At 55.3% G+C, this 57,671-nt stretch carries 50 protein-coding genes, 5 tRNA genes and 1 riboswitch (2 of these 56 cut by a window edge); of the genes, 20 read left to right on the forward strand and 35 right to left on the reverse strand.

The window, feature by feature from the left end:
- A protein-coding gene (gene hemE, locus NQ230_RS22030) for a uroporphyrinogen decarboxylase (RefSeq protein ID WP_029742041.1) crosses the window boundary here: on the reverse strand, positions 1 to 131 show its beginning. Its footprint begins 934 nt before the window's first position; only the first 131 of its 1,065 coding nucleotides appear in the window; it begins with the start codon at positions 129 to 131; its stop codon lies beyond the left edge, outside the window.
- A gap of 38 nt (positions 132 to 169) precedes the next feature.
- Entirely contained in the window at positions 170 to 943 is a 774-nt protein-coding gene (nudC, locus tag NQ230_RS22035) for an NAD(+) diphosphatase (protein ID WP_257259177.1), read from the reverse strand.
- A 95-nt stretch (positions 944 to 1,038) separates the two neighbouring features.
- Here nudC and rsd point away from each other — a divergent pair, with 95 nt between their 5' ends.
- The 10 genes from rsd (at position 1,039) to NQ230_RS22085 (ending at position 9,824) form a co-directional block, all read left to right on the forward strand.
- The gene (rsd, locus tag NQ230_RS22040; RefSeq protein ID WP_159515302.1) at positions 1,039 to 1,536 is read left to right on the forward strand and encodes a sigma D regulator; all 498 of its coding nucleotides are present in this window, start codon (positions 1,039 to 1,041) and stop codon (positions 1,534 to 1,536) included.
- A gap of 54 nt (positions 1,537 to 1,590) precedes the next feature.
- Positions 1,591 to 1,702: riboswitch (TPP riboswitch) on the forward strand.
- 78 nt (positions 1,703 to 1,780) lie between these two features.
- Positions 1,781 to 3,676: a phosphomethylpyrimidine synthase ThiC gene (gene thiC / locus NQ230_RS22045; RefSeq protein ID WP_257259178.1), complete on the forward strand. Its 1,896-nt coding sequence runs from the start codon at positions 1,781 to 1,783 to the stop codon at positions 3,674 to 3,676.
- Positions 3,676 to 4,317, forward strand: a complete 642-nt coding sequence (gene thiE, locus NQ230_RS22050) for a thiamine phosphate synthase (protein ID WP_257259180.1) — start codon at positions 3,676 to 3,678, stop codon at positions 4,315 to 4,317. Before thiC ends, thiE begins: the two co-directional genes overlap by 1 nt.
- Positions 4,304 to 5,059 (forward strand): HesA/MoeB/ThiF family protein, encoded by a 756-nt coding sequence (locus tag NQ230_RS22055; RefSeq protein WP_038417715.1) that lies wholly within the window; start codon positions 4,304 to 4,306, stop codon positions 5,057 to 5,059. Before thiE ends, NQ230_RS22055 begins: the two co-directional genes overlap by 14 nt.
- Positions 4,971 to 5,243 (forward strand): sulfur carrier protein ThiS, encoded by a 273-nt coding sequence (thiS, locus tag NQ230_RS22060; RefSeq protein WP_503467202.1) that lies wholly within the window; start codon positions 4,971 to 4,973, stop codon positions 5,241 to 5,243. Before NQ230_RS22055 ends, thiS begins: the two co-directional genes overlap by 89 nt.
- 1 nt (position 5,244) lies before the next feature.
- The gene (gene thiG / locus NQ230_RS22065) at positions 5,245 to 6,015 is read left to right on the forward strand and encodes a thiazole synthase (protein ID WP_257259183.1); all 771 of its coding nucleotides are present in this window, start codon (positions 5,245 to 5,247) and stop codon (positions 6,013 to 6,015) included.
- The gene (gene thiH, locus NQ230_RS22070; RefSeq protein WP_121425957.1) at positions 6,012 to 7,139 is read left to right on the forward strand and encodes a 2-iminoacetate synthase ThiH; all 1,128 of its coding nucleotides are present in this window, start codon (positions 6,012 to 6,014) and stop codon (positions 7,137 to 7,139) included. The genes thiG and thiH overlap by 4 nt, the downstream gene beginning before the upstream one ends.
- Positions 7,140 to 7,475: 336 nt before the next feature.
- Positions 7,476 to 9,017 (forward strand): sensor domain-containing diguanylate cyclase, encoded by a 1,542-nt coding sequence (locus tag NQ230_RS22075; protein ID WP_257259186.1) that lies wholly within the window; start codon positions 7,476 to 7,478, stop codon positions 9,015 to 9,017.
- Positions 9,018 to 9,198: 181 nt separating this feature from the next.
- Positions 9,199 to 9,507: a PTS sugar transporter subunit IIB gene (locus NQ230_RS22080; RefSeq protein WP_257259188.1), complete on the forward strand. Its 309-nt coding sequence runs from the start codon at positions 9,199 to 9,201 to the stop codon at positions 9,505 to 9,507.
- Positions 9,507 to 9,824 carry a PTS lactose/cellobiose transporter subunit IIA gene (locus NQ230_RS22085; RefSeq protein WP_121425959.1) on the forward strand — a complete coding sequence of 106 codons (318 nt, stop codon included), beginning with the start codon at positions 9,507 to 9,509 and terminating at the stop codon, positions 9,822 to 9,824. Before NQ230_RS22080 ends, NQ230_RS22085 begins: the two co-directional genes overlap by 1 nt.
- 115 nt (positions 9,825 to 9,939) lie before the next feature.
- Here the strand turns inward: NQ230_RS22085 and rpoC are convergent, their stop codons facing one another.
- The 13 genes from rpoC to NQ230_RS22150 all read right to left on the reverse strand — a co-directional run bounded on the left by rpoC (position 9,940) and on the right by NQ230_RS22150 (position 24,003).
- Entirely contained in the window at positions 9,940 to 14,163 is a 4,224-nt protein-coding gene (gene rpoC, locus NQ230_RS22090) for a DNA-directed RNA polymerase subunit beta' (protein ID WP_029741888.1), read from the reverse strand.
- 76 nt (positions 14,164 to 14,239) lie between these two features.
- Complete coding sequence (gene rpoB, locus NQ230_RS22095) at positions 14,240 to 18,268, reverse strand: DNA-directed RNA polymerase subunit beta (protein WP_023334099.1); 4,029 nt, start codon at positions 18,266 to 18,268, stop codon at positions 14,240 to 14,242.
- Between the two features lie 319 nt (positions 18,269 to 18,587).
- A complete protein-coding gene (gene rplL / locus NQ230_RS22100; RefSeq protein WP_006176746.1) occupies positions 18,588 to 18,953 on the reverse strand; it encodes a 50S ribosomal protein L7/L12 in 366 nt (121 codons plus the stop codon).
- 66 nt (positions 18,954 to 19,019) lie between these two features.
- Positions 19,020 to 19,517, reverse strand: a complete 498-nt coding sequence (rplJ, locus tag NQ230_RS22105) for a 50S ribosomal protein L10 (protein ID WP_001207203.1) — start codon at positions 19,515 to 19,517, stop codon at positions 19,020 to 19,022.
- Between the two features lie 291 nt (positions 19,518 to 19,808).
- The gene (gene rplA / locus NQ230_RS22110) at positions 19,809 to 20,513 is read right to left on the reverse strand and encodes a 50S ribosomal protein L1 (RefSeq protein WP_006810530.1); all 705 of its coding nucleotides are present in this window, start codon (positions 20,511 to 20,513) and stop codon (positions 19,809 to 19,811) included.
- Positions 20,514 to 20,516: 3 nt separating this feature from the next.
- Positions 20,517 to 20,945: a 50S ribosomal protein L11 gene (rplK, locus tag NQ230_RS22115; protein ID WP_008503452.1), complete on the reverse strand. Its 429-nt coding sequence runs from the start codon at positions 20,943 to 20,945 to the stop codon at positions 20,517 to 20,519.
- A 156-nt stretch (positions 20,946 to 21,101) separates the two neighbouring features.
- The gene (gene nusG, locus NQ230_RS22120; RefSeq protein WP_002438628.1) at positions 21,102 to 21,647 is read right to left on the reverse strand and encodes a transcription termination/antitermination protein NusG; all 546 of its coding nucleotides are present in this window, start codon (positions 21,645 to 21,647) and stop codon (positions 21,102 to 21,104) included.
- A 1-nt stretch (position 21,648) separates the two neighbouring features.
- On the reverse strand, positions 21,649 to 22,032 hold the full coding sequence (secE, locus tag NQ230_RS22125) for a preprotein translocase subunit SecE (protein ID WP_014068449.1): 384 nt from the start codon (positions 22,030 to 22,032) through the stop codon (positions 21,649 to 21,651).
- Between the two features lie 225 nt (positions 22,033 to 22,257).
- Entirely contained in the window at positions 22,258 to 23,442 is a 1,185-nt protein-coding gene (gene tuf, locus NQ230_RS22130; RefSeq protein WP_014068448.1) for an elongation factor Tu, read from the reverse strand.
- Positions 23,443 to 23,560: 118 nt separating this feature from the next.
- Positions 23,561 to 23,636, reverse strand: a tRNA-Thr gene (locus NQ230_RS22135).
- A 6-nt stretch (positions 23,637 to 23,642) separates the two neighbouring features.
- Positions 23,643 to 23,717: transfer RNA gene (locus NQ230_RS22140), tRNA-Gly, on the reverse strand.
- A 117-nt stretch (positions 23,718 to 23,834) separates the two neighbouring features.
- A tRNA-Tyr gene (locus tag NQ230_RS22145) sits at positions 23,835 to 23,919 on the reverse strand.
- An 8-nt stretch (positions 23,920 to 23,927) separates the two neighbouring features.
- Positions 23,928 to 24,003, reverse strand: a tRNA-Thr gene (locus NQ230_RS22150).
- 317 nt (positions 24,004 to 24,320) lie between these two features.
- Between NQ230_RS22150 and coaA the strand changes: the two genes are divergently transcribed.
- Positions 24,321 to 25,271 carry a type I pantothenate kinase gene (coaA, locus tag NQ230_RS22155; RefSeq protein WP_121425960.1) on the forward strand — a complete coding sequence of 317 codons (951 nt, stop codon included), beginning with the start codon at positions 24,321 to 24,323 and terminating at the stop codon, positions 25,269 to 25,271.
- Positions 25,272 to 25,315: 44 nt separating this feature from the next.
- Here coaA and dppF read toward each other — a convergent pair whose 3' ends face one another.
- The 14 genes from dppF to NQ230_RS22225 all read right to left on the reverse strand — a co-directional run bounded on the left by dppF (position 25,316) and on the right by NQ230_RS22225 (position 41,729).
- The gene (gene dppF, locus NQ230_RS22160; protein ID WP_257259197.1) at positions 25,316 to 26,329 is read right to left on the reverse strand and encodes a dipeptide ABC transporter ATP-binding subunit DppF; all 1,014 of its coding nucleotides are present in this window, start codon (positions 26,327 to 26,329) and stop codon (positions 25,316 to 25,318) included.
- Entirely contained in the window at positions 26,326 to 27,309 is a 984-nt protein-coding gene (gene dppD / locus NQ230_RS22165; RefSeq protein WP_008502772.1) for a dipeptide ABC transporter ATP-binding protein, read from the reverse strand. The genes dppF and dppD overlap by 4 nt, the downstream gene beginning before the upstream one ends.
- Before the next feature lie 10 nt (positions 27,310 to 27,319).
- Entirely contained in the window at positions 27,320 to 28,222 is a 903-nt protein-coding gene (gene dppC / locus NQ230_RS22170; RefSeq protein ID WP_029742039.1) for a dipeptide ABC transporter permease DppC, read from the reverse strand.
- Positions 28,223 to 28,231: 9 nt separating this feature from the next.
- The gene (gene dppB / locus NQ230_RS22175) at positions 28,232 to 29,251 is read right to left on the reverse strand and encodes a dipeptide ABC transporter permease DppB (RefSeq protein ID WP_023334097.1); all 1,020 of its coding nucleotides are present in this window, start codon (positions 29,249 to 29,251) and stop codon (positions 28,232 to 28,234) included.
- A 161-nt stretch (positions 29,252 to 29,412) separates the two neighbouring features.
- Positions 29,413 to 31,020 carry a dipeptide ABC transporter periplasmic-binding protein DppA gene (gene dppA / locus NQ230_RS22180; RefSeq protein ID WP_094935112.1) on the reverse strand — a complete coding sequence of 536 codons (1,608 nt, stop codon included), beginning with the start codon at positions 31,018 to 31,020 and terminating at the stop codon, positions 29,413 to 29,415.
- Positions 31,021 to 31,640: 620 nt separating this feature from the next.
- Positions 31,641 to 31,717 (reverse strand) — tRNA-Pro (locus tag NQ230_RS22185).
- A 91-nt stretch (positions 31,718 to 31,808) separates the two neighbouring features.
- Positions 31,809 to 33,503, reverse strand: coding sequence for a kdo(2)-lipid A phosphoethanolamine 7''-transferase (gene eptB, locus NQ230_RS22190; RefSeq protein WP_257259208.1), 1,695 nt, complete (start codon positions 33,501 to 33,503; stop codon positions 31,809 to 31,811).
- Positions 33,504 to 33,757: 254 nt separating this feature from the next.
- Entirely contained in the window at positions 33,758 to 34,285 is a 528-nt protein-coding gene (gene lpfE, locus NQ230_RS22195) for a long polar fimbrial protein LpfE (RefSeq protein WP_257259210.1), read from the reverse strand.
- A 5-nt stretch (positions 34,286 to 34,290) separates the two neighbouring features.
- Entirely contained in the window at positions 34,291 to 35,358 is a 1,068-nt protein-coding gene (gene lpfD, locus NQ230_RS22200) for a long polar fimbrial protein LpfD (protein WP_257259212.1), read from the reverse strand.
- 17 nt (positions 35,359 to 35,375) lie between these two features.
- Positions 35,376 to 37,904: an outer membrane usher protein LpfC gene (gene lpfC, locus NQ230_RS22205; protein ID WP_257259215.1), complete on the reverse strand. Its 2,529-nt coding sequence runs from the start codon at positions 37,902 to 37,904 to the stop codon at positions 35,376 to 35,378.
- Positions 37,905 to 37,926: 22 nt separating this feature from the next.
- Positions 37,927 to 38,625 (reverse strand): long polar fimbrial biogenesis chaperone LpfB, encoded by a 699-nt coding sequence (lpfB, locus tag NQ230_RS22210; RefSeq protein ID WP_257259218.1) that lies wholly within the window; start codon positions 38,623 to 38,625, stop codon positions 37,927 to 37,929.
- An 85-nt stretch (positions 38,626 to 38,710) separates the two neighbouring features.
- Positions 38,711 to 39,235, reverse strand: coding sequence for a long polar fimbrial major subunit LpfA (gene lpfA / locus NQ230_RS22215; RefSeq protein WP_257259220.1), 525 nt, complete (start codon positions 39,233 to 39,235; stop codon positions 38,711 to 38,713).
- A gap of 355 nt (positions 39,236 to 39,590) precedes the next feature.
- Entirely contained in the window at positions 39,591 to 40,793 is a 1,203-nt protein-coding gene (locus NQ230_RS22220; protein WP_257259223.1) for an L-lactate MFS transporter, read from the reverse strand.
- Between the two features lie 237 nt (positions 40,794 to 41,030).
- A complete protein-coding gene (locus tag NQ230_RS22225) occupies positions 41,031 to 41,729 on the reverse strand; it encodes an autotransporter domain-containing protein (RefSeq protein WP_121425971.1) in 699 nt (232 codons plus the stop codon).
- Between the two features lie 153 nt (positions 41,730 to 41,882).
- On the opposite strand from NQ230_RS22225, the gene tag reads away from it, so the two are divergent.
- Together tag and NQ230_RS22235 are read left to right on the forward strand one after the other, a co-directional pair.
- Positions 41,883 to 42,464: a DNA-3-methyladenine glycosylase I gene (tag, locus tag NQ230_RS22230; RefSeq protein WP_024909083.1), complete on the forward strand. Its 582-nt coding sequence runs from the start codon at positions 41,883 to 41,885 to the stop codon at positions 42,462 to 42,464.
- Positions 42,442 to 42,888: an N-acetyltransferase gene (locus NQ230_RS22235; protein ID WP_121425972.1), complete on the forward strand. Its 447-nt coding sequence runs from the start codon at positions 42,442 to 42,444 to the stop codon at positions 42,886 to 42,888. Before tag ends, NQ230_RS22235 begins: the two co-directional genes overlap by 23 nt.
- On the opposite strand, the gene NQ230_RS22240 is transcribed toward NQ230_RS22235, so the two are convergent.
- Positions 42,851 to 45,130 carry a molybdopterin guanine dinucleotide-containing S/N-oxide reductase gene (locus NQ230_RS22240; protein WP_257261359.1) on the reverse strand — a complete coding sequence of 760 codons (2,280 nt, stop codon included), beginning with the start codon at positions 45,128 to 45,130 and terminating at the stop codon, positions 42,851 to 42,853. The genes NQ230_RS22235 and NQ230_RS22240 overlap by 38 nt on opposite strands.
- A gap of 212 nt (positions 45,131 to 45,342) precedes the next feature.
- On the opposite strand from NQ230_RS22240, the gene NQ230_RS22245 reads away from it, so the two are divergent.
- From NQ230_RS22245 to ghrB, 6 genes are all read left to right on the forward strand, one after another.
- Positions 45,343 to 46,005, forward strand: coding sequence for an OmpA family lipoprotein (locus tag NQ230_RS22245; RefSeq protein WP_023334089.1), 663 nt, complete (start codon positions 45,343 to 45,345; stop codon positions 46,003 to 46,005).
- A 180-nt stretch (positions 46,006 to 46,185) separates the two neighbouring features.
- Positions 46,186 to 47,202, forward strand: coding sequence for a LacI family DNA-binding transcriptional regulator (locus NQ230_RS22250; RefSeq protein ID WP_257259228.1), 1,017 nt, complete (start codon positions 46,186 to 46,188; stop codon positions 47,200 to 47,202).
- 103 nt (positions 47,203 to 47,305) lie between these two features.
- Complete coding sequence (locus tag NQ230_RS22255) at positions 47,306 to 48,055, forward strand: sugar phosphate isomerase/epimerase family protein (protein ID WP_257259231.1); 750 nt, start codon at positions 47,306 to 47,308, stop codon at positions 48,053 to 48,055.
- A 3-nt stretch (positions 48,056 to 48,058) separates the two neighbouring features.
- Positions 48,059 to 48,997, forward strand: a complete 939-nt coding sequence (locus NQ230_RS22260; RefSeq protein ID WP_257259234.1) for a sugar kinase — start codon at positions 48,059 to 48,061, stop codon at positions 48,995 to 48,997.
- Between the two features lie 169 nt (positions 48,998 to 49,166).
- Complete coding sequence (locus NQ230_RS22265; RefSeq protein ID WP_023334085.1) at positions 49,167 to 50,447, forward strand: MFS transporter; 1,281 nt, start codon at positions 49,167 to 49,169, stop codon at positions 50,445 to 50,447.
- A gap of 26 nt (positions 50,448 to 50,473) precedes the next feature.
- Positions 50,474 to 51,448 (forward strand): glyoxylate/hydroxypyruvate reductase GhrB, encoded by a 975-nt coding sequence (gene ghrB, locus NQ230_RS22270; RefSeq protein WP_121425976.1) that lies wholly within the window; start codon positions 50,474 to 50,476, stop codon positions 51,446 to 51,448.
- Positions 51,449 to 51,506: 58 nt separating this feature from the next.
- Here ghrB and cspE read toward each other — a convergent pair whose 3' ends face one another.
- Positions 51,507 to 51,719, reverse strand: coding sequence for a transcription antiterminator/RNA stability regulator CspE (cspE, locus tag NQ230_RS22275; RefSeq protein WP_003860775.1), 213 nt, complete (start codon positions 51,717 to 51,719; stop codon positions 51,507 to 51,509).
- 248 nt (positions 51,720 to 51,967) lie between these two features.
- Positions 51,968 to 52,678 (reverse strand): DUF3053 domain-containing protein, encoded by a 711-nt coding sequence (locus tag NQ230_RS22280; RefSeq protein WP_024909075.1) that lies wholly within the window; start codon positions 52,676 to 52,678, stop codon positions 51,968 to 51,970.
- A 331-nt stretch (positions 52,679 to 53,009) separates the two neighbouring features.
- Here NQ230_RS22280 and NQ230_RS22285 point away from each other — a divergent pair, with 331 nt between their 5' ends.
- Positions 53,010 to 53,297, forward strand: coding sequence for an HTH-type transcriptional regulator (locus NQ230_RS22285; protein ID WP_023309948.1), 288 nt, complete (start codon positions 53,010 to 53,012; stop codon positions 53,295 to 53,297).
- 38 nt (positions 53,298 to 53,335) lie between these two features.
- On the opposite strand, the gene NQ230_RS22290 is transcribed toward NQ230_RS22285, so the two are convergent.
- From NQ230_RS22290 to glyQ, 3 genes are all read right to left on the reverse strand, one after another.
- A complete protein-coding gene (locus tag NQ230_RS22290) occupies positions 53,336 to 54,955 on the reverse strand; it encodes an ABC-F family ATP-binding cassette domain-containing protein (protein WP_257259237.1) in 1,620 nt (539 codons plus the stop codon).
- A 466-nt stretch (positions 54,956 to 55,421) separates the two neighbouring features.
- A complete protein-coding gene (gene glyS, locus NQ230_RS22295; RefSeq protein WP_023334080.1) occupies positions 55,422 to 57,491 on the reverse strand; it encodes a glycine--tRNA ligase subunit beta in 2,070 nt (689 codons plus the stop codon).
- 9 nt (positions 57,492 to 57,500) lie between these two features.
- Positions 57,501 to 57,671, reverse strand: partial view of a glycine--tRNA ligase subunit alpha gene (gene glyQ / locus NQ230_RS22300; RefSeq protein WP_003860141.1) — the 3' end only. The gene runs 741 nt beyond the window's last position; the window shows 171 of its 912 coding nt (coding positions 742–912); the start codon falls outside the window, past its right edge — the gene reads right to left on this strand; it ends in the stop codon at positions 57,501 to 57,503.

Below are 57,671 nucleotides of genomic sequence, written 5' to 3' on the forward strand. Positions count from 1 at the left end.
CCCGCCTGCGCGCGCGTGGCTTTGTACTCTGGCAGATAGCGTCCCGCCTGGCGCATCATCCACACCGGGGTGACATCAACGGGCTGGCGCAGCAGCGCACGCAGATAACGATCGTTCTTCAGTTCGGTCATTTTTGCAGTTCCTTAAGCGTCATGGCCTCAGTGTAACACTACTCATACTCGGCCCGACACATCGCCACGGTATCTTCTATCAGCCGACGCGCCACGGTGCCCGGCGGAGGCAACAGCGGTAAATCGTCGTAGCGATACCAGTTCGCGTCCAGCAGCTCTTTCTGGTCGATAACGATCTCGCCGCTGTCGTATTCGGCCATAAATGCCGTCATCAGCGACTGCGGGAACGGCCACGGCTGGGAGGTGACGTAGCGCAGGTTCTTCACTTTGATCCCGCTCTCCTCCATCACCTCGCGCGCCACCGCCTGCTCCAGCGTTTCGCCCACTTCGACGAAGCCGGCCAGCACGGTGTGGATGCCGTTACGATGGCGGGTATGCTGCGCCAGCAGGATGGAATCCTCCCGGCGGATAGCGACGATAATGCACGGCGCAATCTGAGGATAGTAGCGCTCGCGGCAGTGGTTACAGAGCAACGCCCACTCGGTTTTGCTCGGACGCATGGTATGACCGCAGTAGCCGCAGTATTTATGCGAGCGGTAAAACTCTGCCAACTGCACGCCGCGCCCCGCCAGCTGGAACAGCCCGACATCCAGATCGAGCACCTGGCGAACGGATCCCATATCCTGGCGTCGAGCCTGTTGGATCAACCACACAGGATCGCCTTGCCACTCGCCGATCTTCAGCGCGTGCTGGCCTACAAGATCGAACATTTCCGCTGCACCGTAGGGCAACTCTCCGGCAGGCAGCCATAACTTTTGTTCGTGACTGACGATCCACCAACCAAGATCTGATTTTTCAATAATACGATCCATATCTATTGCACTACCTTCGCTTCACTGACATGTTGTTAGCATTGTGGTTACATTCTGGATAAGCAGATTCAATCCTACATTTTGCGGAGTCGACCATGTTAAACCAGCTGGAAAGCCTGACTGAGCGCGTTAGAGGAAGTAACAAACTGGTGGATCGCTGGCTACATGTACGCAAGCATCTACTCGTGGCTTATTACAATCTGGTCGGTATTAAGCCTGGCAAAGAATCGTTTATGCGACTGAATGAAAAAGCGCTGGATGATTTTTGTCAGGGCCTGGTCGACTATCTGTCCGACGGCCATTTCAATATTTATGAACGCATTATCCGTGAAATGGAAGGGACAACACCCTATTTAGCGGCCAGCAAGCTCTATCCGCTGCTGGAAGCCAACACCCAGCAGATCATGGATTACTATGATTCCGCGCTCGAGAACGCCATCGATCACGATAACTATCTTGAGTTCCAGCGGGCGCTATCCGACCTCGGTGAAGCGCTGGAGGAGCGATTCACGCTGGAAGATAAGCTGATCGCCCTCGTTCTGGACAATGATGTGAACATCAGTAGCGAAGAGAACGTCGCGCGCCCTGCTTGAGTTCTTCATCGTTAACGAGTAATTTACAACCATTCGCCCCTCTCACGAGGGGGATTTTTCTTGTCGGAGTGCCCAGCGCCTGAAAGCGCGGGCTGAGACCGTTAATTCGGGATCCGCGGAACCTGATCAGGCTAATACCTGCGAAGGGAACAAGAGTCACACTGCTGTTGTATCGCCTGAGGGCGATCCTCTCTTGCTTCATCCGTCGTCTGACAAGCCATGTCCTTCACTTTTGGAATGAGCTATGTCTACTGCAAAACTGACCCGCCGCGAACAGCGCGCACAGGCCCAACACTTCATCGACACGCTGGAAGGCACCGCTTTCCCGAACTCGAAACGCATCTATATTTCCGGCTCGCAGGCCGATATCCGCGTCCCAATGCGCGAAATTCAGCTCAGCCCGACGCTTATCGGCGGCAGCAAAGATAACCCGCAGTATGAAGACAACGAAGCCGTGCCGGTATACGACACCTCCGGCCCGTACGGCGACCCTGATGTTGCCATCAACGTCCAGCAGGGTCTGGCGAAGCTGCGCCAGCCGTGGATTGATGCGCGCAACGACTGCGAAGAACTGAGCGTACTCAGCTCTGCCTACACCAAAGAGCGCCTGGCCGACGACGGTCTGGACGAGCTGCGCTTTACCGGCCTGCTGACGCCAAAACGCGCTAAGGCGGGCAAATGCGTGACCCAGCTGCACTACGCGCGCCAGGGCATCGTCACGCCGGAGATGGAGTTCATCGCCATCCGCGAAAACATGGGCCGCGAGCGCATCCGTAGCGAAGTGCTGCGCTATCAGCACCCAGGCGAGGGCTTTGGCGCTCGCCTGCCGGAGAACATCACGCCGGAGTTTGTGCGCGACGAAGTGGCCGCAGGCCGCGCGATTATCCCCGCCAACATCAACCATCCGGAATCCGAGCCGATGATTATTGGCCGCAACTTCCTGGTGAAGGTCAACGCGAACATCGGTAACTCGGCCGTGACCTCCTCCATCGAAGAAGAGGTGGAAAAGCTGGTCTGGTCCACGCGCTGGGGTGCGGACACGGTAATGGACCTCTCCACCGGCCGCTATATTCACGAAACCCGCGAGTGGATCCTGCGTAACAGCCCGGTACCGATTGGCACCGTCCCGATTTATCAGGCGCTGGAGAAGGTCAACGGCATTGCCGAAGACCTCACCTGGGAAGCGTTCCGCGACACGCTGCTGGAGCAGGCTGAACAGGGCGTGGACTACTTCACCATTCACGCGGGCGTGCTGCTGCGCTACGTGCCGATGACGGCGAAGCGCCTGACCGGCATCGTCTCGCGCGGCGGTTCCATCATGGCGAAGTGGTGCCTGTCACATCATCAGGAAAACTTCCTCTACGAGCACTTCCGCGAGATCTGCGAAATCTGCGCCGCGTACGATGTCTCCCTGTCGCTGGGCGACGGCCTGCGTCCTGGCTCGATCCGCGACGCCAACGACGAAGCGCAGTTTGCCGAGCTGCACACCCTGGGCGAACTGACCAAAATCGCCTGGGAGTATGACGTGCAGGTGATGATTGAAGGTCCAGGACACGTGCCGATGCAGATGATCCGCCGCAACATGACCGAGGAGCTGGAGCACTGCCACGAAGCGCCGTTCTACACGCTGGGGCCACTGACAACCGACATCGCGCCGGGCTATGACCACTTCACATCAGGCATTGGGGCGGCGATGATCGGCTGGTTCGGCTGCGCCATGCTCTGCTACGTGACGCCGAAAGAGCACCTCGGCCTGCCGAACAAAGAGGACGTGAAGCAGGGGCTGATCACCTACAAAATTGCCGCTCACGCGGCGGATCTGGCCAAAGGCCACCCGGGCGCGCAAATCCGCGATAACGCCATGTCGAAGGCGCGCTTCGAATTCCGCTGGGAAGACCAGTTCAACCTGGCGCTGGACCCGTTCACCGCCCGCGCCTATCACGACGAGACCCTGCCGCAGGAATCGGGCAAAGTCGCGCACTTCTGCTCTATGTGCGGGCCGAAGTTCTGCTCGATGAAAATCAGCCAGGAGGTGCGCGACTACGCCGCCGCGCAGACCATTGAAGTGGGGATGGCGGACATGTCTGAAACCTTCCGCGCCAGAGGCGGCGAAATCTACCTCAAAAAAGAGGAGGCGTAATGTATAAGCCCGATTTCCCGCCCGTCCCCTACCGTTTAGGGCTCTATCCGGTGGTGGACAGCGTGGCCTGGATAGAGCGCCTGTTGGGGGCAGGCGTTCGCACCCTCCAGCTGCGCATCAAGGATAAACGCGACGAAGAGGTGGAAGCGGATGTGGTTGCCGCCATCGCGCTTGGGCGTCGGCATAACGCCCGCCTGTTTATCAACGACTACTGGCGGCTGGCGGTTAAGCACCAGGCTTACGGCGTGCATCTGGGTCAGGAGGATCTGGAAACAACGGATCTGAGCGCTATCCGCGAAGCCGGGCTGCGTCTTGGCGTTTCAACACACGATGACATGGAGATCGACGTGGCGCTGGCGGCCCGTCCCTCTTACATCGCGCTGGGTCACGTCTTCCCGACGCAAACCAAGCAGATGCCCTCCGCACCGCAGGGTCTGACGCAGCTGGCGAGCCACGTTAAACGCCTTGCCGATTACCCTACCGTCGCCATCGGCGGAATCAGCCTTGAACGCGCCCCGGCGGTGCTGGAGACCGGCGTCGGCAGTATCGCCGTCGTCAGCGCCATCACCCGGGCCGCAGACTGGCAATTCGCCACCGAACAGCTGTTACAGCTGGCAGGAGCGGGTGATGAACGATCGTGATTTTATGCGCTACAGCCGTCAGATCCTGCTGGAAGATATCGCCATCGACGGGCAGCAAAAACTGCTCGCCAGCCGGGTGCTGATTGTCGGTCTGGGCGGGTTAGGCGCGCCCGCCGCGCTTTATCTGGCTGGTGCGGGCATCGGTACGCTGGTGCTGGCCGACGACGACGAGGTTCACCTCAGCAACCTGCAGCGACAAATCCTCTTTACCACCGAGGATATCAACCAGCCGAAAGCGCAAATCACCCGGCAGCGCCTGAACCAGCTCAACCCGGATATCGAGCTGATTGCCCTGCAGGATCGGCTCAGCGGTGAAAGCCTGCGCCGTGAGGTCGCCCTTGCCGACGTGGTGCTGGACTGCACGGACAACATGGCGACGCGCCAGGCGATTAACGCCGCCTGCGTGGCAAGTAATACGCCGCTTATCACCGCCAGCGCGGTGGGTTTCGGCGGGCAGATGATGGTCCTGACCCCACCGTGGTCGCAGGGCTGCTATCGCTGCCTGTGGCCGGATGATGCAGAGCCGGCGCGCAACTGCCGTACGGCGGGCATTCTTGGTCCGGTGGTCGGCGTAATGGGCACAATGCAGGCGCTGGAAGCCATCAAGCTGCTCAGCGGCATGGAGACGGAACGCAATACGCTGCGGCTGTTTGATGCCCGCTCCAGCGGCTGGCGCCATCTGGCCTTACACCGCGCCAGCCGCTGCCCGGTATGCGGAGGTCGCGATGCGCATTCTGTTTAACGATGAACCGATGAGATGCGACGACGGGCTCACCGTTGCGGTACTGCTCGACAAGCTGCGTCAGCTCAGGCCGGGAACGGCGCTGGCGCTCAATCAACAGATCCTGCCGCGCGAGCAGTGGGAACATCAGCAGGTCAATGACGGCGACCAGATCCTGCTGTTTCAGGTTATCGCAGGGGGCTGAGATGTTACGTATTGCCGATAAAGTCTTTGATTCACATCTGTTTACCGGAACCGGAAAATTCGCCTCGCCGCAGCTGATGGTGGATGCCATTCGCGAAAGCGGCAGCCAGCTGGTGACGCTGGCGCTCAAGCGCGTGGATCTACGTCATCACAGCGATGCCATTCTGGCTCCTTTACTGGAGGCTGGCGTCACGCTGCTGCCCAACACCTCCGGTGCCAAAACGGCCGAAGAGGCGATTTTCGCCGCGCAGCTGGCCCGCGAGGCGCTAGGCACCCGCTGGCTGAAGCTGGAAATTCATCCTGACGCCCGCTGGCTGTTGCCCGACCCTATCGAAACGCTGAAAGCGGCTGAAAAGCTGGTGCAGCAAGGGTTTACCGTCCTGCCTTACTGCGGCGCCGACCCTGTCCTGTGCAAACGGCTGGAAGAGGTCGGCTGCGCCGCCGTCATGCCGCTGGGCGCCCCCATTGGTTCCAACCAGGGGCTGGAAACCCGCGCGATGCTGGAAATCATTATTGAGCAGGCTACCGTACCTGTAGTGGTTGATGCGGGCATCGGCGTGCCCAGCCATGCCGCGCAGGCGCTGGAAATGGGTGCCGACGCGGTGCTGGTCAACACGGCCATCGCGGTTGCCGACGATCCGGTCATGATGGCACATGCGTTCCGCATGGCCGTTGAGGCTGGCCTGCTGGCAAGGGCGTCCGGCCCCGGCTCGCGCAGTTTCCAGGCACAGGCCACCAGCCCGCTGACCGGTTTTCTGGAGGCGATCTCATGAGCACGTTTACCGAGCGCTGGCGGCAGCTTAGCTGGGACGACATTGCCCTGCGCATCAACAGCAAAACGGCGGCTGACGTAGAGCGCGCGCTGAATGCCCGCCATTTGACCCGCGAGGATCTGATGGCTCTGCTCTCCCCGGCGGCCAGCGCGTACCTCGAACCGATGGCCCAGCGAGCGCAGCGGCTCACCCGCCAGCGTTTTGGCAACACGGTGAGCTTCTACGTGCCGCTCTATCTCTCAAACCTGTGCGCCAATGACTGCACCTACTGCGGTTTTTCCATGAGCAACCGCATCAAGCGTAAAACGCTCGATGAAGGTGAGATTGCCCGGGAGTGTGCGGCCATTCGTGAAATGGGTTTTGAACATCTTCTGCTGGTCACGGGCGAACATCAGGGAAAAGTGGGAATGGACTATTTCCGTCACCACCTTCCCGCCATTCGCCGTCAGTTTGCGTCGCTGCAGATGGAAGTACAGCCCCTGGCGCAGGAGGAGTACGCGGAGCTCAAAACCCTCGGGCTGGACGGGGTCATGGTCTACCAGGAAACCTACCACGAGGCGACGTACGCCCGGCACCACCTGAAGGGCAAGAAACAGGATTTCTTTTTCCGCCTGGAAACGCCGGACAGGCTGGGTCGCGCGGGCATCGACAAAATCGGTCTGGGCGCGCTGATCGGGCTCTCTGACAGCTGGCGGGTGGATTGTTATATGGTGGCGGAACATTTGCTGTGGCTCCAGCAGCACTACTGGCAGAGCCGTTATTCCATCTCCTTCCCGCGCCTGAGACCTTGCGCGGGGGGGATTGAACCGGCTTCGCTGATGGATGAACGCCAGCTGGTGCAAACCATCTGCGCGTTTCGCCTGCTCGCCCCGGAAGTGGAATTATCGCTCTCAACGCGTGAGTCCCCGGCGTTTCGCGATCGCGTCATCCCGCTTGCGATTAACAACGTCAGCGCGTTTTCTAAAACGCAGCCTGGCGGCTACGCCGACGATCATCCTGAGCTTGAGCAGTTTGTGCCGCATGACGGACGACGTCCGGAAGCGGTCGCTGCCGCCCTGACGGCGCAGGGTCTTCAGCCTGTCTGGAAAGACTGGGACAGCTGGCTGGGAAGAACCTCGCAATGATGCTGAAACGCACTGCAACACCATAAAAAATTGTCGAGGCGCTACGAAAAGGCAAAACCGGATGATTGTCAGCGATCGTCCGGTTTTTTATTGTCACACGGTCAGCAACGGATGCTGACCAGGGCGAAAAGCTTCTTCCTCGTTTCGCCCTGCCTCTGGTTCATTGCACAAACGGCCTCAGCCAGTTGAATAAGTATTTTCTTAATGGTTCTTAAGATAAATCATCCCACCAGAAATCGGGTGCCGTATAATTCACCGCTAACCGCAGGACAGCGACTATGCTGAGAGGATATCGGCAGACGAAAAGTATTCACCATCAGGAACGATGTACAGCTCATGGCACTTCACAGCAAAAAGCTCTCTTTTACCCGACCAATCATGCTCAGCTTCGCGGGGATCATCTGCAGTTTTGTGGTGATCGCGGTCGCGGTGACGCTTTCGCAACGAAAGGATTTTCTTGCGGATTATCACAAGATTAACAGCAATTTCACGCACAACCTGGCGGTGAACTACACCGAGTCGATCCTGCGTGAAAACGACTATATCCTGGGCCGTGCCGCGATGTACTTTTCGCGTAACGACAGGCTAAACGAGACGCTCAACGTCAACCCGACGCAAGGGCTGCAGATGGTGATGCATCTGCAGAACCTGATGCCGACCGTGTCCTCCATCTCGCTGGCGGATACGCAGGGGCATTATCTCCGCGCGCCGGAAGTACTCCCCACGGAGAAGAGTAAAACCTTCGATCCCCGGACTCGGCCGTGGTTTGTCGCTCAGGCCGAAGCCAGTATCTTCAGCCACTATACTCGCCCCTACATGGACTACTTCACCGGCCATCCGACGGTAACGCTCTATAAGCCCTTGATTTCACCGGAAGGCCGACTGAAGGGAACGATCGCGTTTCATCTCGATTTGACGTCAATGGGCTACACCCTGCGTCAGATGGTGGCGCCCGTTCAGGGGGAATTCTTCGTCGTCGAACGCGACGGCGCCGTTGTGCTTCACCCGGATACCGGCGCGCTCTTCAAACAGTACGTGAGCGAAGCGCTGATGGACAAAATGACCAGCGGCGAAGGCCACCTTTATGACAAGAAAAGCAACGCCTGGTATTACTACTACTCGTTTACCAATCCGGACTGGTTTGTCATCTACCGGGTCTCTGGCGAGACGCTCACCGATATCACCCGCCACGAAACAACGATTGTTGGCTGGGGGTTTGCGCTGGCGGCCATCATCATCATCCTCTTCGGCTTATACCTCCGCCACGCCTCGCGTAGCGTGCTGATGCACATTATCAATGCCATCAAAACCGGCGACGTCAGCGAGGCGCCGCGGCTGGAGGCGATGCTGAGCCACACTATCCAGTCCAATAAAGAGCGTGAGATGGCCTATGTGCGCCAGGCCACTCACGATGCGCTGACGGGCTGTAAAAACCGCCGCGCATTCGATAGCGATATCGCGGAGCTGCTGAATGCCCATCAGCCTTTCGCGCTGGCGCTGGTGGACATTGATAACTTCAAGTCGATTAACGACACGCTGGGCCACCTGACCGGTGATATCGTTCTGCGCAACGTGGCCCGCGAGGGGATCCAGATCATGCAGCCACATCACGTCTCGCTTTACCGTTACGGTGGAGAAGAGTTTGCGGTAATTTTCCAGGCGGAGCAGATGACGTCTGCGCTCTCATTGCTGGAGGCGTGGCGTATCGCTGTTGAAAAACGCGTCTGGCGAGAAGAAAACCTGCGGGTGACGTTCAGCGGCGGTCTTGGGGAGTGGCATTTTGAACCGCTGGATCAATTTGTCGGAAGCGTTGATAACGCCCTCTACAGCGCCAAACAGCAGGGCAAAAACCGCATTAACCGAACGTCCATCAGCTAGTCCTCCCTCTTTCACCCCTGCCCGTTTCGACGGGCCGGGTACCCGACAACGCAAAATTGTAACCGGTTTCAGAAAATCGCCGGTTTCTTTGTGATGCCTGACACACAATCGCGGTAAACCGGTTGTTGAAGCGGTCTGCACGGGATAATTATCAATAAACACATGTAGATCGAGGCTGATTATGAAGAACATCGTTTTATGCTGTGCAGCGGGAATGTCAACCAGCATGCTGGTTCAACGTATGAAAGACGCCGCGCAGAAAAAAGGGGTTGAAGTCACCATTAAAGCCGTTCCGGTTGCGGAGTTTAAAGACAACATCGCGACGGCCGACATCGTATTGCTGGGGCCACAGGTTAAATACGAGCAGGCTAAACTTCAGGCGCAGGCCGAGCCGCTGGGTAAAAAGGTCGCGGTGATCGACATGATGGATTACGGCATGATGAAAGGCGATGCCGTACTGGAAAAAGCGCTCAAACTTCTGGAGCCATAATGGAAGACTTAGAAACCACGATTATGGAACTGCTGGTCAACGCAGGCGCGGCGCGCAGTGCGGCCCTGACGGCGTTACAGATGGCGCGTAAAGGTGAGTTTGTCGAAGCAGAAAAAGCGATGGAAGAGTCGCGCGAATATGTGAAGCATGCGCACACGATCCAGACGCAGCTTATCGGTCTTGACGAAGGGACCGGGAAGCTTCCGGTTAACCTGATCACCGTCCACTCTCAGGATCACCTGATGAACGCGATGGTCATTCAGGATTTGGCGGGCGATATGATTGAGCTTTATCGTCGGATCCCGTTGGTAAACTGATAACCTACAGATGTAAAAAAACCCGCCGAGGCGGGTTTTTTATTGTCGGGTGGCGCTGAGCTTACCCGACCTACGAGGCACATACCCGGTAATGTTCATCACCGGGCATCAACGATTACTCGTTGTCGGAACCGCCCAGACCTGCGTTCAGCAGTTCTGCCAGGCTCGCGGATGCATCTTCAGCAGTCACCTGCGGTGCAGCTGGCAGTTCGCCCGCAGCACGACGACGCATACGATCCTGATGGTACGCATAACCGGTACCAGCCGGGATCAGACGACCCACGATTACGTTCTCTTTCAGACCGCGCAGTTCATCACGCTTACCAGCAACGGCGGCTTCGGTCAGGACACGAGTCGTTTCCTGGAACGATGCAGCAGAGATGAAGGACTCGGTTGCCAGAGACGCTTTGGTGATACCCAGCAGATCGCGCGAGAAGGTCGCACCGATTTTGCCGTTCGCTTCCAGATCGCGGTTAGCAATCTTGACGCGTGAGTATTCAACCTGCTCGCCTTCCAGGAACTCGGAGCTGCCTGCGTTTTCGATGGTTGCTTTACGCAGCATCTGACGAACGATAACTTCGATGTGCTTATCGTTAATCTTAACGCCCTGCAGACGGTAAACGTCCTGCACTTCGTTGGTGATGTAACGCGTTACCGCGTGTACGCCACGAAGACGCAGAATATCGTGCGGAGCTTCTGGACCATCGGAAACCACGTCACCACGTTCTACACGTTCACCTTCGAACACGTTGAGCTGACGCCACTTAGGAATCATCTCTTCGTACGGTTCGCTGCCATCTACTGGAGTGATAACCAGACGGCGCTTCCCTTTGGTCTCTTTACCGAAGGAGATGATACCGCTGATTTCAGCCAGGATTGCAGGCTCTTTCGGACGACGTGCTTCGAACAGATCCGCAACGCGTGGCAGACCACCGGTGATGTCCTTGGTACCGCTGGATTCCTGTGGAATACGCGCCAGAGCATCACCCGCACCGATCTGAATGCCATCTTCCAGCTGAACGATCGCTTTACCCGGCAGGAAGTACTGCGCAGGCATGTCGGTACCAGGGATCAGAACGTCGTTACCCTGAGCATCAACGATTTTCAGTGCAGGACGCAGATCTTTACCACCGGTAGTACGTTCAGCAGAATCCAGAACCACCAGAGAAGACAGACCGGTCAGCTCGTCGGTCTGACGAGTAATGGTCTGGCCGTCGATCATGTCAGTGAAGCGGATGAAACCACTTACTTCGGTGATAACCGGCATGGTGTGTGGATCCCAGTTTGCAACGGTTTCACCGCCGGCAACCTGCTCGCCATCACCTTTCGCCATAACCGCACCGTAAGGCACTTTATAGCTCTCTTTGGTACGACCGAATTCGTCGATCAGCTTCAGCTCGGTGTTACGTGAGGTCACAACCAGCTTGCCTGCGGAGTTAACAACAGACTTCGCGTTGCTGAGCTTGATGCTACCTTTGTTTTTCACCTGGATGCTGGATTCAGCAGCCGCACGAGATGCCGCACCACCGATGTGGAACGTACGCATCGTCAGCTGTGTACCCGGCTCACCGATGGACTGTGCCGCGATAACGCCGATTGCTTCACCTTTGTTGATGATGTGGCCACGCGCCAGGTCACGACCGTAGCAGTGCGCACATACACCAAAGTCGGTGTCACAGGATACAACGGAACGTACTTTCACGGAGTCAACAGAGTTCGCTTCCAGCAGGTCACACCAGTGCTCGTGCAGCAGCGTGTTGCGTGGAACCAGAATGTCTGCAGTGCCCGGCTTCAGAATGTCTTCCGCGGTCACACGACCCAGTACGCGATCGCGCAGTGGCTCTTTAACATCACCACCCTCGATAACCGGGGTCATGGTGATACCTTCGAGGGTGCCACAATCGTCTTCGGTCACAACCAGATCCTGGGCAACGTCAACCAGACGACGCGTCAGATAACCGGAGTTCGCTGTTTTCAGTGCGGTATCCGCCAGACCTTTACGAGCACCGTGCGTGGAGATGAAGTACTGGAGTACGTTCAGACCTTCACGGAAGTTCGCGGTGATTGGCGTTTCGATGATGGAGCCATCTGGCTTCGCCATCAGACCACGCATACCTGCCAGCTGACGAATCTGTGCTGCGGAACCACGCGCACCGGAGTCGGCCATCATGTAGATGCTGTTGAAGGAAACCTGCTGCTCTTCTACGCCGTCACGGTTAATCACGGTTTCGGTCTGCAGGTTATCCATCATCGCTTTGGATACACGATCGTTCGCCGCTGCCCAGATATCGATAACTTTGTTATAGCGTTCGCCCGCGGTAACCAGACCAGACTGGAACTGCTCCTGGATCTCAGCAACTTCGGCTTCCGCTTCAGAGATGATCTCGTGTTTCTTCTCTGGGATGACCATGTCATCGATACCAACAGATGCACCTGAACGCGCTGCATAAGCAAAGCCGGTATACATTGTCTGGTCAGCGAAGATAACGGTCGGCTTCAGACCCAGAATGCGGTAACAGGTGTTCAGCATTTTGGAGATCGCTTTCTTGCCCAGCGCCTGGTTGACGATGGAGAAAGGCAGACCTTTCGGTACGATCATCCACAGAATGGCACGGCCAACGGTCGTGTCTTTCAGGCTGGTTTTCGCAACGAATTCGCCGTTTTCATCTTTTTCGTATTCGGTGATACGCACTTTAACGCGCGCATGCAGAGAGGCCAGGCCAGCGCGATAAATACGCTCAGCTTCTTTCGGGCCAGTCAGCACCATGCCTTCGCCTTTGGCGTTAACACAGTCACGGGTCATGTAGTACAGACCCAGTACAACGTCCTGAGAAGGAACGATGATAGGTTCACCGTTCGCTGGGGACAGGATGTTGTTGGTAGACATCATCAGCGCACGCGCTTCGAGCTGGGCTTCCAGCGTCAGCGGTACGTGAACAGCCATCTGGTCACCATCGAAGTCGGCGTTATATGCCGCACAAACCAGCGGGTGCAGCTGGATAGCTTTACCTTCGATCAGGACTGGCTCAAATGCCTGGATACCCAAACGGTGCAGAGTTGGTGCACGGTTCAGCAGTACCGGGTGTTCGCGGATAACTTCGTCCAGGATATCCCAAACGACAGCTTCTTCACGCTCAACCATTTTCTTAGCGGCTTTGATGGTGGTGGCGAGGCCACGCAGTTCCAGCTTGCCGTAGATGAACGGTTTGAACAGCTCCAGTGCCATTTTCTTCGGCAGACCGCACTGATGCAGACGCAGGTATGGACCTACGGTGATTACAGAACGACCGGAGTAGTCAACACGCTTACCGAGCAGGTTCTGACGGAAGCGACCCTGTTTACCTTTGATCATGTCGGCCAAAGATTTCAGAGGACGCTTGTTAGAACCGGTGATCGCACGACCGCGACGACCGTTATCCAGCAGGGCATCTACCGCTTCCTGCAGCATACGTTTTTCGTTGCGTACGATGATGTCCGGCGCAGCCAGATCCAGCAGACGTTTCAGACGGTTGTTACGGTTGATCACGCGACGATACAGATCGTTCAGATCGGACGTTGCGAAACGCCCACCATCCAGCGGAACCAGTGGACGCAGATCTGGCGGCAGAACCGGCAGAACGGTCAGGATCATCCACTCTGGTTTGTTACCAGACTGAACGAACGCTTCCAGCAGTTTGATACGCTTGGTCAGCTTTTTACGTTTGGTTTCGGAGTTGGTTTCGTTCAGCTCTTCACGCAGCTGTTCGCACTCTTGCTCCAGATCCATGCTCTTCAGCAGGGCCTGAATAGCTTCCGCACCCATCTTCGCGTCGAATTCGTCACCGAACTCTTCCAGCGCGTCCAGATACTGCTCTTCAGTCAGGATCTGATGACGTTCCAGGTTCGTCATCCCGCCTTCGATAACCACATAAGATTCGAAGTACAGAACGCGTTCGATATCGCGCAGCGGCATATCCAGCAGCAGACCGATACGGGACGGCAGAGATTTCAGGAACCAGATGTGAGCGGTCGGAGACGCCAGCTCGATGTGGCCCATGCGCTCACGACGCACTTTGGTCTGGGTCACTTCAACGCCGCACTTCTCACAGATCACACCACGGTGTTTCAGGCGCTTGTACTTACCGCACAGGCACTCGTAATCTTTTACTGGCCCGAAAATACGCGCACAGAAAAGGCCGTCACGCTCAGGTTTGAACGTACGGTAGTTGATGGTTTCCGGCTTTTTAACTTCACCGAATGACCATGAACGGATCATGTCTGGCGAAGCCAGAGCAATTTTGATCGCATCAAACTCTTCGGTTTTAGTCTGCGCTTTCAGAAACTTTAATAAATCTTTCACGGATTTGCTCCCGTCGGAGTTAGCACAATCTGGTGCCGGGGGTTAACCCGGCACCAGTGACCTGTTTGAGCGAGAATTACTCGTCTTCCAGTTCGATGTTGATACCCAGCGAACGAATCTCTTTCAACAGTACGTTGAAGGATTCTGGCATGCCCGGTTCCATCTGATGGTTGCCGTCCACGATGTTTTTATACATCTTGGTACGACCGTTCACGTCATCAGACTTAACGGTGAGCATTTCCTGCAGGGTGTATGCCGCGCCGTATGCTTCCAGCGCCCACACTTCCATCTCCCCGAAGCGCTGACCACCGAACTGTGCCTTACCACCCAGCGGCTGCTGAGTAACCAGGCTGTAAGAACCGGTAGAACGAGCGTGCATCTTGTCGTCGACCAGGTGGTTCAGTTTCAGCATGTACATGTAACCTACGGTTACCGGACGCTCGAACTGTTCACCGGTACGGCCGTCAAACAGCGTAATCTGACCAGACGTTGGCAGACCACCCAGTTGCAGCAGCTCTTTAATTTCAGCTTCTTTCGCACCATCGAAGACCGGTGTTGCGATTGGCATACCTTTTTTCAGGTTCTCAGCCAGACGCAGCACTTCTTCATCGCTGAAGGTATTCAGGTCGACTTTCTGACGCACGTCGGTACCCAGATCGTAGGCACGCTGGATGAATTCGCGCAGTTTCGCGACTTCTTCCTGCTGCTTCAGCATGGCGTTAATCTTGTCGCCGATACCTTTCGCAGCCATACCCAGGTGAGTTTCCAGGATCTGACCGATGTTCATACGAGACGGTACGCCCAGCGGGTTCAGTACGATATCTACCGGCGTACCGTTAGCATCGTGCGGCATATCTTCGATCGGGTTGATCTTAGAGATAACACCCTTGTTACCGTGACGACCTGCCATCTTATCACCAGGCTGGATCTGACGTTTAACGGCCAGATACACCTTAACAATCTTCAGCACGCCTGGTGCCAGATCGTCGCCCTGAGTGATTTTGCGGCGTTTCGCTTCGAGTTTTTTCTCGAACTCGTGTTTCAGTTCGTCATACTGCTCAGCCAGCTGTTCCAGCTGATTTTGTTTCTCTTCGTCGGTCAGGCCCAGTTCCAGCCAGCGATCGCGTGGCAGTTTGTCGAGCTTCTCAGCTTCAACGCCACCGGCAACCAGCACCGCATAGATACGGCTGAACAGACCCGCTTCGAGGATCTGCAGTTCTTCAGACAGGTCTTTCTTAGCCTGTTTGAGCTGCATCTCTTCGATTTCCAGCGCACGCTTATCTTTCTCAACGCCGTCACGGGTGAAGACCTGAACATCGATAACCGTACCGGAAACACCGTTTGGTACGCGCAGAGAAGAGTCTTTAACGTCAGACGCTTTCTCACCGAAGATTGCACGCAGCAGTTTCTCTTCTGGCGTCAGCTGGGTTTCACCTTTAGGCGTAACCTTACCAACCAGAATGTCGCCGCCGGTCACTTCCGCACCGATGTAAACGATACCGGATTCATCCAGTTTGGAGAGCGCAGCTTCACCCACGTTAGGGATGTCAGCGGTGATCTCTTCTGGCCCCAGCTTGGTGTCACGAGACACACATGCCAGTTCCTGAATGTGGATGGTGGTGAAACGATCTTCCTGAACCACACGCTCGGAGACGAGGATGGAGTCTTCGAAGTTGTAACCGTTCCACGGCATGAACGCTACGCGCATGTTCTGACCGAGCGCCAGTTCACCGAGGTCGGTGGACGGACCGTCTGCCAGCACGTCGCCGCGCTCAACTGGCTCACCCAGAGATACGCAAGGCATCTGGTTGATACAGGTGTTCTGGTTAGAACGGGTGTATTTGGTCAGGTTATAAATGTCGATACCTGCTTCGCCCGGATACATCTCGTCTTCGTTAACTTTGATAACGATACGGGATGCATCGACGTACTGAACAGTACCGCCACGTTTAGCAACCGCAGTAACACCGGAGTCAACGGCAACAGCACGTTCCATACCGGTACCAACCAGCGGCTTATCAGCGCGCAGAGTTGGAACGGCCTGACGTTGCATGTTCGCACCCATCAATGCACGGTTGGCGTCATCGTGTTCCAGGAACGGGATCAGGGACGCACCGACGGATACCACCTGCTGGGTGGATACGTCCATGTAGTCAACCTGGTCGCGGCTGAACAGGCTTGATTCGCCTTTGCTACGGCAGGTAACCAGATCTTCTACAAAGTGGCCTTCGTCATCCAGGTTGGAGTTCGCCTGAGCGATAACGTAGTTGCCTTCTTCAATAGCAGACAGGTAATGAATTTCGTCGGTTACAACACCGTCAGTCACTTTACGGTACGGGGTCTCGAGGAAACCGTATTCGTTAGTCTGTGCGTACACGGACAGGGAGTTGATCAGACCGATGTTTGGACCTTCAGGCGTTTCGATTGGACATACGCGACCATAGTGCGTCGGGTGTACGTCTCGAACTTCAAAGCCTGCACGTTCACGGGTCAGACCGCCTGGGCCGAGTGCAGAGATACGACGTTTGTGCGTAATCTCAGACAGCGGGTTGTTCTGGTCCATGAACTGAGACAGCTGGCTTGAACCGAAGAACTCTTTCACTGCTGCAGAAATCGGCTTGGCGTTGATCATATCCTGAGGCATCAGGGTATCCAGATCGCCCAGAGACAGACGCTCTTTCACCGCACGCTCTACACGTACCAGGCCAACGCGGAACTGGTTTTCCGCCATTTCGCCTACGGAACGGATACGACGGTTGCCGAGGTGGTCGATATCGTCCACTTCGCCTTTACCGTTACGGATATCGATGAGCTTCTTCATCACTTCAATGATGTCGTCTTTGCTCAGGATACCGGAACCTTCGATTTCGTCGCGCAGCAGAGAACGGTTGAACTTCATACGACCAACCGCGGACAGATCATAGCGGTCTTCGGAGAAGAACAGGTTCTCGAACAGGCTTTCCGCCGCTTCGCGAGTTGGTGGCTCACCAGGACGCATCATGCGGTAGATTTCTACCAGCGCGCTCAGACGATCGGTGGTTGGGTCGACGCGAATAGTCTCAGAGATATACGCGCCGTGGTCCAGATCGTTGGTGAACAGCGTTTCGATACGTTTGTGGCCAGACTGGCTCAGCTTAGCCAGCAGATCCAGGCTCAGCTCCATGTTCGCTGGGCAGATCAGCTCACCCGTTGATTCATCAACGTAATCTTTCGCGGCTACTTTTCCTGCAATGTACTCAACCGGAACTTCGATGAGTTTGATATCATCTTTTTCCAGCTGGCGGATGTGGCGCGCGGTGATACGGCGACCTTTTTCCACATACACTTTGCCGTCGGCTTCGATGTCGAACGACGCGGTCTCACCACGCAGACGTTCCGGCACCAGCTCCATCTGCAGCTTGTTGTCGCGGATTTCAAAGATCACTTTCTCAAAGAACAGGTCCAGGATCTGTTCAGTGGTGTATTGCAGCGCACGCAGAATGATGGTTGCAGGCAGCTTACGACGACGGTCGATACGGACAAACAGGTTGTCTTTCGGATCGAACTCGAAGTCCAGCCATGAACCACGGTAAGGAATGATGCGTGCGTTATACAGTACTTTACCGGAAGAGTGTGTTTTACCTTTATCGCTGTCGAAGAAGACGCCCGGGCTACGATGCAGCTGGGAAACGATAACACGCTCAGTACCGTTGATAACGAAAGTACCGTTGTCTGTCATGAGTGGAATTTCACCCATGTAGACTTCTTGTTCTTTAATGTCTTTTACGGTGCCTTCCGGCGCTTCGCGCTCGTAGATCACCAGACGCAGTTTTACGCGCAGCGGTGCGGAATAGGTCACGCCACGGATCTGACATTCCTGAACGTCAAACACCGGTTCGCCAAGGCGGTAGCTGACGTACTGCAGCTCGGAGTTACCGCTGTAGCTCTGAATCGGGAACACGGAGCGGAAGGCTGCTTCCAGACCGTACTGCCCTTCAGGATCTTGCTCGATAAACTTCTGGAACGAGTCAAGCTGGATAGAAAGGAGATATGGAATGTCCAGAACTTGTGGACGTTTACCAAAATCCTTACGAATACGTTTTTTCTCGGTATAGGAGTAAACCATAGGGTTCCTCAGCTCGCTGACAAGTCGACCCATCTGTCCGACGAAGGGACAGTTTGTGCAACACCATTTTGTGGACCGGAAAATTGAATACTTTCCGCAATACCTGTTGCTATCACGCTTAAATCATTTCGTCGCGATTTACACAGAGCGAGCACCCTGTCGCAATATATTAAGTCGTCGATAGAAACATGCATTGTCAGGACAATCAGCAGTCAAACAGTGTGAAATGCTACTGATGCCTTACAGCGCAAAAAGGCTGGTGACTAAAAAGTCACCAGCCATCAGCCTAATGACTTAGGCTGCAACCAGAAAAGTTGGCTTATTTAACTTCAACTTCAGCGCCAGCTTCTTCCAGAGATTTTTTCAGTGCTTCTGCGTCGTCTTTGCTCACGCCTTCTTTCAGCGCAGCTGGAGCAGATTCTACCAGGTCTTTAGCTTCTTTCAGACCCAGGCCAGTTGCGCCACGTACTGCTTTGATAACAGCAACTTTGTTAGCGCCAGCAGCTTTCAGAATTACGTCGAATTCAGTTTTTTCTTCAGCAGCTTCAGCCGGGCCCGCAGCTACAGCTACAGCAGCAGCAGCAGAAACACCGAATTTTTCTTCCATTGCAGAAATCAGTTCTACAACGTCCATTACGGACATAGCTGCAACTGCTTCAATGATTTGATCTTTAGTGATAGACATTTAAATTGTTCCTGAAAATCAGAATAAGTTTATACGTAAGCGAATGCTTTATAAAGATAACTGCGATTAAGCAGCTTCTTTCGCATCGCGAACAGCAGCCAGAGTGCGAACCAGTTTGCCAGCCGAAGCTTCTTTCATGGTTGCCATCAGGCGTGCAATTGCTTCTTCGTAGGTCGGCAGGGTTGCCAGGCGATCGATTTGCGATGCCGGGATCAACTCACCTTCAAAGGCTGCAGCTTTGACCTCAAATTTTGCATTCGCTTTCGCGAACTCTTTGAACAGACGAGCAGCAGCGCCCGGGTGTTCCATAGAGTATGCAATCAGGGTCGGACCAACAAACGTGTCTTTCAGGCACTCGAACTGAGTACCTTCAACTACGCGACGCAGCAGGGTGTTACGAACAACACGCATGTATACGCCAGCTTCACGACCTGCTTTACGCAGTTCAGTCATTTTGTCTACAGTAACGCCACGGGAATCCGCAACTACTGCAGACAGCGCGCCTTTGGCTACTTCGCTGACTTCAGCAACAATCGCTTGTTTGTCTTGAAGATTTAAAGCCATTAGCTTTGCTCCTGGATGTTTGCCGGAACTCATGTTCCGGAACTCACTTCACTCTTCCCAACGGAAAGAGCGTCTTAATACGGTGAGCAGAAACAAGCCAGAGTATCCAAAAATAATCTTAGCGTTCTGTCACCGTCTACGCAGGGGATTAAGTCTCTTACGAAACACCTGCGGTCTTCGACGGAGGCCTGGATTAGGCCAGGCTCCAACGAACAAATCTTTTAGCCGCTAACTTTCGTTAGCAAACGTGGGGGTAAGATTGTAGACAAAATCACCGCCCACGTAAAGGCATTAGTTTGCAGCAGCGCTCAGGCCAGCCTGGTCAACTGCAACACCTGCACCCATGGTGGTGGAGATGCTAACTTTCTTGATGTACACGCCTTTCGCCTGAGTTGGTTTTGCTTTTTTCAGCGCAACCAGCAGAGCTTCCAGGTTTTCTTTCAGTTTGTCAGCGTCAAAGTCCACTTTACCGATGGTGGTGTGGATGATGCCGTTTTTGTCGTTACGATAACGAACCTGACCTGCTTTAGCGTTCTTAACAGCTTCAGCAACGTTAGGAGTTACAGTACCAACTTTCGGGTTTGGCATCAGGCCGCGTGGACCCAGAACCTGGCCCAGCTGGCCAACAACGCGCATTGCATCTGGAGAAGCAATAACAACGTCAAAGTTCATTTCGCCTTTCTTGATCTGATCAGCCAGATCTTCCATACCTACCAGTTCAGCGCCGGCAGCTTTAGCAGCTTCAGCGTTTGCACCCTGAGCAAATACAGCTACGCGAACGGAACGGCCAGTACCGTGTGGCAGTACAGTTGCGCCACGAACGTTCTGATCGGATTTACGAGCGTCGATGCCGAGGTTAACGGCAACGTCAACGCTTTCAACGAACTTAGCAGTTGCCAGTTCTTTCAGCAGAGCGATAGCTTCGTTGATGTCGTACTGTTTGGTCGCATCAACTTTGTCACGGATCACGGACATGCGCTTGGTCAGTTTAGCCATTTCTTAGTCCTCCACTACCAGGCCCATGGAACGTGCAGTACCTTCGATTGAGCGAGTCATCGCTTCAATGTCGGCACCAGTCATGTCGGCAGCTTTGGTCTGCGCGATTTCCTGCAGTTGAGCGCGGGAAATTTTACCCACTTTGTCTTTGTTCGGTTTACCGGAACCAGACTTGATACCAGCCGCTTTCTTCAGCAGAACTGCTGCTGGAGGGGTTTTGGTAACGAAAGTGAAAGAACGGTCAGCGTAAACAGTGATTACGACTGGGATTGGCAGACCTTTTTCCAGGGATTCGGTTTTGGCGTTGAACGCTTTACAGAATTCCATGATGTTCACACCCTGCTGACCCAGAGCTGGACCAACTGGTGGACTTGGGTTCGCCATACCAGCTGCAACCTGCAGCTTGACGTAGGCTTGTACTTTCTTAGCCATTCTAAAATCCTCTGATTGGGTAATAGCGCCTCAGGGAGGCTCCCCGTGAATAAAATTCGTTTTACGGGCCGGGGCCCATAAAAACAAAAGGCGCGAAATTGTATTCCAATCTCGCGCCCTGTGCAACGATTAAATCGCCGCTTTTTTGATCGCTGCTTAGGCTTTTTCGACCTGCGCAAAGTCCAGTTCTACCGGGGTCGCACGACCGAAGATAGAAACAGAAACTTTCAGGCGGGACTTCTCGTAGTCCACTTCTTCAACGACGCCGTTAAAGTCAGCAAACGGACCGTCGCTAACACGAACCATTTCACCCGGTTCAAACAGCGTTTTAGGACGCGGCTTATCACCCACCTGCTGCAGGCGGTTCATAATCGCATCAACTTCTTTGTCGCTGATTGGCGCCGGACGGTCAGACGTGCCGCCGATAAAGCCCATCACGCGCGGTACGCTGCGCACCAGGTGCCAGCTCGCGTCGTTCATCACCATCTGAACCAGCACGTAACCCGGGAAGAATTTACGCTCGCTTTTGCGACGTTGGCCGCCACGGATCTCAACCACTTCTTCGGTCGGAACCATAACTTCACCAAACAACTCTTCCATGTTGTGTAATTTGATATGCTCACGCAGCGACGTTGCTACGCGGCCTTCAAAACCGGAAAACGCCTGAACGACGTACCAACGCTTTTTAGGGGCTTCAGACATCTTAGAACCTCAGGCCAGTAATAAAGGAAACCAGGCGAACCAGAATACCATCCAGTCCCCACAGGATCAGTGACATTACAGCGGTAACCGCCGCTACGATCAGCGTGGTGTGCAATGTTTCCTGGCGAGTCGGCCAAATGACCTTGCGGACTTCGGTACGCGCTTCACGTGCAAAAGCAACGGTTGCTTTACCTTTAGTCGTCAACAGCGCGACACCGCCCGCTGCAGCAATCAGAATCACCACTGCCAGCGCGCGGAGCGGCAGCATCATGTCACGATAAAGATAGTTGCCAACGATTGCCACAATCAGCAGCACGGCAACAGCGACCCACTTCATCGCTTCCAGGCCGCGCCCGCTCCCTTGAGCTTCGGTATTCGCACTCATAAACCAACCTGTCAGAAGAATTCTACAAATAATTTCACCCCGCGATTGCGAGGCGAGCCAAATCGAAATAATCCCTTTATGGATTATACGCTCTCTGCAGAGCCTGTCTCAGCAATGATTATGACAAAAATAATCACTGATGAGCCAGGTTCTGATGTGAAAGCGTGCAAAAAGGGCATCAAATGATGCCCTTTTCATGCGCATTGCGTCAAATGTTATCAGCGATTAGCCGAGAACTTTAGCAACCACGCCCGCGCCAACGGTACGGCCACCTTCACGGATTGCGAAACGCAGACCGTCGTCCATCGCGATTGGGTGGATCAGAGTCACAACCATCTTGATGTTGTCGCCTGGCATTACCATCTCAACGCCTTCTGGCAGTTCGATGGTACCGGTCACGTCAGTTGTACGGAAGTAGAACTGTGGACGGTAGCCTTTGAAGAACGGAGTATGACGGCCGCCTTCGTCTTTGGACAGAATGTACACTTCAGATTCGAACTTGGTGTGTGGCTTGATTGAGCCTGGCTTCGCCAGAACCTGACCACGTTCGATTTCTTCACGTTTGATACCACGCAGCAGAACACCAACGTTCTCACCAGCACGGCCTTCGTCCAGCAGTTTGCGGAACATTTCAACGCCAGTACAGGTAGACTTCGCAGTCTCTTTGATACCAACGATTTCAACTTCTTCGCCAACTTTGATGATACCGCGCTCTACACGACCGGTAACAACGGTACCACGACCGGAGATGGAGAATACGTCTTCGATTGGCAGCAGGAATGGCTTGTCAATCGCACGCTCTGGTTCTGGGATGTAAGAATCCAGGAAGCCAGCCAGTTCGATGATTTTCGCTTCCCACTCAGCTTCGCCTTCCAGCGCTTTCAGAGCAGAACCACGAACGATTGGAGTATCGTCGCCTGGGAAATCGTACTGAGACAGCAGTTCACGAACTTCCATCTCTACCAGTTCCAGCAGCTCTTCGTCATCGACCATGTCGCATTTGTTCAGGAACACGATGATGAAAGGAACGCCTACCTGACGACCCAGCAGGATGTGCTCACGAGTCTGAGGCATTGGGCCGTCAGTCGCAGCAACAACCAGGATCGCGCCGTCCATCTGCGCAGCACCGGTGATCATGTTTTTAACATAGTCGGCGTGGCCTGGGCAGTCTACGTGTGCGTAGTGGCGAGTCGGGGTGTCGTACTCAACGTGAGAGGTGTTGATGGTGATACCACGAGCTTTTTCTTCTGGTGCGTTATCGATCTGGTCGAATGCGCGAGCAGAACCACCGTAGGTTTTTGCCAGAACGGTAGTGATTGCAGCGGTCAGCGTTGTTTTACCATGGTCAACGTGGCCGATAGTACCGACGTTAACGTGCGGTTTTGTACGTTCAAACTTTTCTTTAGACATCGATTGTCCCTCTAAGACACGGATAAATCGGTGATATCACCACATCAACCAGGCGAAATGCCTGAATTGTTGAATACAGTAAAATTGAAACAGAGAGAAACGGGAAGGAGAAGTGAAGTGGTGCTGATACCCAGAGTCGAACTGGGGACCTCACCCTTACCAAGGGTGCGCTCTACCAACTGAGCCATATCAGCACGTATTGGAGCGGGCAGCGGGAATCGAACCCGCATCATCAGCTTGGAAGGCTGAGGTAATAGCCATTATACGATGCCCGCATCCTGAAACTCGGCTACCCAGTTCTTTCTGTAACAAAAAAAGAGATTTCTCTCTTTTTCAGTTTGAGCTGGCTAATTTTTCCAACCAGCTCCGGCGGCATTTACGCTGCCAGAAAGTGGTGGTGGGGGAAGGATTCGAACCTTCGAAGTCTGTGACGGCAGATTTACAGTCTGCTCCCTTTGGCCGCTCGGGAACCCCACCGGACTTGATGGTGCCGACTACCGGAATCGAACTGGTGACCTACTGATTACAAGTCAGTTGCTCTACCTACTGAGCTAAGTCGGCATCAAGTAGCGCGCATTCTATGGATACCTGCGCGGTCATGCAACTAAAAATTTGCATAAAACGTTCTTTCGCTCACATTTTATGCGAAGAGCGCATCAGACGCTGTAAAAGTAGTCATTTGAGGTCAAATATTCAACATATCAGCGTGATTTGCACCGTATTCACCGTAGCGTGACGGCTTCCGCGTTACGCAGCGCTTTCCATCTTTTTTCTTATTATTCCTGTCATCTGGTGTTAACCTCCTGCCCATTGTCCAAAATTAACTGTGTGATGAGCCACGATCCGGCAGTGTGATGCTGGCTCACTGAAGCATGCTTATGAGCAAAAAAGAGCAAACGTTAATGACGCCTTATCTTCACTTTAACCGCAGCCAGTGGGCTGCCCTGCGTGATTCCGTCCCTATGACGCTGACGGAAGGTGAAATCGCACGGTTAAAAGGGATAAACGAAGACCTGTCCCTGGAAGAGGTGGCAGAAATTTATCTCCCCCTCTCTCGCTTGCTTAACTTCTATATCAGCTCGAACCTGCGCCGTCAGGCCGTGCTGGAGCAGTTCCTCGGGACGAACGGTCAACGCATTCCTTATATCATTAGTATTGCAGGCAGCGTGGCCGTGGGTAAAAGTACCACCGCGCGCGTCCTGCAGGCGCTGTTGAGCCGCTGGCCGGAACACCGCAGCGTGGAGCTGATCACCACCGATGGCTTCCTGCACCCGAACGAGGTGTTAAAAGAACGCGGATTGATGAAGAAGAAAGGCTTCCCGCTTTCTTATGATATGCACCGTCTGGTGAAATTTGTCTCTGACCTGAAATCCGGCGTGCCGCACGTGACTGCGCCAGTCTATTCGCACCTGATCTACGATCGCATCCCGGGTGGGGATAAAACCGTGGTCCAGCCGGACATTCTGATTCTGGAAGGTCTGAACGTGCTGCAGAGCGGGATGGACTATCCTCACGACCCGCATCACGTATTCGTCTCGGATTTCGTCGATTTCTCCATTTATGTCGATGCGCCGGAAGACCTGCTGCAAAACTGGTACATCAACCGCTTCCTGAAGTTCCGCGAAGGGGCGTTCACCGACCCGGATTCCTATTTCCACCACTACGCTCAGCTTTCTGAAGAAGAAGCAGTCAACGTGGCCACGGGACTGTGGAACGAGATCAACTATGTGAACCTCAAAGAGAACATCCTGCCGACGCGCGAGCGTGCGAGCCTGATCCTCACCAAAAGCGAGAAGCACGCCGTCGACCAGATTCGCCTGCGGAAATAATCAAGCAGACATAAAAAAACCGGCTTAGCGCCGGTTTTTTTTCATTATGCCTGTGGTTTCTCGCCATTTTCATCCTGATCGACCGCGAAGCAGGCAACCAGTTGGCCGCCATAATCCTTCAGCTGCGGCTGGAGCTGAGTGCACGGGCCAAAGCGGCGACTGCAGCGGGCGTTGAATGCGCATCCCGGAGGTGGATTCAGCGGACTTGGCAGCTCACCCGTCAGCTTAATACGCTCACGACGATCGTCCGGATTCAGACGCGGCGTCGCGGACAGCAGCGCCTGGGTATACGGGTGACGAGGGTTATTAAAGATCTGGTCTTTGGTCCCCTTCTCCACGCAGCGCCCCAGGTACATCACCATCACTTCATCAGCAATGTGCTCCACCACCGACAGGTCATGGGAGATAAACACGTAAGAGAGCCCCAGCTCCTGCTGGAGATCCATCATCAGGTTCAGCACCTGCGCACGCACGGATACGTCGAGCGCGGAGACCGGCTCATCGGCAATCACCACCTCCGGATCGAGCATCAGCCCACGGGCGATAGCGATACGCTGACGCTGGCCGCCGGAGAACATGTGCGGATAGCGGTCGTAATGCTCGGTTTTGAGGCCGACCTTCGCCATCATCGCCAGCGCTTTTTCACGGCGCTGCTCTTTGCTCAGATTACTGTTGATCAGCAGCGGCTCTTCCAGAATCTGCCCGACTTTTTTACGCGGGTTCAAAGAGCCATACGGGTTCTGGAACACAATCTGGATTTTCTGGCGACGCAGCTTCTGCGCCTGCGGATCGTGCTTGAGCAGATCCTGCCCCTGATAATAGAGCTCCCCGCCGGTCGGCACTTCAATCATCGTCAGCAGACGGCCCAACGTGGATTTACCGCAGCCTGACTCCCCCACCACCGCCAGCGTTTTACCGCGTTCGAGGTTAAAAGAGACGCCGTCCAGCGCTTTCACCAGGCGTTCAGGGGCAAACAGTCCCTTCTTCACCGGGTAGTATTTTTTCAGATCGATGGCCTGCAACAGCGGTTGTTGCGTGGTGGCCTGTTGCGTACTCATAGTGTTGGCCTCCCGGCATCATCGAGTGGGTAGTGGCATTTCGACTGACGACCGTCAGCAAGCTGGTTCAGCTCTGGCTCTTCTGCCCGGCATTTATCCGTCGCATACGGACAGCGCGGATTGAGCAGACACCCCTGCGGACGGTCATATTTACCCGGTACCACACCCGGCAGCGACGCCAGACGAGCTTTGTCCTGGGCAAACTCCGGCAGAGCGCGTAAAAGCGCCTGGGTATACGGGTGACGCGGCGCGCGGAAAATATCGTGTGAATTTCCGGTTTCGACCACCTGACCGGCATACATCACGATGATTTTGTGCGCGGCTTCAGCCACCAGCGCCAGATCGTGCGTAATCAGCACCAGCGCCATATTCTCTTTCTGCTGCAGCTCCAGCAGCAGCTCGATGATTTGCGCCTGAATGGTCACATCCAGCGCCGTCGTCGGTTCATCCGCAATCAGCAGTTTTGGTCGACAGGCAATCGCCATCGCGATCATCACGCGCTGGCTCATCCCACCGGAGAGCTGATGCGGGTAAACGTCCAGCCGCGATGCCGGGTCAGGAATACCCACCTGGTTCAGCAGATCGATCGCGCGCTGACGACGGGTTTTCTTATTCCCGCCCTGATGCACCTTAATCGCTTCCATAATCTGGAAACCAACGGTGTAGCAAGGGTTCAGGCTGGTCATCGGGTCCTGGAAAATCATCGCCACTTCCGCGCCCACCAGCTGGCGGCGCTGTTTCTCAGAAATGCGCTTCAGGTCCTGACCGTTGAACTGCAGGTTTTCCGCCATCACGCGGCCCGGGTAATCAATCAGCCCCATGATCGCCAGTGAGCTCACTGACTTACCGGAACCGGACTCCCCGACAATGCCAACCACTTCGCCCTGATTTACGCTGTAGCTGATGCGGTCCACGGCGCGAAACGGGGTGCCTTCGTCGCCGAAGTGCACCGATAATTTATCTACATTTAATAACGCCATCTCGTGCCTCTTACTGCTTCAGTTTGGGATCAAGCGCATCACGCAGGCCATCACCCATCAGGTTAAATGCCAGCACCGTCAGCAGGATTGCCAGACCCGGGAAGGTGACAACCCACCAGGCGCTTTGTGCGAACTGCAACACATCGGAGAGCATGGTGCCCCACTCCGGTGTTGGCGGCTGTGCACCCATGCCCAGGAAGCCAAGAGCGGCCATATCAAGAATGGCGTTAGAGAAACCGAGCGACGCCTGAACAATCAGCGGCGCAAGGCAGTTAGGGAAGATATTAACGAACATCTGTCGCATCGCACCGGCACCCGCCACGCGAGACGCGGTGACGTAATCGCGGTTCACTTCCACCAGCACCGCCGCACGCGTTAAACGCACGTAGTGAGGAAGCGCCACGAAGGTCAACGCCAGCGCGGCGTTACCAATCGACGGGCCGAAGATCGCCACCAGCACCAGCGCCAGCAGCAGGCTTGGCAGCGCCAGCATGATGTCGACGATACGCATGATGATGTTATCAACGATGCCGCCGAAGTAACCGGCAACCAGGCCGAGTACAACGCCCATGATCAGCGACAACACAACAACGAGACAGCCGACCAGCAGCGACAGGCGCGCGCCGTACATCAGGCGCGACAGCACGTCGCGGCCCACGTCATCGGTACCGAGCAGGTGCGTCAGGCTACCGCCGTCCTGCCACGCAGGCGGCGCGAGCAGCGCATCGCGAAACTGGTCCGCCGGGTTATACGGTGCGAGGAAGTTCGCAAACACCGCAATCAGGATCATGATTACGACATACACCAGTCCTACCACCGCGCCTTTATTGCGCTTGAAGTAGTGCCAGAACTCCTGCAGCGGCGTCATAGGAACCGGTGCAGCGACCACTTTATTTTGAGTGACTTGTGACATGATGGTCCCTTACTTCTTATGACGAATACGCGGGTTCACCACGCCGTACAGCAAATCGACCAGCAGGTTGACGAGGATAATCATCGTCGCGACCAGCAGTACACCGCCCTGCACAACCGGATAATCACGGCGTTGCAGCGCGTCAATCAGCCAGCGTCCAAGACCCGGCCAGGAGAAGATGGTTTCGGTCAGGATCGCCCCCGCCAGCAACGTCCCCACCTGGAGACCGATGACGGTTACCACCGGCAGCATGGCATTACGCAGCGCGTGAACGATGATGACGCGCATACGCGTCAGGCCCTTGGCGCGCGCGGTGCGGATATAATCCTCACCCAGCACTTCCAGCATTGATGAACGGGTCATACGCACGATCACCGCCAGAGGAATGGTGCCCAGCACCATGGCAGGCAGGATCATGTGCGCCACGGCATCAATGAAGTTGCCCTCTTCGCCCCAGATAGCCGTATCAATCAGCATAAAGCCGGTGAGCGGGTTGCTATCATCCAGGAAGACCATATCACTGACGCGCCCGGAGACCGGTGTCAGGTTAAGCTGCACCGATACCAGCATGATCAGCATCATGCCCCACCAGAAGATAGGCATGGAATAGCCGGTCAGCGCCAGGCCCACGGCGGTATGGTCAAAAATAGAGCCACGCTTGACGGCAGCCAGTACCCCGACGGGAATACCCACCGCAGTGGCGAAAATCATGGCGCAGACGCCAAGCTCCAGTGTCGCTTTAAAGCGCGGCACGAACTCGTCCCACACCGGAAGACGGCTTTTCAGCGAAATCCCTAAATCACCGTGCAATACGCCCCAGATATAGTGGAGGTACTGCTGCCACATCGGCTTATCGAGACCAAGTTCCGCCAGCAGCTGTGCATGGCGCTCAGGGGAAATACCACGCTCGCCCGCCATAATCATTACCGGGTCGCCGGGGATCATATGGACGAAGGCAAAAGTGAGAAGGGTGATACCGATAAACGTGGGGATAACAAGTCCCAGACGTCGGAGGATGAACTGCAACATAACCCGGATTCTCTCTGATGACGCACGACCAGTGGCGTGACGTCTGTATTGCTCACAAATGTAAATTCCCTCTCCCTCTGGGAGAGGGTTAGGGTGAGGGGATGCATGCGCGACCCTCACCCCTGCCCTCTCCCAGAGGGAGAGGGAGAACACCCTACTTATTATTCAACAGATACGTTTTCGAAGTGGTGTTTGCCCAGTGGATCAACCACGTAGCCCTTCACTTCTTTACGCACTGGCTCGTACACGGTGGAGTGAGCAACAATCAGCGCCGGAGCCTGATCGTGCATAACAACCTGAGCCTGTTTGTACAGTTCAATACGTTTGTTGTGATCGTCGGTCGCACGCGCCGGCTGGATCAGGTCTTCAAACGGCTTGTAGCACCAGCGAGAGTAGTTAGAACCGTCTTTCGCCGCCGCGCAGCTGAACAGGGTGGCGAAGAAGTTGTCCGGATCCCCGTTGTCACCGGTCCAGCCCATCATTACCGCCTGGTGCTCACCCGCTTTGGCGCGCTTCAGGTACTCGCCCCACTCGTAGGTCACAATCTTGGCCTGAACGCCAACCTTAGCCCAGTCAGCCTGAACCATTTCCGCCATACGGCGTGCGTTCGGGTTGTATGGACGCTGAACAGGCATCGCCCACAGCTCAACGGTAAAGCCTTTATCCTGGCCCGCTTCTTTCAGCAGCGCTTTCGCTTTCTCAGGATCGTAGCTGTAGTCTTTAACGTCGTCGTTATAGCCCCACATGGTTGGTGGGATCAGGTTCTTGGCAGCAACGCCAGCGCCCTGGTAAACGGCCTTGATGATCGCTTCTTTGTTCACCGCGTAGGTCAGCGCCTGACGCACTTTCACGTCATCAAACGGTTTCTTCTCGGTGTTGAAGGAGAGATAGCCCACGTTCAGGCCAGCCTGCTCCAGCAGGTTGATGTTCTTGTCCTGCTTCATGCGGGCGATGTCAGCCGGGTTAGGGTACGGCATCACCTGGCATTCGTTTTTCTGCAGTTTTGCGTAACGCACGGAAGCGTCAGGCGTGATGGAGAAGACCAGACGGTCGATCTGCGGCTTGGTGCCCCAGTAGCCTTCGAACGCTTTATACAGAATGCGGGAGTCTTTCTGGTACTGCAGCAGCTGGAATGGACCGGTACCGATTGGGTTCAGGTCGACTTTCTCCGGCGTACCGGCTTTCAGCATGTTGTCCGCGTACTCTTTGGACAGAATTGAGGCGAAGTCCATGGCCAGGTCAGCCAGGAACGGTGCTTCCGGGCGAGTCAGCACGAACTGAACCGTTTTATCGTCCACTTTTTTCACTTCAGCAATCAGGTCAGGCAGACCCATCCCTTCGAAGTATTCATAGCTGCCGCCAGACACTTTGTGGTACGGGTTCTGCGCGTTTTTCTGACGGTCGAAGGAGAACACAACGTCGTCGGCGTTGAAGTCGCGCGTTGGTTTGAATTCTTTGCTGTCCTGCCACTTCACGCCCTGGCGCAGGTGGAAGGTATAGGTTTTACCGTCTTCGCTGACGTCCCACTTCTCGGCCAGACCCGGAATCACTTCCGTGGTACCGGTTTTGAATTCAACCAGACGGTTATAGATCGGTACAGAGCTTGCGTCGTAAGTCGTACCAGAGGTAAAGAGCTGTGGGTTAAAGCCTTCCGGCGAGCCTTCAGAACAGTAAACCAGGGTTTTTGCCTGTACGCTTGCTGCCACGGTCATAGCCACCAGGCTCAGACCAAGCTTCAGCATCCCTGACTTCTTCAAGGAAATACTCATTATTCTGCTCCAATGTGATGTTTTGCTTTGTTGTGTTACGCCGCCAGACCTTTATTTATTTTTTACCCGGTCCGGTCGGTGATGCCCGAAGGCTTTAAAGGGATGGAGAATCCTTTCAGAAGAGCGTTTGAGTTGCAGCGCAGATCGTCCCTGAAATGCCCCTCATGCCCTACAATCTGTCAACAGAATGTGAAAACGTCAATACAGGTGACGGGGATTTACGCTGAGTGTGAGAAACCGCAAACAAAGATTAAAAAAACTATGTGCGCCAGTTTTCAGCAGGGAAATTTATGCTACTCGCCCTCTTGCAGCACAACTCTCTTCATATTTCGCAACAATCAGTGATTAACTTTTATTCAGAATGGGTAAATTTTCTTGCAGAATGGTGATTATCTGAGCACTAAATACCGCGAACGTTAAAACGCACAGCGAAAAATGCTGAGGTTATCCATAAGCAACGCGAAAAAAGATCAATCTATATATAAAAAAATACAATGGATTATGTCACAAAATCGTTAACAGGCAGGGAGAAGCAGGTCTAAGGGGCGTTTTGGATACTCTGACGGGATAAGGTCATAATGCAAAAAGGGCTAACCTTGCGGTTAGCCCTTTTCAGAATGTGGTCGGCGAGAGAGGATTCGAACCTCCGACCCACTGGTCCCAAACCAGTTGCGCTACCAAGCTGCGCTACTCGCCGAATGCGGAGCGCATCTTACTGCTGAGGTGCGCCCCCGTCAATCCCTTATTTTCAAAAAGCCATTCAACTGGCGATATTCTCGCCAGAGCAGCTACTGCGCGGCTTTTGCGGTGTTATCAGGGAGTTTACACCAGTTGTTGTTTTCGTTAATCCCACCGTTCGGTGAGGTATAGCCGAGACAGCCCATAATGGTGTCGTACAGCTCAACGTGACGACGCGGCACCTTCATCTCCGCCTCTTTCTTCAGCTGAGCAAACATCTTCGCCTTCTCCGGGTTTTCCAGGTACTTATCCGACATCCACATGATCATCGGCACGCGGAACTGCTCAGGCGGTGCCAGCTTGCGCGGCGTACCGTGCAGATGCTCTTTCTCGTTGATGGATTCACCGTGGTCTGCCGCATAAATCACAATCGCTTTCTTATCGCGCAGCTGGTCGATCACCCGGCTCAGGAAGGTATCCACATACAGCACCGAGTTATCGTAGGCGTTGATCAGCTCCTGCTTGCTGCAGTCTTTATTAATGCCCACGCACTCCGGCTGCCACTTCGCGAAATCACGCGTGTAGCGCTGGTAATAGCTGTAATGCGACCCTTTGGTATGCAGAATCACCAGATGCTTGCCCTGTGGATGGTTCTTGAGGGATTGCGACATCTCTTCCAGCAGCAGCATGTCGTCGACGTTTTTACCGCGGTTACGCGGCTCGGCGCCAATCTGCTCGCGGTACGCGATGTTATCTGCCAGCGTGTTGGTGTAGAACCACATCTCACTTTGCATGGCGAACAGGTCAGAGCTAAACCCAAGCTGCTTCAGCACGGCAAACACGTTCTGCTCTTTCAGCGTGCGTTGCGGGTTATCGCTTGCACCGCCTTCACGCACAAACATGCAGCGCAGCGAGAGCTTGGTTGCGGTATCGCAGGAGTAGCCACGGTAGGCCACCAGGTTCTTTTCCTGCGCCAGCTTTGGCGTGGTATCCCGGTTATAGCCGAGAATGCCCATATGATCCCAGCGCGTCGTTTCACCAATGACAAAGACGACGTACGTATCATCAATCCCGTCGGCTGGCGGTTGGTAGGTGAATTTTTTCAGTGGATTGATCAGAGACTTCACATCACTGGATTCATCCGCCTGCGCCCAGGCATAAAGACCTAACGCTGACAGCCAGTTAGACGGCAAATAGGAGTTTGCCACCACGCCGCCATAGCTTGGCATATCCACGCCCGTCGCTTTTTCAACGCGTTTTTGCTGCGTTTCCATCAGGCGGATAGGCGCCCACACCAGCAGACCGGCCAGCAGGACGACAACGATATTGCGGATCCGCTGGCCACGCGTGCGCAGCTGGCGTAACAGCGTATAGCGGCAGGTATTGCTCCAGATAAAGAACAGCGGGATCAGACAGGTTAAAATCGTCCAGACGATAAAGCCTTTCCCGACCACCTCTTTCGAGAGGTCAATATCCGTGGTCATCACCGAGGCAACGATACCGTAGCCAATGACCACGTTCATAAAGGTCATGTAATAGCTTGCGGCGGCGGAGATAATCACCACCAGCGAGGCCAAAATTTGCCAGGTCCGGCGGCCAAAGAGAGAGAGCAGGCGTAACAGGAAAAAGGTAGCCAGAACAGAGCCAAACACTTCAATCGCGGCGAAAATTGCATTGCTTACGGTGAGGTGTTCAAAATAGCCTTCCACTCTTCTGAACAGCACCGCGCCATTCAGAAACAAACCGATATAGACAGCCAGCATCAGACATAATCTTTGCTGGGTAAGAGACCTAATATATTTCATGCAAACAACCCTGGGGGAAGGGGTATAAAAACCCGTCGAATCTCATGGAGAAAGCAGACAGAGTAAGTAGGTGCGGGAGAAACCGTTATCAGAAACGTCTACAACCGCGATAAGTAGACCACAGCGGTAATAAAAAGTGGCAGCAGAGAGTGTGATCGATGAAGATTTTTACAAAAAATCAGATCGCGAAGAAAAAAGTCCACTGATAAGGCCCCGTAAAAAGGGAAAAGGGCCAGCGAACTGGCCCTTCGTTATTACTCGTATACGACGCTAAAATTCACCGTCGCATTCGCCGCGCCGACGGTGGCGTCGGTTTTCACCGGAACGTAGCTGGCGATATAGTTCAGCTTGTTCGTACCATCAAACCAGATGGAATGTTCAACCGGCGTAGTATTGGTACTGACCGGATACTGCTGCACGCCACTTTTCGTTTGAATCTTCAGCCCAACCCCCGTAGCGCCACCGCTGTCGAGGGCGAAAAGATCCTGATTGGTTGAATCCGCCGTTCCGTCCATCGTCACATAGGCGCGCGCAACGTCCGCGCAGTTTTTCAGACCAATCGAGAAGCTTTGCTGGTTTAACTCCTTACCAACGCGCACCGGTTTTTGTAAGACGACCGATCCCATGTCAACGTCGATACTGTCTTTTTCCAGTTCACAGGTCCCCTGGCGGATGCTAATGGTGAAATGCACATCCCCCGCAGAACCGATGTTCAGCGGTGTCGCCATCGCGACCGTTGAAACAAGCAATCCACAGCCCGCTAAGGCATTGATGATTTTCATTGTCGTTACTCCACATCAATACGCAGGGTGGCGATGCCTTCGTAGTCACCCGTGGTCGGCATTTTACCGGTGGTGCTAATCGGTTCGAAGGTCAGTTTAGTAGACGCGACGCGGTGGGTATCATCCACCAGTTCTGACACGCTCATTTCCTGCTCAAACGCGACGCTGTTTGGGATCAGTACGTTGCCGCTTTCGCCTTTGATAATGGCACCGATATCAGGGTTACCCATGCTAATAGCATTGCTGTCGTTCTCGTTAGGCGTGCCTTCAATATGCAGATAGATTTTTACGCCATCCGAAATATTGGTGCATTTGAATTGCAGCTCTTTGGTAATGGACGCGGCACCTGTGGGCATTTGCCCTTTGCGGTCCTTAAAGTCATGCGCCTGGAATTCACCAAACGGGATTTCAAGGGTACTGCCGGTGGATAGTTCACAGCCCTGAGGGACAACAACTCGACCACTTACATATACATCAGCCAATGCCTGCGATCCGTATAGACCAGGCTTCTTAGTTCCGAACATCGATACTACTTTTACCTGAGGAATAATTTGCTCACCAACAAAAGGATGAATGATATACAAGCTTAATTTTCCGCGAGCACCACTGGTATAACTACCTGATACACAGTCTGTTGTGCCATTATTTGCTTTATTAGATACATCCGAGAAAGGTACATCTACATAATTATTGTTATGTACATAAACTGATGCAGCAATCCCAAGATACTTATTTATAGTGTAATATTGCTTACCAGCCACCACATCACCTTTTGGTAAATCACTTGTAGTTTTATAATATTCTGGCGGATATGGCGTTGTTCGGTCGGCTTCCGCTGGACATTCACACGTCCCGTTATATGTCGTACCTAAACGCCATGTATAGAAGTTATCAACAGCCGTACCACTTGCGTTTTTAGATGTATCAGTGATCGTATGATCAAAACTGGTTGTGAAAATCTGAGTTCCATTGACTGGGAAGCATGGCCCCCAGTCCGCCGCCGCCGTTGCCTGACCGGAAAACAGCGCTGACCCGCCCAGCAGGCCAGCAAACATCATCATCTTTTTCAACATAATCCTATCCTTCCCTGTTACCGGCAGACGGCATTCGCCATCACCACGCCGGCATTATCCTGTTGTTCTGGCAGCGTAAACGCCACGCGGCATTGCTGTGCCTGGCCTTTACCCCAATTCACCTGCAGCGCGCCTTTCTCTGGCATCCCGCTGATATAAAGCTGTCCGTCTTCCCCGACGATGCTGCTGGACTCTTTCTTGGTGTCCAGAAGCGTAGCGGTAGCACCAAACGGCACCGGTTTGCCGTCAGCCTGCGTCAGATTCATCAGCACGCGGTAGCCCACGCGGGTATCAAAGCGGGCACGGACAATCGCGCCGCGCGTCGGCACCACGTTGACGGACGCCGTATTCAGGTCAACCTTGCTGTTGAGGCTGTCGCTTCGCAGTGAGACTTCCGTCTCACGGTACGGAGTGAGGTAAGGCACGACCGCGTTACCCATCCAGTCCACTTCCACACCGCCATTGTTAATGACGTGCGCACCGCGCGCGCCCGGCGCGGAGATAATGGCCATGGATTCGCCCAGCGGCTGAGAAAGCGTAATGCCTTCGCTGTGGGCAATCACGCCGCCGCGCAGACCGTAGTTCACCTGCTGTCCGTCGCGGTTGTAGTTGTAACCCATGCTGGCGCTACCCACGCCGCCCTGGTAATCCAGGTTCACGCTGCCGCTGTTACCCACACCGTTGCTGCCATAGCCTTCCTGCACGCTATAGTTCAGGTTGCGGTCTTCCAGCGCGGTACCGCTGACGCCCAGCTGCTGGTTGGTGCGGCCATGCTGATCGGTCGTGAGGTGGTAGTTACTCCACATGCGTCCCAATGGAATGGAGAGGGAGAATGACAGCAGGCGATCGCTCTCATCCCACTCCGGGCTTTTCGTCCAGGTGTAGGCAACGCTGTAGTTCACGCGGCCAATACGGCCGTTATAACCGGCGTTCAGCGAGCGCTGTTTACCTTCATCGTTCCAGTAGTCCTGCTGCGTGACGTTAAAATAGACCGAGCCCCAGGTGCCCAGCTGCTGCGTCACGTTGCCCTGGATCTGGCTACGCTTGTGATACTGGCTATACGAGCTATCCGCATCGCTGCGTACATCCGTCGCTTCCTGGAAGGTGTAGTAGCCGCTGGTCGAATACTTGTAACCCAGCAGGCGGAAATCGGTACCGCTGTTAAAGCTCTTGGAGTAGAGGAAGCGGTAAGACTGACCTTCGGAACTCTCATCGTTGGCCAGGTTGCTTTTCGCCTGGGTCACGTCGATGGAGACCGCACCGATGTAACCGAAATTTTTACCTAAACCCCCCGCCAGCGAGTAATAGTCGTCAGAGAAGATCGACCCGCCGTAAACGGTAAAGCCGTACGGCAGACCGTACATGGCATCCAGCTGCCCGAACTTCGGCTCGGCGCTGTCATAGTTACCCGCACGGTATTCCCCTGCGGAGAGGCTGTACTTCAGATGGCCTTCACGCTGGAGGATCGCCACCGCGGAGAACGGCTGAACGAACTTCTGCTCGCTGCCATCCGCTTCTTTAATAGTAACCGTCAGGTCGCCGCTGTTTGAGGTGGGGTACAGGTCATTAATTTCAAACGCACCCGGCTGAACAAACGTACGGTAGATAACGTAGTTGTTCTGCTCAACGGTCACTTCGGCGTTACTTTTGGCAATACCGCGGATCACCGGCGCAAACCCGCGCTGGCTGTCAGGCAGCATCTCTTCGTCGGAGGTTAACTGCGCACCGCGCATCTGAACGCTGTCAAAAATATCACCGGACGTGGAGGTGTCCCCCAGCGTCAGCTGTGATTTCAGCGGCACAATGGCGCGGCTTAAGGATGTGCCGATGTTATCCCACTTGTTGTTGCCGTCGTTTCTTGTCCAGGTGCTGTAGTTACGTAAGCGCCACGCGCCCAGGTTCATACCGCTGCGCAGGTTCAGATAGTAGCTGTCGCTGTTGTAGCTGGTATCACTGTCGTGCGCGTCATAGCTGGCGTTGCTGCCGGAGAAGTTATAATCCAGCAGCAGGGCGTTCACCCCTTCGTCCCACTGGGACTCCGGTACCGTACCGCGCGCCGTCTGCTTCATCGCTGCCTGCGGGAAGCTCATGACCAGCGTCTGGTCAGCAAAATCGAAGTGGCTGGCAGCCTGAGGGATAATGTCGTCAAAGGCCACGCACGCTTCCGGCGGCGCCATTTTCAGCGCAGGAAAACTCTCGATTCGCACGCCCATCTCTTCAAGCTGCACGCGGCTTAAGCACGGCACCAGGGTTTCACCCATTTTCGCGCGCTGGGCCTCGGTCGCCGCCTTAAACTCCAGGGTGCGAGACTCCATTTTTTTATCGTTGACCACCACCGACACGCGGTATTTACCCGGCAGCTGTTCGGCTTTACTGGATTCATACATTGAAAGGTCAACGTGCTGGTCAATACCCGGCACATCTTCCAAAAAGCGCGGGTTAAATGTTCCCGCATACGCGGGGAGCGTGCCCGCAACCATCAGCGCGAGCGCGGACAGGGGGAAACGCGGGGTCTTATTGACCAGAGGAAGATGCGTCCATGGCATAGTAATAAACCTTCAAAACGTATTAATTAACGCGCTGAGTCAGCATGTCGCCAGCCGTACCGAAGTCATTAATAATGTTGTATTTGACTTCGTTTACCTTGCCGGTGCCGGCTGGCAGTTCAATATTCAACGAGCCTTTAGCTGGAACCATTCCCGCTTTTTCAATATCACGGCCGTTGGCATAAAATTTATTAAAAGTGAGGTTAAAGGCAGATGGGTTTTCAACTTTGATCTGGTTAGCCCCTGCGCTGGTAAACTTCAGTTTGCTCCAGCCGTCCATGCTGTTGCCTTTCAGGCCAGCCGGGCGATAGAACAGTTTTAAGCGGGTACGCACGGCAATCTGCAGCACGTTTTTACCTTCGGCATTTTCACTTTTGGCAGGAATTGCTTTCACGTTAACCCAGTAAACGGACTCACGATCCTGCGGTAACGTATTAGCGGTATTCACAATACGTAAGACGTTATTTTTCGTCGGGCTTAATTTAAATAAAGGTGGGGTGATGATAAACGGCGTCTTTTTATTACCGTTAACATCATCAATCCATGACTGAATAAGGAATTCATCCGTGGTGCTTTTGTTATTGACCGTCAGAGAAGCTTCCTTTCTGCTGCCGTCATAAATAACACGCGTGCTGCTTAATGCCACGCCGCCTGCAAAACAGTTTTGTGAAATCAGCGCCAGCGCCAGTGCTGCGCAAGATATCAAACGTGAGCGGTTCATGCTTCTCTCCCTGAGACTCCGCTGGAAAAAATGGCAACGGGGTTTCCGTTGCCATTGTGATGGTCTGTTACTGACGAAAAGTCGATTATTCGTAGGACAGGTTGAAGTCGACTTCTGCGTTACCGTAACCAGTGGTTACAGCAGCTTTGGTCGCAACGTAGTTAGCGGTGTAGTACAGCACTGTCTGGCCAGCAGCCAGGGTGGTGGTGGATTTACCGGTGTTCATATCAACAGCAGTATTGCTGTTGTCATAGATACCGATGCCCACGCCAGTTGCAGCGCCTGCTTCAGTATTAACAGAAACCAGTTTCGCATTGTCTGCGTCAGCCACGCCTGCAAAGCTCACGTTAACTTTGGTTTTAGAGGTGATGTCGCAGTCTTCCAGTTTGATCTGGAATGGCTTGGAAACAGACTTGTCGCCAACCGCTTTGAAGACAGATTTCTTAACCTGACCCAGCACAACTTCCTGGTTCTGAGAGTCAGTAGAAACTACGCATGGCGCGTCAACGATTTCACCGGTAAATTTAACGGTGCCGTCACCAGATTCAGCCGCGAAAGCAGAAGTGGAAACTACAGCGAAAGCAGACAGTGCAAAAATAACCTTTTTCATTAAAAACTCCATTTATGACGGTAGATGACAGAACGCATCCTTAGGAATAATCTGCATTCTGTGAGGAAATGGAGTATATAGACGGGAATTTGGATTTTAAAATTAGAATAAATGAAGCTGATTGTTAGCCAAAATTAAAACTAAGTAAATTCATAATGATATAAGAGAGTCCGTATAAACCTCTCTTTTATTAGGAATAAACCAATATAATTTATATATTGTTTTTGGCAATCTATAAATCACTCAAATGATTCACCCTCTTTATTTAACGTGTCTCGGGCGAGAATTAATTATGCATTTGTGCTAAATCAAAAAAAAGCGCCCGGTGGGCGCTTTATGTTTGGCATGTCATACGTTATGCATGCGCTTCTTTAAATACTTCGCGCTGCGGCTGGCGAATCGTGGTCGACAGCGCCAGGGAGATAATCAGCAAGGCAAATATCACACAGAAGGTCACGTAGAACCCGCCGAACAGGGAGGCAATCAGCGAGCCGCAGATACTGCCGATCCCGAAGCCCAGATAGATCACGCCGTAGTTTTTCGCCAGATTGTTCAGGCCAAAGAACTCGCTCACCAGCGACGGGAAGACGGTAATGGTGCCGCCGAAGTTAAAGGCCACGCAGGCAATCGCCGCGAAGAAGGTGGCTTCATTCAGCGGAGCGAACAGCAGCGCCGCCATGCCGACCAGCGAAACCACCTGCCCAATCGTAATCACGCGGATGCGGGCAATTTTGTCAGACAGAATCCCGAGCACCAGGCGACCGGAGAGGTTCGCGATGGAGATCACGGTTACCGCATTGGCCGCCGTGGCCACATCCAGCTTCACCATCCCCTGCGCGATATCCTTCGCCACGCCGATCACATACAGACCGCTCATGCAGGCCGTCAGGAACATCACCGCCAGCATCCAGTACTGCGGCTTACGCATGGACTGTGCGAGGGTGAAGTCGTTCTCCACCACGCCGTTAACGGATTTGACCTCCTGCTGCGGCGCATCGGTCATCAGCGTGGCGCCGAACAGAATCATCACCAGCACGATTGCGCCCCAGATCATAAAGGTGTTTTCGAGGCCAACGGACGCCAGCAGGTGGGAGTCGATAAATTTGAACCCGAGGCTGCCCAGGCCATAGGAGCCGATGGCGAATGCGGAGATTAAGCCTTTACGCTCCGGGAACCACTTCACGCAGTTTGACAGGGTCAGCAGGTAACCTGCGCCATCCGCCAGCCCCACCAGCACGCCGGCGCTTAGCCACAGCATCATCAGGTTGCTGGAATGCGCCGTCAGGAAAAAGCCCAGACCCAGCAGTATGCCGGACGCCATGGTCACACGCTCCACGCCAAAACGCTCCTGCAGCTTGCCCGCGACGGAAGACGAAATCGCCAGACCCAGGCTCAGCAGACCAAAGGAGAACGCAACCTGGCTGACCGGTGCGCCGAGTTTGTCGGAAAGCGCGCTGTTAAACAGGCTCCAGGTATAGACCGACCCCAGCGCAAACTGGGTGACGATGGTGCCAAAGAGCGTGAGCCAGCGCGTGCGGTTATAAGTTGATGTGTTCATGGCAGTTGTCCTGCAAGAGAAATTAAGGAAGTCGCTGAGGACAACGATAAACAAAACCTTAATACGCCTGGGGGAAAACGGCATGAAATGCAGGCGGAACGGAATGAAATGCCTGGAATCGGGAATGAATGGCCTGGCCCGGGAATAAAGCGACGACGTGTTAGTACCCGCTATCGCTGTAAAGCCCGTGGTTATTGCATTCGAGATGTTATCGTAACGTTTAAAAAAGTAACAACGCTAGAAATTCGCGCTAACGCCGAGGGTATACAAAAACTCCTCACCGGTGGTGGCGTGCTCCCCCTGAGCCAGCGACGCATAGGCCGCCATGTGCGTATTGAATGGAATATCCGTTCCCACGGTGACGTCCATCCAGCTCCCGTTTTGGGCAGGGGCTGGCGTTTGCGGCATGCCAAACTGCGATTTCCACTGGTTTTCACCAAACTGCTGGTTATAGCTGATCTGCGCCCAGGGACGAAGATCGCCGTACTGGGTATTTACGCGCCACCCCAGCGTGCTGACGCTGGCATGCCAGAGCGGGTCGGTGAGCCCCTGCGTCGACGCGCTATCACCAAACTCGTTGATCATCATGGGAGCCGTGCCGTCGTACCGCCACGCTACTACCGGGCCGGTAGTGATGCGCGCTGAAACCGGAAAATTCCAGCCCACGCTCATCGCCCCCTCCGTCGTGCTACCAGACGGTATATTCAGGGCAAGACCTGGCGCATTTTGCGAAGACTGAATACGCTCAGCCAGAATATCCTCATAACGCGGTTGGTGATCCGCGTCCCATGTATAGCGTTCCGCCGTATTATTTTGGGCGTCTGAAACGATATATTCCTGTTGCCAGGCAGACGCTGTATTACAAAAAAACAGGCAGGCTGAAATTCCCACCAGGCCAGAAGCAGCATGGCGACCACTGATTTTTTTTATCATCATCAACGCGACCCCAGAGAGAGCCGAATTCGGCGATATTTGTCGTTATTCAGGAAGAGCTTATAGCCCTGTATTAACTATTGTCTTTATAGTAAACACGTCAAGCCAGTCAGAAAGAAAATTTTGCGAAATCAGTATCAATAAGGGAGATGACGGATGGAACGTTGCGGTTGGGTAAGCCAGGATCAGCTTTATATCGACTATCACGATCGGGAATGGGGCGTGCCGGAAACGGATGGCAAAAAACTCTTTGAGATGATCTGCCTCGAGGGCCAGCAGGCGGGGTTATCGTGGATTACGGTACTGAAGAAACGCGAAAACTACCGTAACGCTTTCCACCAGTTCGATCCTGTCGCCGTCGCCGCCATGACCGACGAGGACGTGGAACGCCTGGTGCAGGATGCCGGCATCATCCGCCATCGCGGTAAAATCCAGGCCATCATCGGTAACGCACGCGCTTACCTGGCGATGGAACAAAACGGCGAATCGTTCTCAGATTTTGTCTGGACGTTTGTGAACAACGATCCGCAGGTTACCCAGGCCGCCACGCTCGCGGAAATCCCGGCCTCGACCCCGGCCTCGGATGCGCTCTCGAAGGCCCTGAAAAAACGCGGCTTTAAGTTTGTCGGCTCCACCATCTGCTACGCCTTTATGCAGGCCTGTGGCCTGGTCAACGACCACGTTACCGGCTGCTTCTGTCATCCGGGAGGCCATCATGATCCGCAAATGGCAAAGTGAGAATACCACGCCGCTTCTGAGCCTGTGGCTTGAAAGCACCACAGAAGCGCATCCGTTTATCGAGCCGGATTACTGGAAAGAGAACGAGGCCATGGTGCGGGACGTTTACCTGCCGTCGGCGGAAACCTGGGTCTGGGAACAGGACGGCGAACCTTGCGGATTTATCAGCGTAATGCAGTCTCAGTTTGTCGGCGCGCTGTTTGTCGCACCGTCATGCATCGGGAAAGGCATCGGGCGCGCGCTGCTGAACCATGTTCAACAGCGCTTCCCGCACTTAACGCTGGAGGTGTACCAGAAAAATGTCCGGGCGGTGAATTTCTACCATGCTCAGGGCTTTCGCATTGAAGACAGCGCCTGGCAGGATGACACTCAGCACCCGACGTGGATCATGAGCTGGCAGGCGGATCAAACGCCGTTAAGGTAAGCGCGGGTCCCTGATATTTCTCGACCCAGGCCAGGGCCGTATTCCCTGCGCAACCGTTCCCCAGCTTCGAGCTGGGGAGATCTTTGGTCAGCACGTTAACCGCCCCGTTTTTACAGATACCGCCTTCGGCGGGCTCAAGGTCGGGCCATGCGCCCTGATGAATGCAGATCACGCCCGGTTTAATCCCGTCGCTCACCACCGCCCCTGCCAGCACCTGCCCGCGCGAGTTCCAGACGCGCACCACGTCGCCGTCCGCAATCCCGCGGGCTTTCGCATCGAGGGTGTTCAGCGTAATCGGCTCTCGCCCGGCGACCGCATACTGCTCGCGCAGGGAGGTATAGTTAAGCTGGCTGTGCAGACGGTGCGCGGGATGCGCTGACAATACCTGCAGCTGTTCCGGCTGGGCGTTGCCGTGCCACTCGTCCGGCTCAAGCCACATAGGGTGTGGCGGGCAGTCGGCATAGCCAAAGCTGGAGATGCGCTCGCTGTGGATCACGATCTTTCCGCTCTCGGTTTTCAGCGGGTTGTTCTCCGGGTCGCGGCGGAAATCGGCAAAACGGACAAACTTCGCGTTCTGTTCGCTCTCCGGCATCTCGACGATCTGGTTCGCCTCCCAGAACTCAGCAAAGGGCGGAAGTGTCACGCCCTGCGCCGCGCCGCGCTGTCCGGCAATCTGGTAGAAGGTCTCCAGCCATTGCAGATCGCTTTTCCCTTCGGTAAAACGCTCGCGACCGCCCGCTTCCCACAGCTCGCTCAGTTCAGCAAACACGTCAAAATCATCACGCGCCTCATCGCGCGGGGCGACAACGCGCTTCATCGGGACCATATGCTGGTTGCTGTAGTCGCCGGTCATGGTGAGATCGTTACGCTCAAACGAGGTGGTCGCCGGGAGCACGATATCTGCATGCTTAGCCGAGCCGGTCCAGAAGCACTCTGAGATCACCACCAGCTCCGGCTTTTGCCAGGCGCGGATCAGGCGATTGGTATCCTGATGGTGCGTGAAGTTCGACCCGCCCGCCCACCAGACAAATTTAATATCCGGGAAGTGGCGGTCCAGACCGTTGTGCTGATAAAAACCGCCGGGGTTTTCCAGGGCTTCAACAATCCGCGCCACCGGGATTTTATCCACGGCATCCACGCCGCCCTGCACCGAGCCTTGCAGAGACGCCAGCACCGCCGCTTTACGCGTTGGGTTACCGCCGTTCGCAAAGTGATAGGAGAGACCAAAACCCCCGCCCGGCGTGCCGATCTGCCCAAGCATTGCGGCAAGGGTGACCAGCATCCAGTGTTTTTGCTCGCCAAACTGCTGGCGCTGCATTCCCCAGCCAGACATTAACATCGTGGTATTTTTATGGAATAACGCTGCCAGTTCGCGGATTTTCGTAGCTGGAACGCCGCAAATCTCTGCCGCCCACTCTGCCGTTTTCGCTACCCCATCGGATTGGCCCGTCAGGTAGTCGGCAAATTTATCGAAGCCGGTGGTACAGCGCGTCAGGAATTCGACGTCGTGCCAGCCGTTTTCAACCAGCGTATGGGCGATACCCAGCATCATCGCCACGTCGGTGCCCATATGCGGGGCTATCCACTCGGCGCTGTCGCCGAAGAAATCCATGGTTTCAGAGCGCATTGGGTCAATGCAGATGATGCGCTTGCCGCTATTGCGCAGCGCGTCGAAATACCCAATGCCCTGCTCGTCGCTGGCATTCCAGGCAATTTTCAGCGTGTTGAGGGGGTTAGCGCTCCACAGCACCACCACGTCGGTATGCGCCAGCACCAGCGGCCAGCTGGTCTGCTGCTGGTACACTTCGTTCCCGCCCACGACGTACGGCATGATCGCCTGCGCCGCGCCGGTGGAGTAATCCCCCAGATGGCCGGTATAGCCTCCCGCCAGGCTCATGTAGCGCTGCAGCAGCGTCGAGGCCTTATGCAGCACGCCGTTAGAACGCCAGCCGTACGACCCGGCGAAAATGGACGACGGACCGTAACTGTCGCGAATGCGCCTGTGCTGGGCGTGGATCAGCGCCAGCGCGTCATCCCAGCTCACGCGAACAAACTCATCCTGACCGCGAATACCCTGAGGCTTGTCCGGCGAGGCCAGAAAACCTTTACGCACCATCGGCCAGCGCACGCGCGTTTTGCTATGCACCTGATCGCGAACGACGGTCTGTAACGAGTTGGGATGTTGTGTTGGCAGTGCCCCGCGGGACGACAGGACATTTTCGCCATCGGTTTCGACCAGCATCGGCCCCCAGTGGGCGGCGGTCAGAATGGTTTTCGTTGAGGTGCTCAAGCGTGCGCTCCTGGTTGCGTGCAGGTTTTACGGCCTTCTTGCTGAGGCAGTTTATGGTTTGTCACAAATTTCAGAGTTATACCCGGAATTTTCTCCGTATCTGGACGTCATAATCAACTGCCACGCTCGCCGTGGCAAAGAATAAAAAGGATTAAGGAAAGAAGATGAAAAAACGCGTACTCGTTATTGCCGCTCTGGTGAGCGGTGCACTGGCTGTTTCTGGCTGCACAACCAACCCTTACACCGGTGAGCGCGAAGCGGGTAAATCCGGCATTGGCGCGGGTATCGGCTCGCTGGTCGGCGCAGGCGTTGGGGCGCTCTCCTCCTCCAAGAAAGACCGCGGCAAAGGCGCGCTGATTGGCGCAGCGGCGGGCGCAGCACTGGGCGGCGGCGTAGGCTATTACATGGACGTGCAGGAAGCGAAGCTGCGCGACAAAATGAAGGGAACCGGCGTGAGCGTAACGCGCAGCGGCGATAACATCATCCTGAACATGCCGAACAACGTGACCTTCGACAGCAGCAGCGCGACGCTGAAACCGGCGGGCGCGAACACCCTGACCGGCGTGGCGATGGTGCTGAAAGAGTACAACAAGACCGCCGTTAACGTGATGGGCTACACCGACAGCACCGGCAGTCAGGATCTGAACATGCGTCTGTCCCAGCAGCGCGCCGACGCCGTGGCCAGCTCGCTGATTACCCAGGGCGTTGAAGCGAACCGCATCCGCACCAGCGGCATGGGCCCTGCCAACCCTATCGCCAGCAACAGCACGGCGGAAGGCAAAGCGCAGAACCGTCGCGTTGAGATTACGTTGAGTCCTGTGCAGTAGGTAAAAGCAAAACGGCAACGCTCGTTGCCGTTTTTAGTGGTTGCACCCTCTCCCGTGGGAGAGGGTTGGGGTGAGGGCATCAGACCGCAACCTCCGGTAAGCGCAGCGCCACCGGGCAAATTACTTGATTCGCCAGATTTTCCCGCTAAGGTATTCACACTAAATTCAGGGAAATCAGCGATGAGCAAACCAGCCCGGGCCACCATCAGCGACGTGGCGAAAGCCGCCAAAACCGGTAAAACCAGCATTTCGCGCTACCTCAACGGCGAGAAACACCTGTTGTCCGACGCATTGCTGGCGCGTATTGAACAAGCCATTGCCGATCTCGACTACCGTCCCAGCCTCATGGCGCGCGGGCTTAAACGCGGTCGCACCCGCCTTATCGGGCTTATCATCGCCGATATCACCAACCCCTATTCCGTTAACGTGCTCAGCGGTATTGAAGCCGCCTGTCGCGAGAAGGGTTTCACGCCGCTGGTCTGTAATACCAACAACGAAGTCGACCAGGAGCTGCATTACCTCGATCTGCTGCGCAGCTACCAGGTCGAAGGAATTGTGGTTAACGCCGTGGGCATGCGGGAAGAGGGTTTAAACCGCCTGCAGCAGTCCTCCCTGCCCATGGTCCTCATCGACCGTAAAATTCCGGAATTTGCCTGCGATGTGGTCGGTCTGGATAACACCCAGGCAGCCACAACCGCCACCGAGCATCTGATCGAACAGGGCTTCGAGGCCATTCTGTTTCTGAGTGAACCGTTAGGGATGGTCAACACCCGTCGCGAGCGCCTGAGCGCATTTCGCGCCACGCTGGAGCGATATCCCGGCGTGATCGCCGAAAATGCCGAAACACCGCTTCACGAAGCCGACCAGCTCGACAACACCCTGCGTCAGTTCCACACTCGCCATCGCGGGATGCGCAAAGCCGTTATCTCCGCCAACGGGGCGCTGACGCTTCAGGTCGCCCGCTCGCTCAAGCGCATTGGCCTGCACTGGGGCAGCGATATCGGTCTGCTGGGGTTTGATGAACTGGAGTGGGCTGAGCTGGCGGGCGTCGGCATTACGACCCTCAAACAGCCCACCTGGCAGATTGGCTATTCTGCTGTTGAACAAGTGGTTCGACGCATTGAAGGCACCAGCGATGCCGTTCGCGAGCAGGTCTTCTCCGGCGAGCTGATCGTTCGCGGCTCCACCGCGCGTTAATTTTCCCTTGTGATACCGATCATAAATTCGACATCCTGACCTTTTCTTTGGAACCGGTTCCATCTAGCGTAATAGTATTGATATGTTGCGATGGAGTCCGAAGATGGGCAGGAAAATTATGGTGGTCACCGCCGCGTACGGTGCGGAACAGGTGCGACAGGCAGGCGGTCAGCGGGCAATGCTGCCCGTGATTGCAGGCGCAGGGGCAGACGGCGTGGAGATCCGCCGGGAACTGTTCAGCAGTGAAGAGCTGCTGGCGCTGCCTGCGCTGGGAGAATCCATTGAGCTGCTCGGCCTGCTGGCGTGCTACTCCGCCCCCGCCGCCCTGTTTATGCCCGACGGCACCCTCAACCCGGACCTGACCCACTATCTCTCTGAGGCCAGCACCCTGAACGCCCTGTGGCTGAAGGTTTCCCTGGGCCATTTCCGCGACGCGCAGCCTCTCGACGCCCTGCGTAGCCTGCTGAACGCAAGCGGCATGGCACTGGTCGTGGAGAACGATCAGACCGACTGCGGTCAGCTCGCGCCCATGCAGCGCTTCCAGGCCGCCTGCCGGGAAATGGCGCTCCCCGTCACGCTGACCTTCGACATGGGCAACTGGCTGTGGGTTGGCGATTCCCCCGAAGAGGCCGCACGTCACCTGGCCCCTGCGGTGAGCTATATCCACGTGAAAGCCGCCGTGCCGCATAAAGACAACTTCCGCGCCGTGGCACCGGACCACGCCGATGCGCGCTGGCTGGATCTGCTCGGCCAGCTGCCTGCCGATGCCCCGCGCGGTATCGAGTTCCCGCTGGAAGGGACGGATTTAACCGCCGTTACCCGCCATTACGTCAACCTGCTGCGCGAGGAGTAAATCATGCACAAGACGCTGGATGTCATCACGATCGGCGAAGCTATGGCGATGTTTGTCGCCACAGAAACGGGCGAACTGAGCGCGGTAGAGCACTTTATCAAGCGCGTGGCAGGCGCAGAGCTGAACGTCGCGACGGGACTTGCGCGTCTCGGCCTGAACGTCGGCTGGGTCAGCCGCGTGGGGGACGACAGCTTTGGCCATTTCGTCCTCGACTCGCTGAAAAAAGAGGGTATTGATGCCGCAGGCGTCACCCTTGATGGACGCTTCCCTACCGGCTTTCAGCTTAAATCTAAGGTCGGAAATGGAACCGATCCCATCGTGGAGTATTTCCGTAAAGGATCGGCCGCAAGCCACCTCTCCGTAGCGGATTTCCACGCCGACTATTTCGCCTCCGCGCGCCACCTGCACCTGAGCGGCGTGGCGGCTGCGCTGTCTGCCAGCTCGTATGAGCTGCTGGATCATGCGGCAGCCACTCTCAAAGCCCAGGGAAAAACGATCTCTTTCGATCCGAACCTGCGCCCGGTGCTGTGGAAAAGCGAAGCGGAAATGGTCGAGAAGCTCAACCGCCTGGCGTTCACAGCGGACTGGGTTCTGCCGGGCCTGAAAGAAGGGATGATCCTGACCGGCGAAAGCACGCCGGAAGGCATTGCCGATTTCTACCTGAACAAAGGAGTAAAAGCGGTGGTGCTGAAGACCGGTGCCGATGGCGCATGGTTTAAGACGGCCAACGGCGAACAGGGCGCGGTCGCGGCGGTGAAGGTTGAGAACGTTGTCGACACCGTCGGCGCGGGCGACGGTTTTGCCGTGGGCGTGATTAGCGCCCTGCTGGAAGGCAAAACGCTGCAGCAGGCCGTCGCGCGGGGCAACAAGATTGGCTCGCTGGCCATTCAGGTGCAGGGCGACAGCGAAGGATTACCAATGCGAGCAGAGCTTAACGAATAAACATCCCCCTCACCCTAACCCTCTCCCCATAGGGGAGAGGGAACTTACAACACCCTCTCCCCCTTGGGGAGAGGGCCGGGGTGAGGGGCATAAATCGCACTCAACAAAACAAGCCACCGTGTACCCTACAGACAACGGCGGTAACAACCTCAACAACAGAGGCAAGCCTATGAACAGTTCGACCAATGCAGTAAAACGCTGGTGGTACATCATGCCAATCGTGTTTATCACGTACAGCCTGGCGTACCTTGACCGTGCCAACTTCAGCTTCGCGTCCGCGGCGGGGATCACAGAGGACCTTGGCATCACCAAAGGTATCTCCTCCCTGCTGGGTGCCCTTTTCTTCCTGGGCTACTTCTTCTTCCAGATCCCCGGCGCGATTTACGCGGAACGCCGCAGCGTGCGTAAGCTGATCTTCGTCTGCCTGATCCTGTGGGGCGCCTGCGCGTCACTGACCGGCGTGGTGAACAATATTCCTGCCCTGGCCGCCATTCGCTTTATCCTCGGCGTCGTTGAGGCGGCGGTTATGCCGGCGATGCTGATCTACATCAGCAACTGGTTTACCAAATCTGAACGCTCGCGCGCGAATACCTTCCTGATCCTCGGTAACCCGGTAACGGTGCTGTGGATGTCGGTGGTGTCTGGCTACCTGATCCAGTCCTTCGGCTGGCGCGAAATGTTTATCATCGAAGGGGTCCCGGCTGTAATTTGGGCATTCTGCTGGTGGGTGCTGGTGAAAGATAAACCTGCCCAGGCGAAATGGCTTTCCGAAGATGAAAAAGCGGCGCTGCAGGCGCAGCTGGATAAAGAACAGCAAGGTCTGAAGGCGGTTCGCAACTACGGTGAAGCCTTCCGCTCGCGCAACGTGATCCTGCTCTGCGCGCAGTACTTTACCTGGAGCATTGGCGTGTACGGCTTTGTGCTGTGGCTGCCGTCGATTATCCGCAGCGGCGGCGAAAACCTCGGCATGGTAGAAGTGGGCTGGCTCTCTTCCGTACCGTATCTGGCCGCGACCATCGCCATGATCGTCGCATCATGGGCATCGGATAAGCTGCAGAACCGTAAGCTGTTTGTCTGGCCGCTGCTGCTGATCGCTGCCTTTGCGTTCATTGGCTCCTGGGCCGTCGGCGCGAATCACTTCTGGGCCTCTTACGCCCTGCTGGTCATTGCAGGTGCCGCCATGTACGCCCCGTACGGTCCGTTCTTTGCCATCATCCCGGAAATGCTGCCGCGTAACGTGGCGGGTGGCGCGATGGCGCTGATTAACAGTATGGGTGCGCTGGGTTCGTTCTGCGGCTCCTGGTTCGTCGGTTACCTGAACGGTGCCACAGGCAGTCCGTCCGCATCGTACATCTTTATGGGGGTGGCGCTTTTCGCCTCCGTGTGGCTTACTCTGATTGTTAAGCCTGCTAATAATCAACAACACCCTGTCGGCGCTCGCCACGCCTGAACCCTTAAAAATCAACGGAGATTAGCATGAAGCCGTCCGTCATTTTGTATAAAGCACTGCCGGAAGATCTGCAGAAACGTCTTGAAGAACACTTCACCGTCACGCAGGTGAAGAACCTGAGCCCGGAAACCGTGGCGCAGCACGCCGAAGCGTTCGCCAGCGCCGAAGGCCTGCTGGGTTCAAGCGAGAAAGTGGATGTCGCCCTGCTGGAGAAAATGCCGAAGCTTCGTGCTACCTCTACCGTTTCCGTGGGTTACGACAACTTCGATGTGGACGCCCTTAATGCCCGCAAGATCCTGCTGATGCATACGCCACATGCCCTGACGGAAACCGTGGCCGACACGCTGATGGCGCTGGTACTCACCACGGCGCGTCGCGTGGTGGAAGTCGCCGGGCGCGTGAAAGCGGGCGAATGGACAAAAAGCATTGGTCCGGACTGGTTCGGCGTGGACGTTCACGGCAAAACGCTGGGCATTGTTGGCATGGGGCGTATCGGGCTGGCGCTGGCGCAGCGCGCGCATTTTGGCTTCAACATGCCGATTCTGTATAACGCGCGTCGCCATCACGGTGAAGCCGAAGAACGCTTCAACGCGCGCTACTGCGAGCTGGATATCCTGCTGCAGGAAGCTGATTTTGTTTGCCTGGTTCTGCCGCTGACGGACGAAACGCGCCATCTGATTGGCAAAGAGGCGTTTAAGAAAATGAAGCAGTCAGCCATTTTCATCAACGCGGGTCGCGGCCCGGTGGTGGATGAGAAGGCGCTGATTGAGGCCCTGCAGAACGGTGAGATCCATGCAGCAGGTCTGGACGTCTTTGAGCAGGAGCCGCTGCCGGTGGATTCCCCGCTGCTTTCGCTGCCTAACGTGGTTGCGCTGCCGCACATCGGCTCAGCCACCCATGAGACGCGCTACAGCATGGCGGCCACTGCGGTCGATAATCTCATCGCCGCCCTTAGCGGAAAGGTGGAGATAAACTGCGTGAACCCGCAGGTGCAACGATAGAAACGAAAAAACCCGCCAGAAGGCGGGTTTTTGAATTTTGTGCTACTGGGTTGGAAGCTTACAGGCTTACAACGTTACCAGCTGCTGGGCCTTTAGCGCCGCTTTCGATGGTGAAGGAAACTTTCTGACCTTCATCCAGAGATTTGTAGCCATCGTTCTGGATAGCAGAGAAGTGTACGAACACGTCTTTTGAGCCATCGTCAGGAGTGATGAAGCCGAAACCTTTATCAGCGTTGAACCATTTTACCAGACCAGTCATTTTAGCAGACATAGAAATTACCTTATTAACAAATATATTGAGCCTTCCGGCTTGATGGATTGCGTTACAGATTTTTAAGCGATGAAGGAAGGGTCACAACGAAGGGTATCTATGGATAACAATCTGGACTGCTTTACTAAACTGCTTTAGGTCTGTGTAACAAACCGACGGAGATAGTTATACCGATGTGGTAGAAGAATGACAAGCGTTATTTTCGATAAGCATAAAAAAAACCCCGCCGGGAGCAGGGTTTTTTCGGTTTATTCTGTGGCCGTGACGGCGGCACTCCAGGCCTGGCTAAAGGCCTGATGCTGGGAGGCCAGCGGCCCAATCAGCGTATTGTACTGGCTTGCCTGCTGCGAGGTCGGGAACTGAATGCCGTTGGCAACAAAGCTCACCTGCGTATTCTGCTGGGCGATAAAGTCACCCACCTGAACCAGCTGCTGCGTGAAGATTTGCGCGGCCGGAATCAGCGGTTGCAGCGCTTCAGAAGGCTTGGTCACCACTTTCTCATACACTTTGTCGAAGACCGGTTTGAGATCGTCGCCCTGCTTCAGCGCAGAACGTGACGCGTCAGCCTGCATTTTCGCATTCTGCAACTGCTGGCTCAGCACGCCAAGCGCACCGTTGGACTGGCGAAGCGGTTCGCGCTGCGTCATATAATCCTGCGGAACGCGGATGGCGTTCACGCTATCCACCACGGGACGAATTCCGGAATCCATCGCCTGGCTCACCTGCTGTGAATAACCATAAAGAATGGCGTAATCGGACACGAAGGGGCCAAACTGTTTTTTCTGATCCGCAGTCAGCGTCGGCAACCGCTCGCCGCTGCGCATCACTGTATTCTGTAGAAAATCGATAAACGCTTTGCGCTGATCGCCTTCTTTATCAAAACACCCACTCAGGCTAACAACCATCAACAACGCCGCAATAGGCGCAAACCAGCGAGAGCAGGACTTTCCTGTCGCCATTTTATTACTCCTTTCACCCAAAAAAGCGCACACCGGCACACGCGTGCCCGACGCTGACAAGGATAGTCCAGGTCAGCCTTGCAAGATACTCTTTTCATGCAAAACGGCTATTGCCGATTTATTTCTTACCATTTACAAAAAAATACCTGACGAAGCCGACATATGACTAATCAGGGAATTAGCATAACTATCCATATTGCTGAATCGGATAAAGCGATCGTTACCGCACGATTAATCACACCCGTGACGATCCTGGGTTGGTATTAGGGACTATTCTTAACTGGCTCTCTGATGTTCTTGATCACGATGTGAGATTTAAGAGGAGTCCTCAATGGAATATAAAGATCCTGAGTTTGAGCTGCTGAGCAGCCTGGAACAGATCATTTTTAAAGATGTACCGCAGACGATTAGCCTGCAACAAAAATCCAATCCCTTTACAGAATATGAGCAATTGCGCAAAGGGACAGGATTGAAAACCGAAGAATTCGCCAGAGCGATGGGTGTCAGCGTGGCTATGGTGCAGGAGTGGGAGTCAAAACGTGAGAAACCCACCCCAACCGAGTTAAGGCTGATGCGCCTGATTCAGGCCAACCCTGCACTCAGCAAACAGATAGCGTAGTCAAGTTTGAACGCCCCCGCCTCTGCGGGGGCTTGTGTTTAAAGGCTCTCACAACGCCAGCCCGCCTCTTCCCACACCCATTCATGCGTTAACGTTAAGCCTCTTAAAAACGCCTCATCGTGTGATACCACCAGCAGAGCCCCGGGGAAATTGGCCAGCGCCGCTTCAATGGCCTGGACCGAGGCCAGATCCAGATGGTTAGTCGGTTCATCCAGCAGCAGAAGCTGCGTGGCCTCCGCGCGCCACAGCACGCAGGCCAGGGCGGCCTTAAGACGCTCGCCGCCGCTGAGTTCCGCCAGCGGGAGCGAAACTTTGTCGGCACCCAGTTGAAGCTGCGCCAGACGGGTTCGCAATACCCCCTCTTCCAGAGGCGTATGACCCAGGTTGAGATGCGTCATGACCGACTGCGAAAGATCGAGCCGGGACAGATGCTGGTCGAGATAGGCGCAGCTGACTGAAACCTTACAGGTACCCGAACGGGGGGCAATCTCGCCGAGGAGGATTTTTAACAGCGTCGATTTACCGCAGCCGTTCGGTCCCTTTAACGCCACGCGCATCGGTCCGTCCATCCGCCAGTTGAGCGGAGGAACTGGCACATGCGGCAGCACCAGATCCTCCAGCACCAGCACCTGCTTCCCCTCCGGGATCTGGCTCCCCGGCAGGGTGAACATTACCGGGTTATCTTCCTCAACGCGTTCACGCGCCTTATTTACCGCGGCGTTGAGGGCTTCATTTTGCTCGCTGTGCTGTTTTTTCCAGGAGCCGATCCGCTCCTTTGCCGCGCCTTTATATTTGACCCGCTCGAACGACGCGATATTCAGGGTATCGACGGTGCGCAATGTCTTTGCCGAACGCCGCTGGCTGTCATCATGCTCTTTTTGCATGCGTACCCGAGTGCGTTTGCGCTCGGTTGCCGCATGTTCCAGCGCCGCGCGGGCCGCCTGCTGTTCGGCATCGCGCTGGGTTTGATAATCCGCATAATTCCCGCCGTAGCTGCGCAGACCCGAGGCGCTCAGCTCGAGGATACGCGGCACCTGCTCCAGAAGTTCGCGGTCATGGGAGGCTACCAGTACGCCGCCCTGAAAACGGCTGAGCTGGTCGTAGAACCACGCCCGGCCTTGTCGATCCAGATGGTTAGTGGGCTCGTCCAGCAGCATGAAATCCGCCTCAGCCGTAAACGCCCCGCACAGCAGGGCGCGGATGCGCTCGCCGCCGCTGAGTTCACCGGCAGGTTTATCCGGGTCAAACGGTGGGAGCTGCGCATTGCTAAACGCCTCGCTCAGGCGCTCGGCAACATCCCAGTGGCCGTCGAGCAACTCCAGATCGTCAGGCTGATAGTCGCCGCTGTCGATGCGCTTACGCGCCGTAAAAATCGCGTCATACCCGAGCAGTTCAGCCAGCGTCGTCTGCGGCGAAATGACGTGCTGCTGCGCCACATAGACATGCGAGCCAAAGCGTTCGATATGACCGGTAGCCGGTTCGTCCAGCCCCGCCAGCAGACGCAGCAGACGCGTTTTCCCGCTGCCGTTACGGCCAACCAGCGCGCACAGGGCGGGTTCCAGCGTGAGATTCAGCGGACCAAAAAGGGTATCGCCCGTCGGAAACTGACAGGTGACCTGATGCAAAATAAAAGAAGGGGACTGCGCAAAATGAGCCATAAGCACTCCTGAATGAAATCAAAACATCCCCTGCCGACGCGGTGGCGTTTAGCAAGGATCGAAATTCATCAGTCGCGTTTGTTCATTTTTGGGGGGCGCTCCAGCGCGAGAAAGTTAACGGGCTAAGGATAACGGTAATGTGTTGACCATTTCAAGGTTAAATTTTGGGCGACTTATACTCCCTCTCCCTTTGGGCTGAGGAATCCCCACCAAATATTGTCTGCACAGACGGCCCCCTCTCCCTTGAGGGAGAGGGCTGGGGTGAGGGGGAACATACAGCTGTGGTGGTCATTCCGCTCACGTTATGTTCCTTGCTACCCTGTAACGACAATACCCGTGAGCGTGCCAGGGCGGCACAATCGCGATCGGCTAAACCTGCCGGATGGCGCTGCGCTTATCCGGCCTACAAAAGACCCATAAAAAAACCCGCCGAAGCGGGTTTTTAGCATTTGTCACAGCGGACACATTACTGCAGCAGCGAAATATCCGCCACGCGCAGGAAAAGTTCGCGCAGTTTCTCGAGCATGGAGAGACGGTTAACACGCAGCTCTTTATCTTCTACGTTCACCATCACTTTCTCGAAGAAGGCGTCGATAACGTCACGCAGCTCGGCCAGCTCCACCAGCGCTTCCTGGTAGCGACCTTCCGCGAAGTACGGCTCGAGCTTGTCGCGCAGCACCACAACCTGCATCGCCAGGGCGATCTCTTCCGGCTCTTTCAGGGTTGCGGCGTTCACGCGCTCGTTCAGCGTCTCGTCGGATTTCGCCAGAATGTTGGATACACGCTTGTTGGCCGCGGCCAGGGCAGATGCCGCTTCCAGGGTACGGAAGTGGGAAACCGCCTTCATACGCGCATCGAAATCAGCCGGACGAGTCGGACGACGCGCCAGCACCGCCTGAATGGTGTCAACGGTGTAACCTTCGTCCTGATACCACGCGCGGAAACGACCGAGCATAAAGTCGATCACGTCATCCACAACCTTCGCGTTGGTCAGCTTGTCGCCGTACAGACGCACCGCTTCTTCGGTCAGCGTCTGCAGATCCAGGTTCAGGTTCTTCTCAACGATGATACGCAGCACGCCCAGCGCAGCACGACGCAGCGCAAACGGGTCTTTGTCGCCTTTCGGATGCTGACCGATACCAAAGATACCCGCCAGGGTGTCCATCTTATCGGCAATCGCCACGGCGCAGGCAACCGGGTTGGACGGCAGGTCGTCACCCGCAAAGCGCGGCTGATACTGCTCGTTCAGGGCCACGGCCACGTCTTCCGCTTCGCCATCGTGACGCGCGTAGTGCATGCCCATCACGCCCTGGGTGTCGGTAAATTCGAACACCATGTTGGTCATCAGGTCGCACTTGGACAGCAGGCCAGCACGCGTCGCGTGGTTGACGTCTGCACCGATTTCGCGGGCAATCCAGCCGGACAGTTCCGCAATGCGGTCGGTCTTGTCGCGCAGCGTACCCAGCTGCTGCTGGAACAGCACGGTCTGCAGACGCGGCAGGTTATCTTCCAGACGCTTTTTACGGTCGGTATTGAAGAAGAACTCGGCATCCGCCAGACGTGGGCGCACCACTTTCTCGTTACCGGAGATAATCTGGATCGGATCTTTTGATTCGATGTTCGCCACGAAGATGAAGTTTGGCAGCAGCTTGCCGTCGTTGGCGTATACCGGGAAGTACTTCTGGTCACCCTTCATGGTGTACACCAGCGCTTCAGCCGGAACGGCCAGGAATTTCTCTTCGAACTTCGCGGTCAGCACAACCGGCCATTCAACCAGAGAGGTCACTTCTTCCAGCAGGCTTTCGCTCAGGTCGGCGTTACCGCCAATCTGGCGCGCCGCTTCTTCGGCGTCCGCTTTGATTTTGGCTTTACGCTGTTCGTAGTCGGCAATGACTTTACCGCGCTCCAGCAGGATCTGCGGGTACTGGTCAGCATTGTCGATGGTGAACTCAGGCTCGCCCATAAAGCGGTGGCCACGGATCACGCGATCGGACGCCACGCCCAGAATGGTCGCAGGGATAACGGTATCGCCCAGCAGCAGGGTCACGGTGTGAACCGGACGCACGAAGTGCACGTCGGACGCGCCCCAGCGCATCAGCTTAGGAATCGGCAGCTTCGCCAGCGAAGTGGCAATCATGTCCGGCAGCAGCGCTTCCGCGCTTTCGCCTTTCACGTGCGCACGATACAGCAGCCACTCGCCTTTATCCGTGGTCAGACGCTCGGCCTGATCGACGGTGATGCCGCAGCCGCGCGCCCAGCCTTCAGCCGCTTTGCTCGGCTTGCCTTCCGCGTCAAACGCCTGGGCAATCGCCGGGCCACGTTTTTCGACTTCACGATCCGGTTGAGACGCCGCCAGATTTGCCACTTTCAGCGCCAGACGGCGCGGTGCGGCAAACCACTCAATTTTACCGTGTGCCAGGCCAGCGTTATCCAGCTCAGCGGTCACGTTCGCAGCAAAAGATTCAGCCAGGCTGCGCAGGGCTTTTGGTGGCAGCTCTTCGGTGCCGATTTCCACCAGGAAAGTTTTCTCAGACATGGCCGCCTCTTATTTGTTTCGGTTGCACATCGGGAAGCCAAGGGCTTCACGGGACGCGTAGTAAGCTTCTGCAACGGCTTTGGTCAGGGTACGAATACGCAGAATGTAGCGCTGACGTTCAGTCACGGAGATGGCTTTGCGGGCGTCCAGCAGGTTGAAGCTGTGGGCGGCCTTCAGAAT

This window comes from Enterobacter asburiae, from assembly GCF_024599655.1.
In the GTDB taxonomy this organism is placed as follows: domain Bacteria; phylum Pseudomonadota; class Gammaproteobacteria; order Enterobacterales; family Enterobacteriaceae; genus Enterobacter; species Enterobacter asburiae_D.

What these genes read in the sequence shown, in the direction of transcription:
- nudC (WP_257259177.1), bottom strand. Translation starts at nt 943, where the DNA reads ATGGATCGTATTATTGAAAAATCAGATCTTGGTTGGTGGATCGTCAGT.
- rsd (WP_159515302.1), top strand. Translation starts at nt 1,039, where the DNA reads ATGTTAAACCAGCTGGAAAGCCTGACTGAGCGCGTTAGAGGAAGTAAC.
- thiC (WP_257259178.1), top strand. Translation starts at nt 1,781, where the DNA reads ATGTCTACTGCAAAACTGACCCGCCGCGAACAGCGCGCACAGGCCCAA.
- thiE (WP_257259180.1), top strand. Translation starts at nt 3,676, where the DNA reads ATGTATAAGCCCGATTTCCCGCCCGTCCCCTACCGTTTAGGGCTCTAT.
- NQ230_RS22055 (WP_038417715.1), top strand. Translation starts at nt 4,304, where the DNA reads ATGAACGATCGTGATTTTATGCGCTACAGCCGTCAGATCCTGCTGGAA.
- thiS (WP_503467202.1), top strand. Translation starts at nt 4,971, where the DNA reads ATGCCCGCTCCAGCGGCTGGCGCCATCTGGCCTTACACCGCGCCAGCC.
- thiG (WP_257259183.1), top strand. Translation starts at nt 5,245, where the DNA reads ATGTTACGTATTGCCGATAAAGTCTTTGATTCACATCTGTTTACCGGA.
- thiH (WP_121425957.1), top strand. Translation starts at nt 6,012, where the DNA reads ATGAGCACGTTTACCGAGCGCTGGCGGCAGCTTAGCTGGGACGACATT.
- NQ230_RS22075 (WP_257259186.1), top strand. Translation starts at nt 7,476, where the DNA reads ATGGCACTTCACAGCAAAAAGCTCTCTTTTACCCGACCAATCATGCTC.
- NQ230_RS22080 (WP_257259188.1), top strand. Translation starts at nt 9,199, where the DNA reads ATGAAGAACATCGTTTTATGCTGTGCAGCGGGAATGTCAACCAGCATG.
- NQ230_RS22085 (WP_121425959.1), top strand. Translation starts at nt 9,507, where the DNA reads ATGGAAGACTTAGAAACCACGATTATGGAACTGCTGGTCAACGCAGGC.
- rpoB (WP_023334099.1), bottom strand. Translation starts at nt 18,268, where the DNA reads ATGGTTTACTCCTATACCGAGAAAAAACGTATTCGTAAGGATTTTGGT.
- rplL (WP_006176746.1), bottom strand. Translation starts at nt 18,953, where the DNA reads ATGTCTATCACTAAAGATCAAATCATTGAAGCAGTTGCAGCTATGTCC.
- rplJ (WP_001207203.1), bottom strand. Translation starts at nt 19,517, where the DNA reads ATGGCTTTAAATCTTCAAGACAAACAAGCGATTGTTGCTGAAGTCAGC.
- rplA (WP_006810530.1), bottom strand. Translation starts at nt 20,513, where the DNA reads ATGGCTAAACTGACCAAGCGCATGTCCGTGATCCGTGACAAAGTTGAT.
- rplK (WP_008503452.1), bottom strand. Translation starts at nt 20,945, where the DNA reads ATGGCTAAGAAAGTACAAGCCTACGTCAAGCTGCAGGTTGCAGCTGGT.
- nusG (WP_002438628.1), bottom strand. Translation starts at nt 21,647, where the DNA reads ATGTCTGAAGCCCCTAAAAAGCGTTGGTACGTCGTTCAGGCGTTTTCC.
- secE (WP_014068449.1), bottom strand. Translation starts at nt 22,032, where the DNA reads ATGAGTGCGAATACCGAAGCTCAAGGGAGCGGGCGCGGCCTGGAAGCG.
- tuf (WP_014068448.1), bottom strand. Translation starts at nt 23,442, where the DNA reads ATGTCTAAAGAAAAGTTTGAACGTACAAAACCGCACGTTAACGTCGGT.
- coaA (WP_121425960.1), top strand. Translation starts at nt 24,321, where the DNA reads ATGAGCAAAAAAGAGCAAACGTTAATGACGCCTTATCTTCACTTTAAC.
- dppF (WP_257259197.1), bottom strand. Translation starts at nt 26,329, where the DNA reads ATGAGTACGCAACAGGCCACCACGCAACAACCGCTGTTGCAGGCCATC.
- dppD (WP_008502772.1), bottom strand. Translation starts at nt 27,309, where the DNA reads ATGGCGTTATTAAATGTAGATAAATTATCGGTGCACTTCGGCGACGAA.
- dppC (WP_029742039.1), bottom strand. Translation starts at nt 28,222, where the DNA reads ATGTCACAAGTCACTCAAAATAAAGTGGTCGCTGCACCGGTTCCTATG.
- dppB (WP_023334097.1), bottom strand. Translation starts at nt 29,251, where the DNA reads ATGTTGCAGTTCATCCTCCGACGTCTGGGACTTGTTATCCCCACGTTT.
- dppA (WP_094935112.1), bottom strand. Translation starts at nt 31,020, where the DNA reads ATGAGTATTTCCTTGAAGAAGTCAGGGATGCTGAAGCTTGGTCTGAGC.
- eptB (WP_257259208.1), bottom strand. Translation starts at nt 33,503, where the DNA reads ATGAAATATATTAGGTCTCTTACCCAGCAAAGATTATGTCTGATGCTG.
- lpfE (WP_257259210.1), bottom strand. Translation starts at nt 34,285, where the DNA reads ATGAAAATCATCAATGCCTTAGCGGGCTGTGGATTGCTTGTTTCAACG.
- lpfD (WP_257259212.1), bottom strand. Translation starts at nt 35,358, where the DNA reads ATGTTGAAAAAGATGATGATGTTTGCTGGCCTGCTGGGCGGGTCAGCG.
- lpfC (WP_257259215.1), bottom strand. Translation starts at nt 37,904, where the DNA reads ATGCCATGGACGCATCTTCCTCTGGTCAATAAGACCCCGCGTTTCCCC.
- lpfB (WP_257259218.1), bottom strand. Translation starts at nt 38,625, where the DNA reads ATGAACCGCTCACGTTTGATATCTTGCGCAGCACTGGCGCTGGCGCTG.
- lpfA (WP_257259220.1), bottom strand. Translation starts at nt 39,235, where the DNA reads ATGAAAAAGGTTATTTTTGCACTGTCTGCTTTCGCTGTAGTTTCCACT.
- NQ230_RS22220 (WP_257259223.1), bottom strand. Translation starts at nt 40,793, where the DNA reads ATGAACACATCAACTTATAACCGCACGCGCTGGCTCACGCTCTTTGGC.
- NQ230_RS22225 (WP_121425971.1), bottom strand. Translation starts at nt 41,729, where the DNA reads ATGATGATAAAAAAAATCAGTGGTCGCCATGCTGCTTCTGGCCTGGTG.
- tag (WP_024909083.1), top strand. Translation starts at nt 41,883, where the DNA reads ATGGAACGTTGCGGTTGGGTAAGCCAGGATCAGCTTTATATCGACTAT.
- NQ230_RS22235 (WP_121425972.1), top strand. Translation starts at nt 42,442, where the DNA reads ATGATCCGCAAATGGCAAAGTGAGAATACCACGCCGCTTCTGAGCCTG.
- NQ230_RS22240 (WP_257261359.1), bottom strand. Translation starts at nt 45,130, where the DNA reads ATGCTGGTCGAAACCGATGGCGAAAATGTCCTGTCGTCCCGCGGGGCA.
- NQ230_RS22245 (WP_023334089.1), top strand. Translation starts at nt 45,343, where the DNA reads ATGAAAAAACGCGTACTCGTTATTGCCGCTCTGGTGAGCGGTGCACTG.
- NQ230_RS22250 (WP_257259228.1), top strand. Translation starts at nt 46,186, where the DNA reads ATGAGCAAACCAGCCCGGGCCACCATCAGCGACGTGGCGAAAGCCGCC.
- NQ230_RS22255 (WP_257259231.1), top strand. Translation starts at nt 47,306, where the DNA reads ATGGGCAGGAAAATTATGGTGGTCACCGCCGCGTACGGTGCGGAACAG.
- NQ230_RS22260 (WP_257259234.1), top strand. Translation starts at nt 48,059, where the DNA reads ATGCACAAGACGCTGGATGTCATCACGATCGGCGAAGCTATGGCGATG.
- NQ230_RS22265 (WP_023334085.1), top strand. Translation starts at nt 49,167, where the DNA reads ATGAACAGTTCGACCAATGCAGTAAAACGCTGGTGGTACATCATGCCA.
- ghrB (WP_121425976.1), top strand. Translation starts at nt 50,474, where the DNA reads ATGAAGCCGTCCGTCATTTTGTATAAAGCACTGCCGGAAGATCTGCAG.
- cspE (WP_003860775.1), bottom strand. Translation starts at nt 51,719, where the DNA reads ATGTCTGCTAAAATGACTGGTCTGGTAAAATGGTTCAACGCTGATAAA.
- NQ230_RS22280 (WP_024909075.1), bottom strand. Translation starts at nt 52,678, where the DNA reads ATGGCGACAGGAAAGTCCTGCTCTCGCTGGTTTGCGCCTATTGCGGCG.
- NQ230_RS22285 (WP_023309948.1), top strand. Translation starts at nt 53,010, where the DNA reads ATGGAATATAAAGATCCTGAGTTTGAGCTGCTGAGCAGCCTGGAACAG.
- NQ230_RS22290 (WP_257259237.1), bottom strand. Translation starts at nt 54,955, where the DNA reads ATGGCTCATTTTGCGCAGTCCCCTTCTTTTATTTTGCATCAGGTCACC.
- glyS (WP_023334080.1), bottom strand. Translation starts at nt 57,491, where the DNA reads ATGTCTGAGAAAACTTTCCTGGTGGAAATCGGCACCGAAGAGCTGCCA.